This window comes from Marinobacter sp. LA51 (assembly GCF_030297175.1).
Lineage (GTDB): Bacteria > Pseudomonadota > Gammaproteobacteria > Pseudomonadales > Oleiphilaceae > Marinobacter > Marinobacter apostichopi.
In genome coordinates this window covers 1,210,197-1,267,867 of the sequence record NZ_AP028070.1, presented here as the reverse complement: position 1 = coordinate 1,267,867, position 57,671 = coordinate 1,210,197, and the positions used below count along the sequence as shown (strand labels likewise).

Here is a 57,671-nt window from a genome sequence, read left to right as displayed (position 1 = left end):
GCTTAAGCGATCACAGAGATGCTTTGGCTTTCTCGACAACAGCAGCAAACGCCTGCTGCTCGTTCATGGCCAGATCGGCCAGAACCTTACGATCGATTTCGACGTTAGCCTTTTTCAGACCAGCGATCAGACGGCTGTAAGACAGACCGTTAGCGCGGGCGCCAGCGTTGATACGGGCAATCCACAGAGCGCGGAAAGCACGCTTACGGTTACGACGGTCACGATATGCGTACTGACCGGCTTTGATAACCGCTTGCTTGGCTACACGGAATACACGGCTACGAGCACCGTAGTAACCTTTGGCCTGATTGAGAATCTTTTTGTGACGACGGCGTGCGACCACACCACGTTTTACACGAGCCATACTTTAATCCTTCTACCTTAATAAACCTTGTCAGGAATGATTAACGCGCTATCAGCACGCGGTCATACGCTTGATTGAAGCCACATCGGATTTAGCGATCAGCTTGGTACCGCGGAGCTGACGCTTACGCTTGGGGCTCTTCTTGGTCAAGATATGACTGGTGAAGGACTGCTTGTGCTTGAAGCCAGTGGCGGTTTTCTTGAACCGTTTCGTGGCTCCGCTTTTGGTTTTCATCTTAGGCATTTTTAAAACTCCGCATTCTATTTTTAAGAACATCAAATGTGGCCCTGAACGACAAATCCCCCGCAAGCGCGGGGGATCATCACCCGAACAGGATCACTTCTTTTTTCGGGGCGCCACAATCATGGTCATCTGCCGGCCTTCCATTTTCGGCCGCATCTCAACCGTTGCCAGCTCCTCAATATCCGTTTCGATGCGAGCCATGAGCTTCATACCAATTTCCTGGTGTGCCATCTCACGCCCACGGAAGCGAATAGTGATTTTGCCGCGGTCCCCGTTTTCAAGGAAACGTACCAGGTTGCGTAGTTTGACCTGATAATCCCCTTCTTCAGTTCCTGGTCGGAACTTAAGCTCTTTGACCTGCGTCTGCTTCTGCTTTTTCTTGGCAGCCGCCTTGGCCTTCTTCTCGTCGAAGATTTTCTTGCCGTAGTCCATTATCTTACAGACGATCGGATCGGAATCCGTAACCTGGACCAGGTCAAGAGACGCCTCTTCAGCTTGCTTGATGGCGTCCTCAATTGGTACTACACCGACCTGATTGCCTTCGGCATCGATGAGTCGGACTTCGGTTGCGTCAATATTCTCATTGATCGGCGCCTTTGGTGTACGCCCACCCCGATTCGCTCGCTGTTTAATAATTAGATCTCCGTCTTTGTGTTGCCCTTGCGCTCAACTTCTTTCTGTAAAAGTTGTTCGAACGCTTCGAGCGATAGTGTTCCCAAATCTTCACCTTTGCGGGTTCTCACCGCAACGGCGTTGTTCTCGACTTCTTTATCGCCGACAACGACAAGGTAGGGAACCTTGTTAAGAGTATGCTCGCGGATTTTAAAGCCGATCTTCTCGTTTCTCAAGTCAGCATTAACCCTATAACCCAAAGAATCCCACTTTTTCGCCAGATTCTGGCAATAATCGCGCTGATTGTCGGTAATATTCAGCACGGCAATCTGGGTTGGTGCCAGCCAGGTCGGAAACGCGCCTTCGTATTCTTCAATCAGAATGCCAATGAAGCGCTCAAACGATCCCAGCACGGCCCGGTGCAGCATGACCGGCGTTTTCCGCTCTGAATTATCCGCGACAAACTGGGCACCCAGCCGGCCGGGCATCGAGAAGTCGACCTGAATGGTGCCACACTGCCATACCCGTCCGATACAGTCCTTAAGGGAAAATTCGATCTTCGGGCCGTAGAATGCACCCTCACCCGGCAGCAGCTCCCAGTCAACGCCTTCACGGTTCAGCGCTTCTTCCAGCGCGGCCTCGGACTTGTCCCAGACCTCGTCCGACCCTACCCGCTTCTCGGGACGAGTGGACAGCTTGTAGAGGATCTGGTCAAAGCCGAAGTCCTGATAGACCTCGTGCAGAAGATCGATAAAGCGGGAGACTTCTGCCTGAATCGCATCTTCTTCGCAGAAGATATGCGCATCATCCTGGGTGAAGCCACGCACCCGCATCAGGCCATGCAGCGCACCAGAGGCTTCGTTACGGTGACATGAGCCAAACTCGGCCAGCCGTAGCGGCAGGTCCTTGTAGCTCTTCAGGCCCTGGTTGAACACCTGGATATGGCATGGGCAGTTCATCGGCTTGATGGCGTAATCGTGCTTTTCTGACTCGGTGGTGAACATGTCATCGTGGAACTTGTCCCAATGACCGGACTTCTCCCACAACGCACGAGACACTACCTGCGGTGTCTTGATCTCTTTGTAACCATGGAAATGCAGCTTGTCGCGCATGTACTGTTCGATTTCCTGGTACAGCGACCAGCCGTCCGGGTGCCAGAACACCATACCTGGCGCTTCTTCCTGCATGTGGAACAGGTTCAGCTTCTTGCCGATCTTACGGTGATCCCGCTTTTCGGCCTCTTCAAGGCGGTGCAGGTACGCCTTCAGGTCCTTCTTATTGCCCCACGCGGTGCCATAGACCCGCTGCAGCTGCTCGTTGTTGGTATCACCGCGCCAGTAGGCACCGGCCACCTTGGTGAGCTTGAACGCCTTCAGCTTGCCAGTGCTGGGCACGTGCGGCCCACGGCACAGGTCGATGAAGTCACCCTGGCGGTAGAACGACAGGTCCTCGTTGCCCGGGATGTCCTCAATGATTCGGACTTTGTACTCTTCGCCCATATCATCAAACAGCTTCACCGCCTCGTCACGGGACAGTACGGACCGGGACACCGGGATATCCTGTTTGGACAATTCTTCCATGCGCTTTTCGATGCGCGCCAGATCTTCGTTGGTGAACGGGCGATCGAATTTGAAATCGTAATAAAAGCCGTTGTCGACCACAGGCCCAATGGTGACCTGGGCTTCGGGAAACAGCTCTTTAACCGCCATCGCAAGAAGGTGGGCGGTGGAGTGACGAATAATATCCACGCCGTCTTCGTCGCGATCGGTGACAATCGCCAGCTCGGTATCGTCTTCAATTCGGTAACTGGTATCCACCAGCTGGCCATTCACGCGACCAGCCAATGCGGCCTTGGCCAGACCTGCGCCAATGTCGGCGGCAACGTCATGAACGGTTACGGGTTCTGCAAAACTGCGATGGCTGCCATCCGGCAAAGTTACGACGGGCATGAAAAGCTCCAATTGGTTGCTCAGCGGTGATCTATACTAGAGATCACGTGATGACGGCGTTCCACGATACAAACCGCGGGCCGATTCGACCCGGAGTCTACCAGAAAAAAACCCGGCAGGTTAATGCCGGGTTTTTACGGACCAGGTTGGCGTCAGGTGCCTTGGGCACCTTGGGCACCCTGAGGCTCAGAGCGCTCCCGGGCCCGTCGTCGCAACTGGCCGAAGGCAAGCAACGCCAGCAGGATCAAAGCCGGAATGAACATCAGCTCTTTTGGCGGCCGCTCCTTCTGGATCTGGACCGCGTCGATGCTCCAGCCATAGCTGATACCGGCCTTCTCAGCGATACTTCCGAAGTTGACGAAATCAACCACCATCTCCTCACCCTGCGGCGACACCTCCAGACCCGCAGCGGCCAGTCGTTCTGAAGGCGTTTCCGCATCCGGCAACGGCAATCTCAGGTAGGTAGAGACTTCATCACCGTCAATGGACATCCCCGACGCCTGGATGATAATAGGCTCATCCGCCGGTACATTTTCCACATGCTGAAGTACCTCGGCACCTGGACGGTCCTCCGTGGGCGGATAGACTCTATCCCACCAGAAGCCCGGCCGAAACAGCGTGAACGTGACCAGCAGCAACAGTACAGTTTCCCACCACCGGGTCTTGGTAAACCAGTAGCCCTGGGTAGCGGCCGAGAACACCAGCATCGCTGTCACCGCACTGAAGATGGTAATCAACAGGTCTATCCAGCCGGTCAGCCCAATCAACAATAATTGGGTATTAAAGATGAACATGAACGGCAATATCGCGGTTCGGATGTCGTAGGTGAAACCCTGAACACCCGTTCGTATCGGATCGGCTCCGGATATTGCCGCGGCCGCGTAGGCCGCCAACCCCACCGGCGGCGTATCGTCCGCCAGGATGCCAAAATAGAACACGAACAGATGCACCGCAATCAGCGGCACCAGCAGGCCATTGGCCGCACCGAGAGTCACAATTACCGGCGCCATCAGAGTCGACACCACGATGTAATTGGCCGTGGTCGGCAACCCCATACCGAGGATCAGGCTGATGATGGCAGTGAAGATCAGCATCAGCAGCAGATTACCACCGGAGATGAACTCCACGAACTGGGTCATTACCAGACCGATACCGGTTAACGTAACAGTTCCGACAACGATACCCGCTGTTGCAGTGGCAACACCGATACCCACCATGTTGCGGGCGCCGGTTACCAGCGAATGGGTCAGATCGACCACACCCTGCTTCAACTGGGCGCCATACTGGCCTTGCTTGTGGAAGAAGGCCTTGATGGGGCCCTGAGTAACCACGATGAAGATCATGAACACCGTCGCCCAGAACGCGGACAGCTGCGGCGAGAAGCGCTCAACAGTCAGGCACCAGACCAGCACCACCACCGGAAGCAGGAAATAGAGCCCGGTCTTGACCGTTGGACCCACCGGCGGGAGTTCGCCCATCGACTGCTCAGGATCATCTTCCTCCAGAGCCGGAAAACGGGTCGCGTACCAGACCAGCCCGATGTAGGCCGCAAGAAGCAATGGTGTGAGCACCCACATGGCCGCCGCACCGAGCCAGTCTTTCATCCAGCCGATGCCGTAATAGACCACCAGGGTCAAAACACTCAGCCCCAGCAGGATCACTACCCAGTTCAGCATACGCTGGGCCAGGGTTGGTCGATCCAGACGCTCAATGCCCTGCATATTAAGCTTGCAGGCCTCAAGATGAACGATGTAGATCAGGGCCACATAGGAAATCATTGCCGGCAGGATCGCGTGCTTGATGACCTCAAGGTAGGAAATACCCACGTACTCCACCATCAGGAAGGCCGCGGCCCCCATGATCGGTGGTGTCAGCTGACCATTAGTAGAAGCAGCAACTTCAACCGCGCCCGCCTTGGTGGCAGGGAAACCCACCCGCTTCATCAGCGGAATGGTAAAGGTACCGGTGGTAACCACGTTGGCAATGGAGGAACCAGAAATCACGCCACTCAGACCACTGGATACCACGGCTGCCTTGGCAGGTCCGCCACGCATGTGCCCCAGCAGCGCATAGGCCACCTTGATGAAATAGTTACCGGCACCTGCCCGTTCGAGCAGAGCACCAAACAGCACAAACAGGAAGACGAAACTGGTCGAGACGCCCAGCGCCACGCCAAACACGCCCTCAGTACCAAGCCACTGGTGCGATGCCAGCTTGCTCAGACTCGCGCCTTTGTGCGAGATGACATCCGGCATATAAGGGCCGGCCAGGGAATAAACGATGAATACACCAGCAACGATGGTCAGGGGTAAGCCCAACGAACGGCGGGTGGCTTCCAGGAGCAGAACCAGACCACCCAGCGCAACCACCATATCCTGAGTGTTCGGGGCACCGGGACGGGTCGCTAGCTGGTCATAGAAGATGTAGAGGTACGATGCGGCGAATGCTGCCGTCAGTGCCAGAATCCAGTCATACACGGGCACATGGCTGGAATGCTTTCCGCGAATCATCGGGAAGGCAGCAAACGCCAGGAACGCCGCAAAGGCAAGGTGTATGGATCTCGATTCCGTGGAATTGAAGACGCCCATCTCAAAGATGTAAGGAAGCGGTGACGCTATCCAAAGCTGAAAAAGGGACCAGAGCAGTGGAACAACAAACAGAATAACGGCAGCAGGGCCTGTCGTCGCTCTTCCACCGGATTCGGTTTGTAGAAACTCTTCGACTTTCTGCTTGTCGATGTCGTTCCCAGCTCTCGGGTCGCTATTGGTCATAGCTGAATCCTGTCAGAGGAAAACGGAGGGTCATTAGTAGCCGCGGGCACAGTGTGCCCGCGGCCGGGCAAGGTTTCGGTCAGATCAGTCGATCAGGCCCGCTTCCTTGTAATACTTCGCCGCGCCTGGGTGCAGAGGTGCACTCAGCGCGTCAGCAACCATTTCTTCTTTCTTCAGGTTGGCGAACGCCGGGTGCAGACGCTTGAAGCTGTCGAAGTTTTCAAAGACGGCTTTCACAACTTCGTAAACCACTTCGTCTGCAACGTCGGTTGACGACACAAATGTTGCCGCTACACCGAAGGTGGTGACGTCATCGTCACTGCCACGGTACATACCGCCAGGGATGATCGCTTCACGGTAGTACGGGTTGTCTGCAATCAGCTTCTGGCTTGACTCGTTGTCGACGTTAACCAGCACACTGTCGCAGGACGTGGTTGCTTCTTTGATCGAACCGGAGGGGTGACCTACGGTGTAGAAGAAAGCGTCGATGTTGCCATCACACAGGGCCTGGGACTGCTCTGCCGCTTTCAACTCAGCGGCCAGGGAGAACTTGTCCATGGTCCAGCCCATTTCATCCATCAGCACCTCGGCTGTGGCACGTTGGCCTGAGCCCGGGTTACCTACGGAAACACGCTTACCCTCGAGATCGGCAAAGTTCTCGATGCCAGATCCCTTGCTGGCGACCACGGTGAACGGCTCCGGGTGCAGGGAGAAGACTGCACGCAGGTCTTTGTTGGCGCCATCGTCTTTGAACTGGCTGGTGCCATTGTAGGCGTGGAACTGCCAGTCAGACTGGGCTACAGCGAGATCCAGCTCACCCTGGCGGATCGCGTTCAGGTTGTAGACGGAACCACCGGTGCTCTCAACAGAGCAACGAATGCCGTGCTCCTTACGATCCATGTTAACCAGGCGACAGATCGCGCCACCGGCAGGATAATAAACGCCGGTCACACCGCCGGTGCCGATCGTTACAAAGCGCTGCTCCTGAGCAGAAACAGACGTTGAGGCAAAGCCAGCGCTAACCGCAGCAGCGACAGCGAGCGCGGATACCTTTAGTTTCAATGTCATGAGAGTTCTTCCTTTTTCTGATTAGTTATAATCAAAGCCCAACGATGCGCTCGAAGGAGCTTATGGTTCGTTTTAGAACATAGACCAGATCACATTATAAATAAAGTAGGACCCTCACCGCTAACCGTTTGACCATTCAACAAAAAAGCCCGCAGAGCGGGCTTTTTTGCAAATCAGAAAAGCGATTATTTCTTAGCTTGAGCCTTGGCCAACATGCGATCCGGGCGCAACAGGAAGCGCGCCAGGGCCGGCAGCAGCCAGATTGCGCCCACCATGTTCCACAGGAACATGAAGAACAGCAGGAAGCCCATGTCTGCCTGGAACTTGATCGGAGAGAAGATCCAGGTCACTACGCCAAGACCAAGGGTCACGCCGGTGAACATAACCGCTTTACCAGTAGATTTCAAAGTCTCGAAGTAAGCTTCCTGAAGCGGCTTGCCCTCCAGCAGGAACTTCTCAAGCTTACTGTAGATGTAGATACCGTAGTCGACACCGATACCGACACCCAGCGCGATAACCGGCAGCGTCGCGACTTTGATACCGATACCGGAGACCGCCATGATCGCCTCACAGAGGATGGAGGTCAGCCCCAGCGGCACCACGATACACAGTACGGCCCGGATCGAGCGGAAGGTCAGCAGACACAGCAGGCTCACCACGCCGTAAACCATGATCAGCATCTTGTCCTTGGCGTTGGAAATGACCTCGTTGGTGGCCGCCTCAACACCGGCGTTACCGGCCGCCAGCAGGAACGTGTGCTGTTCGTTGCTGGCGCTTGAGGCAAATTCCTCAACTCGCTCAACCACGGTTTGCAGGGTCTCTGCCTTATGATCCTCAAGGAACACCAGCACCGGAGTGAGGCTGCAGTCGGTGTTGATCAGACCAGACGGAGCGTTACGGATAGACGCGTTGATAATCGTCTGGTTACGGGAGATCTCGTACCAGTTCCAGTTACCCTCGTTCAGCGCCTTGGTTACGATCTTGGACACATCTGCCAGAGAGGCCGAAGACTGCACGCCCGGGGTGTTCTGCAACTCCCACTGGAGGCTATCCATAGCACGCAGGACATCGTGCTGAGTACATTGCTCAACCGGTGTCTTCACCATCACCACAAGTACGTCAGCGCTGGTGGAGTAGTTGTCGATGATAAAGGCGTTGTCTCTATTGTATTGCGAGTCTGCGCGCAGCTCAGGAGCACCGCGATCCAGGTCACCGACTTTCAGGTCCTGCTTGTAGTACAGGCCCAGACCAAGTCCGATCACCGCAATCAGCAGGGAAATCGGTGCAACACCGGGGTGGGAGAAGTACGACAACACACGCCATTTGCGGTCCTGCTTTTCACCGTGGTTCTGGACATGCTTCACGCCACCCTTGGAAATGCCGATGTACGACATGATCAGAACGTGCAGCACCAGGTTGGTGATAATTACAAAGGCAACCCCGATGCCCGCTGCAACCGCCAGATCCCGGATTACGTCGATCTCGATGAAGAAGAGCGTCAGGAAACCAAAAGCGTCGGAAATCAGGGCCAGCATGCCCGGAATATAAAGCGCACGGAACGCCAACCTGGCCGCCGTTATCGAGTCAAAACCTTTGGCCGATTCAACCGCCATGGCGTTCACGATCTGAACCCCGTGACTGATACCGATCGCAAACACCAAAAATGGAACCAGTACAGAGTATGGATCAAGACCGTAGCCCAGCAGGCGCAATGCACCCAGCTGCAGGAACACGGCAACGATCGAGGTAAACACCGGAACCAGAGTTCCGGCAATGCAGCGCGAGTACCAGAACAGCAGCAGCGTGGTCAGTACAATAGTGATGCCCGCAAACCAGGCGATCGAACCAATACCTTCGATCAGATCACCGACTTTTTTGGCAAAACCAACAATGTGGATTTCGATGTTGGGGTTCTGCTCTTCGTACTTCGCGCGAATTTTTTCTTCGAGCTGACGGGAAAACTCGCCGTAATCCAGCGGCTGGCCGGTTTCAGGATTGGTTTCGTACAGCGGCGCGTAAACAATCGTCGACTTGAAGTTGTCAGCAATCAGGCGCCCTACTTCGTTGGAGCGCAGCGCGTTTTGCCGCAAAGCCTCCAGACTGGTTTTGGAGCCGTCGTAGTCATCCGGGATGACCGTGCCACCCTGGAAGCCCTGTTCTGTCACCTCAACCCAACGGACGTTCGAGGTCCACATGGATTTGAGCCCGGAACGATCGACACCGTCCAGGTAGAACACCTCATCGGTGATCTGCTTCAGGGTTTCCATGTACTCGGCGCTGAAAATGTCGCCGTCTTCAACCTCCACCGCAATACGGACGAAGTTACCGAGATTCTGGAGATCGTCCCGGTGATCAAGCATGTTGATGATGTATGGGTGCTCAAGCGGAATCATCCGCTCGAAACTGGCGTCCGGCTGGATTTTCGCAGCGTTGTAGCCCAGGAAGAGCGTGAGCAGCACGAAGCCAAAAAGGATAACGGCGCGATTATTAAAGATCAGGCGTTCCAGGAACGGCTCCGCTTTTGGCGTCGTCAGGTAATGCTCGTCCTTGCCATGCTTAAGGTTAGACATTCAAAAGCCCCTTAATTGTCTGTTCGGTTGTTGCCACATCAGGGCATTATTGAAGGTTTTTGCCTTTGGCATTGGTCGTTGTAACACCACCCTCACCGACCAACAGCAATTCAGTGCCTGAAATCGGCACCACGCTCATGAGACCCAACCGGTCGTCACGCAGATACTCCTGGAAGGTATCGCCGCCGTTACCACTGGTAAGTACAGCGCCACCGTTACCGACCAGGATAATTCGGGAGTTCAGGTACACACCGTCATTGAGCGTGGCGGTGGAGCCAGTATTGACCGTAGTCCAGGTCTGACCCAGGTCGGAGGATTGCATCAGCGTGCCCCGCAGACCAAAGACCAGCACTTCTTCCGCCTGGCTGGTTCCGGTCACACCGAACAGCGAGCCAGGATAGGGACTTTCACGACGCTCCCAGGTCTGGCCCTTATCGACTGAGACATGGATCTGACCGGCCTCACCGGCAATGACCATGGCGCCGCCGCCAATCCGGGTGATCGCATTCAGGTGAAAGTTCTGGGCGTTATCCAATCGCGGCGACCAGTCCTGCCAGGTCTCGCCACCGTCCTGGGTGTGAAAGAACAGACCATAGGCACCGACAACAAAACCGGTGTCCTCATCGCCGAACCAGACATCGAGGAACGGGTTAACCGGACCGATATCGAGGTCAGCCTGCATGTTCTCAAGACCAAAGAGCAGATCGTCCAGCGCCCATTCCAGGTCCGACTTCTCTTCCTCCGGGGCGACTGCAATACGTTCTTCCATCTCTGCAATGGCTTCTTCCTGGCTCTCAATGGCCAGTTCCGCGGCGCGGATACCGGTCAGTTGAAGCTGCCAGGTTTCGCCGGCATCGTCCGAATGGAGCACCACACCACTGTGGCCAACAGCCCAGCCATGAGTCTCGCTGCCGAAATCGACGCCGGTCAGCGTGACAGAAACCGGGACCTCTGCCTGAGTCCAGGTTGCCCCCTCATCATCCGAAAAGATGATATGACCACGCTCGCCAATCGCCACGAGGCGATCGCCAGCACGCTCTACATCGTTCAGAAGATTGTCAGGAGCCAGCTCTGTTGGACGCGCCGGTGTTTCGATGACGTCCGCAAGTGCGAATGCAACAGGGGTCGCACAGGCCATGGAAAGCCCAAGGCATGCTGCACCAAGGGTTTTGCACATAAAGCTTGTAGCCATTCGGATTGCCTATAGTTGTTGGTAACTGTGTAACTTGAATCAGTTTTCGAGCCCTTCAGCATAAACATACCGACAACCCGAAAGTTGCCGGCATGGTATGTGCCAACGTTGACTTGGCACAGAGGGTTCCCTTTTTCGCCGAATTTTAGCGAACACTCCGGCGACGCAACGAGGACGGCGAGAAGTATCGCTTATTCGGAACGTCGTCGGTGAAGACAGTCGTGTTCTGCTCTTCCGTGTCCAGACCCTGGACGTGGTACCGCCTCGCCTGCAAGTCGTGGAAGGCCTCCAACGCCGTCCAGGTTCCCGGAAGCTCGTAATAATTTTTCAGAACGCCCATGCTCACGCGCCAAAGCTCTCCTCGACCATCGTACTGGTCAAGAAGCGCCGTATTCCAGCTATCCTCATCCACGTAAAAGCGACGCTTGCCATAAATATGTCGCTCGCCATCCTTTAGCGTAGCCGTTACCACATGGACACGGTGCAATTCCCAACGCATCAGGTCTGGATTAAGGTGGGTCTTGCCCAGAATCTCGGAGTAAGACAATCCTTTTTGGGAGATCTCAAAGTTGTTGTAAGGGATGTAAACTTCCCGTTTGCCTTCATACGTCCAGTTGTACCGGTCCAAGGCACCGTTAAAGATATCGGTGTCATCCGCCGTGCGAAGGTTGTCGGCTGCCGCGATAGGGGAATCATAACCCAGGTTCGGTGCCCGGCGTACACGGCGCTGACCGGCGTTGTAGCCCCAGCCGTTTCGCGGATTGATAATCTGGTTCAGGGTTTCGTGAACCAGGATCGCACCACCGGCCAATCGAGGTGGCGACTGGGTAAACGAGAGATAATAGAAAATGACGTTATCGAGAGTGTTTTCGCCGCCCTCGGGATTGTAAAAATTGAAGAAAGCTTCCTGCTGCGAGGTTACCAGCGTGTAGTCGCCATTCTGCTGAACCGCCACCTCACTGGCACGACGGGTCAAAGAGATTCCACGCCAGCGGGTCAGGTGGTTCCAGATGACCTGCCAGGCTTTCTGCTCATCGTTGCCACTCAGGATAGGAAACGGATAACCGCCAAAAGCGTCGTCAAGTCCGGCACCTTCACCCACGATGGTTGCGCTGGTGGCATTATCACGGGTGTTTTTGACAACAAAGTCCGGCAGCGAATGGCTTCGGCGGGTCTTGTAGACCGGAATCTTAAAGGTGGTCGGATAGGCCTCGAACATGGCCTTTAGGCCATCGGTCAAATGTTCGGAATACTGGTCCGCGTTGTCAGCATTGATCGTGAACAGGACTTCGTCATCCGGAAACGGATTCGGGTGATGATCGCCACTGCCCTCGTAACTTGCCGGTGGTTCGGTGATCCCGCCATCCCAAGCCGGAATGGTGCCCGCCTCGTTACCTGCCATCGGAGAACCGAAGGGGGTCAGGTCTTTACCAAGGCGCGCGGCCTGGCTGGATGAAACCGCAGCGTAAGCTGGTGCTGCGGCGACAGAAAGGGCCATAAGGCCGCCGAGAATAGCGTTCTTATTGTATCTCATTGTGTAACCTTAGTCCGTCTGGAAGCCTCTGAAGGGCCTTTTATTATCGTCTGTTCATGACACATGACTTTGCCACAGACTAGACGAACGTCCAAGATTGTCTATCGATCAAAAGTGCGATTTTGTATCCGGCTGTGTCTTTGCTTAACCGACACAGCCGGAAGGCCCCCAACGATTAGTCGGCCAGACTTTTATGAACCACTTCATAAACGTCCCGTGACAGGCCCGCTTTATCACGGATCCGCTCCAGCGCTACCTTCATACGCTGACTATAAGCCGGTGCAAAGCGCTTCCAGCGAGTCAACGGTGTGACCAGCCGGGCCGCGATCTGCGGGTTACTGTCATCCAGACGACAGACCTGATCGGCGAGGAAATCGTAGCCGGAACCGTCGGGACTGTGGAAGGCAGCCAGATTCTGGCCGGCGAAGGCACCCACCACTGAACGCACCTTGTTCGGATTCTTCCAATCGAACGCCTCGTGCTCAAGTAACTGGTGAATCTGTGGCAACTGACCCGCACGGTCACTGGCGGCCTGTACCGAGAACCATTGCTCGACCACCTGCGGATCCTCCTTGAAGCGTTCGTAGAATTGCTCCAGAACCCGGGCACGGTCCGCTTCGTAATCTGAGTTCACCAACGCTCGAAGCCCACCAATCCGGTCGGTCATATTGTCCGCTTCCCGGAACTGACGCAGAGCCAGCTCCCGACCTTCTTCATCGTTGATCTGCAGCAACCACGCCAGGGCGGTATTGCGCAGACTGCGGCGGGCAATCTGATCAGGGCTGACCTGATACGCACCGGCCTCAACATTGCGACGGTAGCAGGCAATCAAGTCATCACGCAGTGCAATGGCCAGGTGTTTGAGTACCCGCTCGCGAGCGTCGTGAATGGCAGGCGCATCCGCGCTCTCTGCCAACTCAATCAGATAGGCCTCTGACGGCAGCTGCAGCATCTTGGCGACCAGCGCCTGATCGAGGGATGAATCCGACACCAGATGCCGATAAGCGGTCACCAGCCTGGAATCGACCGGTGCGTCCTTCGGGGCACCCAACAGCGATTGAATCACATCCACTGCCAGCCGCTCGCCAGCGTCCCAACGGTTGAAGCCGTCCGGATCGTGGCTCATCAGGAACAACAGCTGCTCCCGGGTCCAGGGATAGCGCACACGGACCGGTGCCGAGAACTGCCGCAGAAGCGACGGCACCGGGCATTCGTCGAGACCATGGAATTCAAACACCTGAGTCTCGCCGGTCAGTTCCAGCACTCGCTCCGTAGGCGCATCTTGCTCACCTGCTTGCAGACGCAGCGGCAGAGACTCACCCTTGCTACCGAGGAGCCCCAGTGCAAAGGGGATATGCTGAGGCTTCTTGTCGGTCTGGCCCGGGGTGTCAGGGATGGCCTGCTTAATGGTGAGGCGGTAGATGCCCTGCTCTGCGTCAAACTCATCGGACACGCTCAGCACCGGCGTGCCCGCTTGCTCATACCACAACCGGAATTGGGACAGATCGCGGCCAGAGGCATCTTCCATGGCCTTGACGAAGTCGTCGGTAGTCACGGCCTGACCGTCGTGCCGCTCGAAATAAAGATCACTGCCCTTCCGGAACATATCCGGGCCTAACAAGGTGTGGATCATTCGAACCACTTCGGCACCCTTCTCATAGATGGTCAGGGTATAAAAATTGGAAATCTCCATGTACGACGCAGGACGAATCGGGTGCGCCATGGGGCCGCCATCTTCAGCAAACTGCGCAGTGCGCAGCAAGGCTACGTCTTCGATCCGCTTAACCGTGGGCGAACCCATGTCGGATGAGAACTGGGAGTCGCGGAACACCGTGAAGCCTTCTTTCAGGCTGAGCTGGAACCAGTCGCGACAGGTAACCCGGTTGCCCGACCAGTTGTGGAAGTATTCGTGAGCCACGATCGCCTCAATACGCTGGAAGGCAAGGTCCGTGGCTGTGTCCTGGCTGGCCAGCACGCAGGAGGAGTTGAAGATGTTCAGGCCCTTGTTTTCCATGGCCCCCATGTTGAAATCATCAACCGCGACGATCATGAAGATGTCGAGATCGTATTCACGGCCATATACCTCCTCATCCCACCGCATGGAGCGCTTCAGCGAATCCATGGCGTGGTCGCACTTTTCGGAGTTGCGTGGTTCAACATACATCCTCAGATCGATGTCCCGACCCGAGCAGGTGGTGAACGTGTCCCGCTTCTCGACCAGATCCCCGGCCACCAGCGCAAACAGGTAACAGGGCTTGGGGAACGGATCTTCCCAGGTGACGAAGTGGCGGCCATCGTCGAGGTCACCGCGATCGATATCGTTGCCGTTGGACAGCAGCACCGGGTAGGACTGCTTGTCCGCCTCGATTCGCGTGCGGAAACGGGACATGACGTCGGGACGATCAGGGAAATACGTGATGCAGCGGAAACCTTCCGCCTCGCACTGGGTGCAGAACATGCCGGAGGACTTGTACAGCCCTTCCAGGCGGGTATTATTCTGCGGCTCGAGCCAGGTAACCACCGTCAGTTCAAAGCGCTCAGGCACGGAGGCAATGATCAGCTTGTCGCCGCGATTTTCAAAAGCCGCTTCATTCAGGATGACACCGTCCAGCCCGACCGATTCCAGGACCAGGCTGTCACCGTCCAACTCAAGGGGAATGTCACTGGCGCCAGCCTCAGGGTTACGACGCACGGCCAGGGTGCTGTGGACCCGCGCTCCGTTTTCGAACAACTCAAAGCGCAAGTCGACATGATCAACCAGGTAAGGCGGCACTTTGTAGTGGCTCAGGTAAATGGTCTGGGGTTGATTGGTGCGCATTGTCTATCTCCAGGTTACTCAGCCGCGCACTGCCGGCAATCCGGCAGGCGGGAATGTGTCAGGTCAGGCAGGTGCGGGACGAATCAGTCGCCCAGCACCCGAAAACGAACTTCGTACCCGGTAAACTTCCGGATATTGATCACGCCGGTATCCAGGATCAGGTACTGGCCCTTGATCCCCTCCAGCACACCTTCAACCTCAGGAGCCTTGTCCAGGTTGTGGGTTTTCACTTTTTCCGGCCAGGCGGCCACCGGGTAACTGAGCCCCAGAGCATCTTCATCAACCTCGCGGATTGAATCCGGACCGTGAGACTCTTTGAGCGCCGACAAATCGTCCGCGATCAGACCTAATATCCTCTGCCGCTCTTCCGCCAGATTCAACTCCGGCACATCGCCCTTGAGCATGGCGCGCCAGTTGGTCCGGTCTGCCACGTGAGCCTTGCAGGCAACTTCCACCAGGCCCGCCAGGTATCGGGTCGCCACCCGGACCATGGGAATGGCACCCACAGCACCCTGATCGATCCAGCGGGTGGGAACCTGGGTTCCACGGGTTATGCCCACCTTGAGACCAGACGAGTTGGCCAGATACACCACGTGCTCCACCATACAATGGGTCTCGCCCCACTCCGGCTCGCGACAGGTGCCGAGGTGATAGTGGCACTTCTCGGGGCTCATGATGCAGGTGTCGCAGGCCGCCAGCTTCCGAAAACACGGAAAACAATAGCCCTGGTTGAAGCTCTTCTTGGTGGTGCGATCGCAGTTAATGCAGCGAATGACGCCCTCGAAATCAATGCGAACCTGCTTTCCGAGGTATTCATTGAGCGGGATCCGGCTGTCGCCGACCGAAATGGAGTAAGTTACCGGCTCGCCGGCCTCGGCCGGCATCTTGCGCAGCCGGCCTGTTACGTCGATCAGATCACTCAAGACTTAACCTCAACAAACTGCTCAGAATCAACATCGCTGCGCGCGCTACTCTGGCGCTGCACCGACGGATCGCAAGCAGTACCGGCCTTATGGCCACGATCGATATAACCGGTGCGCTCTTCTTCTGGCACGCCGTGCAGGTTTTCGTAGTAGATCACCGCCTGCAGGCTGATTTCCCGCTGCTCCGGCGTTAGTTTTCGCCCATCCGGCCACTTGCCCAGTTCGATAGACAGACGCAGGCTGCGATAGACGGTGGGATCCAATCGTTCGATCAATTCATCGTAAGTCATTCGGTACTCCCGAAACGCTTTTTAAAAAAATGTGCCGGAATCGTTTGACAGATGCAAACGATAATAATTATCATTACCTCACCAAATGACAACGGTCGTTTCATTTGGTCTCTCTCATCAGGAGCTAAAAGCTCTTTTAATGCCTCACCTTTTGGTGGGGCTTTTTTTTGAGCTGTCACCGTCTTTTTACGGGCAAAACCAGCGCAAGGGCCACTCCACTGACAAACCCGCCAAGGTGCGCTTCATTGGCCATTCGGCCCAGCCCCAGCATTTCGGTAAACGGGGTAAAGCCAATCACCATCCACGCTACGGCAAACGTTACCAGTGCCGGTGGAAACTGGAATCGCGGCAGCTTGCGCTGACTGAGCCAGCAATACCCCAGAATGCCGTACACCACACCCGACAGCCCACCGAACAGTGGACCTGATACCAGATACTGAAGACCATTAGAGAAAATACTGGTGACCAGGAAAAGTGTAAGCAACCGCCCTCGCCCATCGAACCATTCAATCTGACTGCCGAGGAACCACAGCATCACCGAATTGAAAATGATGTGGGTCCAGCTGAAATGCAGGAAATCGGGTGTCAGCAGGCGCCAGACCTGGCCGCTCGCCAGGGTACTGGAAAGCGCGTCAATCCGACCGGCCAGGGTTGACCAGTCGAAGTCGCGCGGATCAATCATCATCAACGCTGCTGCCAGCTCATTACGGCCCATGGATGTTACCCAGACCATGATTAGAGCAACGACAATCGCACTCAGCACCAGTGGTGCGTGCTTGGGCGAAGGCTGCCAGCGCCCACCAACGAAGACAGGGGAACGATGCTGGCGATCAACCGCGTCCCGAAGTTCAGGCTCGGCGAGAAAACGCTCCAGGGCTTCCAGAACTGGCTCCGCGTGCTGGGAATTTTCCAACCAGAGAACCTGGTGGTCGTTTTCTTCGGTGATTCGGTGCGGTACGCCCTGACCGGTCAGCCACTGGCTGAAGCCGGCCAGATCTACCCTGGCATCCAACTGCTTTACGCGGTACACAAATTACCTCGACTCTCGGGGTAACAGACATTATCGGCGTTAACGCTCAACACTGTCTTCCATGTTGGGGTAGCCCAACTGCTCGGGGCGGGACACATCCACCCAGACAAACTTGTCCGGGGAGAGAACCGCCTCTCCATCAAAGCGATACGCCACTAACCGTCCGTACTTGACCGCGCTGTAATCGATACAGGCGACATTGCCCTTCAGCGGTGCCGGCTCGCCCTCCATCCAGTAATGGCCAACGAAGACCGGCGGCGCGTTCAGTGGATAGCTGATCAACTGCTTCCGCTCTTGGTCCGTCAATACCTTGCGTGCCACCTCCGGAGGCAGAGGATCCGGCTGGAACACCACATCGGCGTAGGTCTCGGGGTCGTCGGCCCAGAACTTGGTCCGGAAGAATTCCCGGACATAGCCGTCCCGACCGGTGATGCTGGTTCCTTCCGGCAAGCGCAGGTCAGTGCCACGGAGCAAGGTGTCCATCACCTGCCCGGCAAAGGATTCGATAGCCGCTGAGGCATGCAAGAAATCTTCATCGATACAGGCGCCACCCTGAACTCGCTTGAATTTCTCAATAAGGTCGCCATCCCAGCAGGCATGGACCACCCGGAAACCCTCTTCCTCGATAAACAGGGGAATGGTGTAGAACCACTCCAGGAATTCGTTCCATTCATGGGGATGGTCATCGAACTGATCCAGCGTTTCCCGAATCAGCCGGTTGTGACGGGCGGTGTGCTCTCGCAGCCACTTCTTGCCGCTGCCGGAACGAGCCCGGGTGCAGTAACCAAGGGCGTTGTACTCGTGGTTGCCCATCACTATCCGTGCGGAGCCATGTTCCACCATATCGCGAACCAGATGCAGGGCTTCGCGAATTCTTGGCCCCCGGTCGATGATATCGCCAATAAAGATGGCCTGACGGCGATCGTGCTGATACACCCCGTTCACCTTGCGGTAGCCCATCTGCTCCAGCAACCGGATCAGGGTGTAGGCGCAGCCGTGGATGTCGCCGATGATGTCGTAACCGCGGTGTGCGGCTTGTCTGTTTACAGCCATGATCAACTCGATGAAATGTCGCTTGCCCAGCCAAGCTTGTCACGGCAGGTGGCGTAGAAATTGTGGTCCGTCGGATGAATCAGGCGGATCTTGAACGGCTTCTTGGTGATACGAATGATGTCACCAGGCGCGCAGGCAATGTTCATCTGGCCATCGAAAGAGATTTGCGGATAGGTTTCATTGGTCTCCCCGATCACCAGTTTGATCTCGCTCTTGCCATCAACAACGATGGGGCGACTGCTGAGAGTGTGGGGAAACATCGGCACCAAAACCACGGCATCCAGTTTGGGATGCATGATCGGGCCGCCTGCAGACAGCGAGTATGCGGTGGAGCCGGTAGGGGTAGCCACGATCAGGCCGTCCGAGCGCTGGCTGTAAACAAAGTGACCATCGATGAAGAGATCAAAGCCAATCATCCGGGTGGACTTGCCCGGGTGCAGGACAACGTCGTTTAGCGCAGTGCCGAAGCCCAGTGGCTGACCATTGCGCTCAACATTGCCGTCCAGCAGGAAGCGAGTCTCCTCGATGTACTCGCCTTCCAGCACCTTACCCAGGCGCTCTTCCAGATCCGAGGGCGAAATGTCGGTCAGAAAGCCCAGCCGACCACGGTTAACGCCCAATAAAGGAATCTTCGATTTGGCCAGCTCACGCGCGGCACCCAGCAAACTGCCATCGCCACCTACCACGATAACCAGATCGCAGATTTCGCCCAGCAGCTTCTTGCTGGCCACCTGAAGTCCGTGGCCAGGCAGCATACCCGCGGTGTCTTCTTCCAGTATGACGTGATAATTATTGGTGATCAGGTACTGCTTGAGCTGGCGCAGGGATTCGACCACCTTCACGCTACCCATTCGGCCAATAACGCCAATGTTCCTGAATTGATCCATGAGGCTTCCTGTGGTGTCGGGATGCGGTGGGGCCCGCCAAATTCAGGAGCCCCGTAACAATCTGGCTCACAGTTTAACGAAAGTCGCCCGGATACTGAAAAAAGATCGCGAGGTCAGGCCTTGTGCTGCTCGCAACGATCGTCGACACCCGGGCGGAATTCCCCAGGCTGACTGATGCGCATAACCGGCTCGTCACAGGGGCTACCATCCTTCGCGGCATGCCGGCAGACAGGATGCTCGTAATGCTCAAGCCAGTCCCGATAGGCAGGTTCATTCATGCCGCACCGCTGGGCTGCGTAGCTCACCGGGTTGGCAAAATAGGTGTTGATGTCTTCGAACTTCAGGGTGATATGGCCGGCACCGGGCTGATAGGCCACCAGAAACACCGACTGCTTCTTGAGGTGATCCATAATCGAATTTTCGACCGGTTCCTGATTTCTCAGGTCGTGATTCTCCTGCTCCAACGCCACAATCCGGTCGTCGCGGAGCTCCAGCTCACGCTGCTTCCGATCCAGCTGCTCTCGGAACAACACCATCTCGGCATTGGCATTGGCGTCTTCCCTCTCCTTGTTTTCACCGCCCGCCGCGATCTGCTCCTGCATCGTCAGATATTGTTCATTACGCTCTGACAGCCGCTTCTTCAGCTGCTCATTGCTCAGGCGCTGGCGCTCGTACTTTTGCTCCAGCTCGACGAATTCACCCCGCAGAGCCTGCTGCTCCAGGCGGTGCTCCCGCTGGAGATCAGACATGGTGTCACGGTGAACACTCTGTAGTGTCTTGATTCGCAGGCGCTGCTCACGGATGACCTGGGCCAGACGCACGCGATCGGCGGAATTACCTGAATCCTCGTCATCCTCAGGGGCATCGGAGTCGGCACTGAGAACCGGAATATCTTCGTCGCGCTGGGGCTCAATCTTGCGAAATTTCAGGGAATTGCCATCAACGGCCTTGCGGAGGGCCTGAAAGTGGTTTTTACCGGGGGTCATATCAGGATCCCACAGCTCATCGGCGAGCCGCGGTTCCGGGCATTGGCTACGGCACACCAGCCGTATGGCACCACCACCCAGATCGGGGCCTTTGGCGCCCCGTTTGGCCAGGTCTTCGATGGGAACGTTCCAGTTGGCGTCCGCCCGCCCTTCTTCATCGAACCAGATGCGGAAAAACACCAGCGCCTGGACACGTAGCTCCGGGTCCAGCTCAACCAGCACGGCCTTAACATCGGTTTCCGCGAGGTCCGACAGCCCCACGTAACCATCCAGGAACGCACCAAACTCGCTGGCGCGCATCTGGCGGACGACCTGACCTTCGTCCATGAAAAACACCGCCGCGTAACCGTCCGTCGACTGGTCGGCAGATACCATCTACTACTCCCCAAATATCACAAGATATACCACCAACACGTCGAAACCACACGGAATGTTCCAACGCATGCGGTGCTGGCTGAACCGCCAATGTAATTCAACAAGGGCGGCTCAACAAACTGGCAGACTTCGGCTAACAGTCTAGTCAGTCAATCTCTTGTGCACAGGGAAAAACTGCAACGTTTTGTGAGCGCCGCGAAAATCCACCGGCGCTCACACAGAACCTTACAGCTCGGCGGCCAAGCGGCTGCCCTGATCAATAGCGCGCTTGGCATCCAGCTCAGCCGCAACATCCGCGCCGCCAATCAGGTGCACGGCAACGCCAGCAGCTTCCAGCCCGCCTTGCAACTCACGCAGGGGCTCCTGACCTGCACAGACGATGATGGTATCCACGGGCAGTAAACGGTCCTCGCCCTGCTCTGCGCCCTTGGGTGTTACCGTGATGTGCAGGCCTTCGTCGTCAATTTTGCGATAGCTGACACCCGGCACCATCTGCACCTCACGGTTCTTCAACGACGTCCGGTGAATCCAGCCCGTGGTCTTGCCCAGATTTTTACCCACTTTCGAGGCCTTGCGCTGCAGCAGGTAAACCTCTCGGGCCGGCTCCGGCACTTCCGGTGTTACTCCCTTGATACCGCCACGGTGCTCAACACTGAGATCCACACCCCACTCGCGCATAAAGTGGCCAGTGTCCAGGGCCGCTGAAGTACCCTTGTGGACGATGAATTCGGAGACGTCGAAACCAATACCACCGGCACCGATAACGGCGACTTTCTGACCGACCGGCTTACGCTCCAGCAGTGCGTCGAGGTAACCGATGACTTTCGGATGATCGATACCTTCAATCTCGGGCGTACGCGGGTGAACACCGGTCGCCAGAACTACGTCGTCGTAGCCGCCCGCCTTGAGATCCTCGACATCGACCCGGGTGTTGAGCCGAACATCGACACCATGCTTATCCAGCATGACCCGGAAATAGCGCAGGGTTTCGTAGAACTCTTCCTTGCCCGGGATACGCTTGGCGACATTGAACTGACCGCCAATCTCACTGCCAGCGTCGAACAGGGTGACCTTGTGGCCACGCTCGGCGGCGACCGAAGCAAAGGCCAGGCCCGCAGGACCGGCACCGACCACGGCGATCGACCTCGGTGATGCCGTTTTCACCCAGGTCAGCTCGGTTTCGTGACAAGCACGGGGGTTAACCAGGCACGAGGTCAGCTTGCCGCTGAAGGTATGGTCCAGACAGGCCTGATTGCAACCGATACAGGTGTTGATTTCATCGGCCCGGTCCTCGGCGGCCTTCAATACCAGATCCGAATCGGCGAGGAACGGACGAGCCATGGAGACCATGTCGGCGTCACCCTCGGCCAGGATCTTCTCTGCCACGTCTGGCATGTTGATACGGTTGGTAGTGACCAGCGGGATGCTGACTTCGCTTTTCAGGCGTGCGGTCACCTTGGTGAAGGCGCCCCGGGGCACCGAGGTAGCAATGGTTGGTACCCGCGCCTCGTGCCAGCCAATGCCGGTGTTGATGATGGTCGCGCCGGCCTTCTCGATCTCCCTGGCCAGGTGAACCACCTCTTCCCAGGTGCTGCCATCCTCAATCAGATCCAGCATCGACAACCGGTAAATCAGAATGAACTTTTCGCCAACGCGCTCGCGAACCCGGCGAACAATTTCCAGAGGCAGGCGAATGCGATTTTCGTAACTGCCACCCCAGCCGTCAGTGCGGTGGTTGGTGTGGGAGACAATGAACTGGTTGATGAAATAACCTTCAGAGCCCATGATCTCGACACCGTCATAGCCGGCGTCCTGGGCCAGGGCCGCGCAGTCGGCATAATCCTGAATCTGCTTCTCGATGCCCGCCTCGTCCAGCTCGTTGGGCTTGAACGGGTTAATCGGTGCCTGGATGGCAGAGGGCGCAACCAGCTCCGGCGAATAGGCATAGCGCCCGGCGTGCAGGATCTGCATGCAGATCTTACCGTCGGCCTCATGCACAGCGCGGGTGATGATCTTGTGTTGCTCGACTTCGTCCTGACCGGTCATCTTGGCCGCGTGCTGGAAAACCCCACCCTCAACGTTTGGCGCAATACCGCCGGTCACGATCAGGCCAGCGCCGCCACGGGCCCGCTCCGCGTAGAACGCAGCAAGGCGATCGAAGCCGTTCTTGGCCTCTTCCAGACCCGTGTGCATGGAACCCATGAGGGTCCGGTTGCGCAATTTGGTAAAGCCTAGATCAAGCGGTTCAAGCAGGTTCGGGTATTTGGCGACGCCTGGCGTGGCGGTTGCGGTCATGGTGATCTCCTCATGCTCATCAGGGGCGGACCTTCAAGGGCCCGGCTTTTTGTGTGGCTCTAAGCTACCCGGCGAGCTTGCGATCAACAATATCCGGGGATAACATTCTGTTATCCTGAAATGACATGTCAGACAGCATCTATTTATGAGCCCCTATGAGCACACGACCGTCGCCACCCCCACAACGCCAAAATGCCCTTGGCGATATCAGCGTTCGATACGCCTCGGTACTGTTGCGAGCTGCCGCGGCAGAAGGCGTCAATATCGAACAACTGATATCTAATTTTCGGCTGAGCAACGAGACCCTGACCTCACCAGTTGCCCGCATCAGTATTCCACGCTATATGCGACTCGGGCACGCCGCCATTGCTCAAACTGGCAACCGCGCTCTGGGCTTGCGCATGGGCGCACTGACCCGCCCAGTCGATACCGGCATTGCCGGACTGGCAGGCCAATGCGCGCCCACCGTGGGAGCGGCTCTGTCCACCCTGGTGCGCTATTCCACCCTGTCCAGTCATAACAGCCGTGGCGCCCCCTCTGTGCGTTCCGGGGATCGGCAAGTATTGTTCTACTCGATCCGACCCTACAACGCATTCAACTACTTTGTGGTGGATTCGGTTCTGGCGGCGTGGACTCAGTTCGTTCGCACTATGACCAACCGGTACGAGGTGCTTGAACGGATTACCATCGAGTACCCCTCCATCGGTCAGGACGATCTATTTGAAAGCTGGTTCCGATGCCCGGTGCATTTCGGCGCGGAAGAGAACAGCATCACGGTGAAACCCGAGCCTTGGGCGCAGGCGCCCCTGAATGCGCAACCGGCCATGCATGAGCAACTGGTGGAAATCTGTGAGCGGGAACTGCAACAAATACGCCGGGGATGGACGACAGCTGACCGGGTCAGGCATTTGCTACCGCCCTTGTTCCGGGGCGAAAGCCCGGGGCTGGATATCGTCGCAACTAAATTGGGCGTGGCGCCGTGGACACTGCAACGGCAATTGAGCGCTGAGGGCACAAGGTTTCGAGAACTGGTCGATGATACCCGGAAACAGTTGGCCACCGAATACATCCGGGAGACGGACACTTCGCTGGCAGAGATTGCCTGGCTACTGGGGTTTGCCAATCCGGCGGCGTTCCATAAGGCCTACAAGCGCTGGTTTGCAATCAGCCCCGGCGAACACCGGCAACAGCTAAGATCCGGCAGTTAGAATTCGGTGGCGTCGTCACAGCCATCGTCGTCGTCAAACTCTTCGAACTGGCTTTCAATCAGCTCTTCCTCGTAATCCAACATAAGTCACTCCCGTTTTTAACAACACACGAGAGCAAACACTGAAGCACAGTGATGACAAACAAATGACAGGATGAGGTAAACGCTAAGAAAGATAAAACAGAGAAAAAAGCAAAGCAGGGAGGGGAAAAAATGGCGGAGCGGACGGGACTCGAACCCGCGACCCCCGGCGTGACAGGCCGGTATTCTAACCAGCTGAACTACCGCTCCGCGTTGGTCATCACGTCTCGCCCTAATTGGACTGCGCAATCAAGGGTGTGATTGCTCTGTGACAACGAGGGCGCATTATAAAGACGCCCTTATTTATGTCAACGCTTTTTCCGAAAAAATATTCGGAATCCGTCTTTGCTGCATATTCGCCACAGATTTACTACATCGCGGCGACCATCGCGTCCCTGCCCTGCGCCGTTTTCCGGTACTCAATCGGGGTCATATTCGACCACCGCTTAAAGGCGCGATAGAACGTGCTGGGCTCGGAAAATCCGGTCAGATACACAATCTCGTCAATAGACTCGTCGGTGGTCGCGAGAAGCTGACGTGCCAGTCGATAGCGGAAGTCTGCCAGTACCTGATTAAAACTGGTTTCCGCCTCCGTCAGCCGTGTACGCAAGGTCCTCGGCTTGATTTCAAGTCGCCCGGCAACCGCGTCCAGAGTGACCTCACCACTGTCCAACAACTCGGCAACAATACGCTCGACCTGACCAACAATGTCCCTTTTTTCCAGCCGCGCGACCTGCTCACTGGCGAACCGCTCGTGCAAATCCAGCAGTTCCGGCTCGGCATGGGGCGACGCATGGGCCAACAGTTTTGCCGGAAAGTAGAGCCGGTTTTCCTCGGCTCCAAACACCACTTCGCACCCAAGAATCTCACCAACATGCGCCTGTCGTTCCGTTCGTTCGTGTTCGAATTCAATCCGGGACGGATAAAACGAGTTGTTGGTAATCGAGCGGAAAAAGATGATCACACCCTGCACGAAGCATTCATTGAAATGCTTCAGACGACTGACCTCGTCGGAGGCGGCATCCAGAACCATGCACGCATCATCGCCTTCAATAAAGAAATCCGTATTCGCGGCATCGCTGAGCAAACGCTGGTAGTTCTGCGCACGTCGCAGGCCTTCACCAAAGGTGGGACTGCTCAGGAACAGATACTCCAGTACCTGGCCCTTGTAGGCAGGCAGCAGTTCACCCAGGTGCAACCCGATATCCGGATCACCGGATACGTCTTCCACCGCCTGCCAGAAATACAGCTGGGCGCTGTGGGGTGTACGCAGCTGTTCGGTGTAGACATAAGCTTCATCAACACCCAAACGACTAAATATAGCGTCGGTATCAACACCCTTTCGCTTCATCGCCTCATAGATCAGGCGCAACATCACTCCCGCGTCACGAAGTTCCTGCATACGATCCCGCTTTCTTATTTATCAAATACCACTTTGACCCACCGGACAGTCGGCCGTGCACGCCGGGTCAATGCCTGATCCGGCTGGGTTTGCCAGAGTTGAAACCTGTAATATAAATGTTCGCAGGCTAACGTCTGGTATTAGAGCATATCAGGCCACGGACGCACAGTTGTACCAGAATGAAAATAGGGACTGGTACCCATGTGTTAAGAAAAGAAGCGATCAGATGCGAATTTACTCAAAAGGCATGATTCAAGCCAGGAGAATAACGACATGGCAGATCCCCTGATCTATTACCGTCAGCCACCGAAACTACTACCCCTTTACGCCAGAGCCCTGGCACCGAAGAACCTCAAGGATAACGGTGGCATTGCCCTGCCCTCCTTGCCAGCCGAACTGATTGGCGCCAGCACGGAAAACGAAACCCTGACCCGGTACGAGGCAATTTGTGGTTTCCAAACCAGCATACGGGTGCCCGTTACCTGGCCCCATGTTATGGCTTTTCCGCTGCAATTGAAGCTGCTGACCGACAAGCGCTTCCCCTTACCCCTGCTGGGATTGGTGCACTTTCGCAACACCATCACCCAGCATCGAGCTATAGGACGCGGTGAAATCATGGACCTACGGGTGCGACTGGGCGCCAAGGAACACACCAGCCGGGGCCTGGAGTTTGACCTGATTACCGAGGCCTACTCGGCCGGGAAAATGGTGTGGGAGGAGTCCAGCGTAATCCTGTCCCGAGGATCTGGAACCGCCAGCACCACCACAAAGAAGTCCCCGCCACCCGAACTTGAGCGCTACCCCAACACCGTCAGCATCAACGCGCCGGAGCCAACTGGGCGCCGATACGCTGGCGTCTCCGGTGATCGCAACCCTATTCACATGCACGCGGTCACTGCCCGGGCCTTCGGGTTCCCCAAAGCCATTGCACACGGGATGTGGAGTAAAGCTCAGGCGCTGGCCATGCTGGAACAGCAAAAGGACTGGCGACCAGGCCCGGTAAGGATCAGCTGCCAGTTCAAGAAACCATTACTGCTGCCGGGAACGGCGCAATTGAACTGGCGGACAGGTGAATCCGGGTGGGACTTTCAACTACTGAATGCCCAGGGCAATGCGCCGCACCTAAGCGGCCGCATTGAATGGCTCTAACCGAAAGGTTAGCCCTGTTCAAATCCTGACGGTTGCTCCGGGGCACAGGGAGCGCCTGAGGAGCCAGCAACCGGCAACGTGAAATAGAAACAGGCGCCACCACCTTCTGGACGCTCAAAGCCTATATCACCGCCTTGGGCCTGAATCAGCGACCGACAGGTTGCCAGGCCGATCCCCATGCCTTCGTCTTTGGTGGTGTAGAACGGCAGGAACAATTTGTCCTCGGCGTCGTCTGGCAGACCAATGCCGTGATCCCGCACCTGCACCCGGACACAGCTGGAACCCAAGAGCTCAGCACTCACATGCACCGGAATCGAAGCGTCGGCGCTTCGGGTGGCCTCGAGGGCATTTCGGATCAGATTGAGAGCAACCTGCTGAACCTGGATCGGATCAGCGGTCACGTCAGGCAGATCATTCGGGACTGACAGATCAATGCCGCCCTCGTTATTGCGCATATCCACTTCGGCAAACTGGCGAGTATCTTCCAGCAGCGCCGGTACCGAGATGACTTCCTTGCCCGTGGCCGGCTTTTTCATGAATCGACGGATACGGCGAATAATTTCACTGGCGCGGTGTGACTGGGCTTCAATCTTATCCAGGGTTTCACCCAGCAGCCCGAGATCCGGCTCTTCCTTGGCCATCATGCGCTTGGACACACGCGCGTAATTGGTGATCGCGGTAAGCGGCTGATTCACCTCATGGGCAAAGCCGGCTGCCATCTCGCCCATGGTGGTCAGACGCGAGGCATGAGCCAGCTGATCTCGTTGCTCCTGCACCAGTGCCCGCGCCTCTTCCAGCGCGGCCTCGCTCTGCAGTTCGGCGGTAATGTCGTCGAACACCACCACGGCACCGTGCAACTCGCCTTGGTCCAGCTTTGGAGTAGACCGGTACTGGGCGGGGAAACCGCTGCCGTCCATACGCAGCATCCGGATGTTGCGCTTGTTTTCAGCCACACCCTGACTACAGGTGGTGTGGCCAGGCAAACCGTCCTGGCCTTCCTGGCAGGTAGCAAAATGGGTCTCGAAGAAATTCCGGCCGATCAACTCCTCAACCGGGCACCCCATGATCTGCGCCGCAGCAGGGTTGGCAAACTCGATGACACCGTTTTCGTCCAGGCCGTAAATACCTTCGCTGATCGAGTTCAGGATGCGGGCCTGATCACCCTTCAGCTCCCGGTTACGGGCCTGAAGTTCGCGCTCCAACCGAATGACACGGGCGTGGGTCTTTACCCGGGCGATCACTTCAAGGGACTGGAAGGGCTTGGAAATGTAGTCGGCACCACCCAGCGAGAAACCCTTCACCTTGGCCTGCAGGTCATCCAACGCCGACAGAAATACAACCGCACAGTCAGCGGTCGCCTGGTCGGCCTTGAGGCGTTCACACACCTCATAGCCGTCCATGTCGGGCATCATGATATCCAGCAGGATCACTTCGGGCTGATGCCGGTGGGCGAGGTCCAGTGCTTTCTGGCCCTCGTTGGCGATCAGCAGGCGATAGCCTTTGTCTTTCAGGGTCTCATAGAGGACTTTGAGGTTCTGCGGATTGTCATCCACAAGCAGAACCGTCACCTCCGAGTTCTCACTGACAACTTCAGTCATATAAAGGGAGCCGGTTAAAAACGTCTCCGTATGATGCCGCCTGGATCAACGGGCGTCGATAAGGTCCTTTACGGACAAGACCATACGGACCAAATGCGCAAGTGAATGGGTACCCATTTTGTGCATGACCCGGGAACGGTGGATCTCCACCGTGCGCTGGCTGATCTCAAGCTCGATCGCAATCACTTTGTTCGCTTGCCCGGCAATCATTCGATCCATGATTTCATGCTCACGGGGGGTCAGGCTTTTCACGCGGCGAATGATTTCCTGCTTTTCGTCCAGGGTCTTGCGCTGCTCAAGGTCCTGCGCCAGTGCCGCTTCGATTTTCTCCAGCAGCGCTTCTTCCCGGTACGGCTTCTGGATAAAATCGACCGCGCCCTCTTTCATGGCATCCACCGCCATGGGCACATCGCCGTGACCGGTGACGAAGATGATGGGCAGAATTGAATGCTTGTCGTTCAGCTTCTTCTGCAATTCCATGCCGTCCATGCCGGGCATGCGGATATCCAGCACGATGCAGCCAGCCATCTTGTCGGAATACTCTTTAAGAAAGCTGGTAGCACTCTCAAAGGTCTGCACCGGCTTGCCGTCGGATTTCAGCAGCAGTTCCAGTGAATCACGAACCGCCTCATCATCCTCTACTACGTATACGGTCTGCTGGATATCAGTCATCTGTGTGTTCTCTCCTGTCCGTTTTCTTATGATGTCCGGTCAGTGAATTGACGGATCTTTGTGGTCATCACGGTTGTGCTCCTGGCGCTCATGTTCGCGCATCTTCTCGAGCCTTTGCTGAATAATGCCAAAAACGCTCTGCTTCGGGTACCTGCCCTTGTCGTCGGCTTTGCCCGCAGGCATGCCCAGCAGCAAGGTAACCGCTTCTTCCAGACGGCTGACAGCGTACACCGCAAACTTACCCTCGCGAGCGGCCTGAACCACTTCGCTGTCCAGCATCAGATTCTGAACGTTAGTGCTGGGCACAATCACGCCTTGGGTGCCGGTCAGGCCATCCTTGAGCTGGCAGGTGGTATAGAAGCCTTCCACTTTCTCGTTTACCCCGCCAATCGGCTGAACCTCACCAAACTGGTTTACCGACCCGGTAATCGCCAGATCCTGGCGCACCGGAATCTCCGCCAATGACGAGATCAGGGCGCAGAGCTCTGCCAGGGAAGCACTGTCGCCATCCACCTCGCCATAATTCTGCTCAAACGTCAGGCTGGCAGACAGGTGCATGGGATCAGTAACCGCAAAGTGCGAGGCCAGCCATGAGCTGAGGATCATCACGCCCTTGGAGTGAATGTTGCCGCCCAGTTTGACGTCGCGCTCGATATCCATCACCGCGCCATCTCCATAGTAGCAGGTCGCGGTGACACGGTTGGACAAGCCGAATTCGAAACCGCCAGTCGACAGCACCGAGAGCGCATTAACCTGGCCGACACAGGTGCCGTGAGTGGTCACCAGCGTCGAGCCATCGCGAATGGAATCGTAGAACTGGTCGCGAATACGGCTGCTGCGGTATTTCGCGCTTTCCAGGGCCCGCTCAACGTGGGTGTCCTGAATCAGCTTGGCACCGGCCTGACGGGCCCAATAATCGGATTCCCGCAGCAAATTGGCGATATCGGCCGCGTGCAGGGACAAACGGTCCTGATGCTCGGCCATACGGGCACTGTGCTCAATCACCCGGGCAACGGCCTTATTGGAGCAATGCAGAAGCTCTTTCTCGCTAACCAGGCTGGCTATGAACTTGGCGTACAGAAGCTGGCTGTCGTCCGACCGGTACATTTCGTTTTCGAAATCAGCGGTAATCCGGAACAGCTCTGCAAATTCGGAATCGTACTCTTGCAGCAGCATCCAGGTCTCACGATCACCGAACAGGACAATTTTAACGTCCAGGGGAACCGCCTCCGGCTCAATGGAGATAGTGCCTGACAGGGTCAGCTCCCGCTCCAGGGAATTGATCTGGATGGACTTGGAACGCAGCGCTCGCTTCAGGCCATCCCAGACGTAGGGCTGCTCCAGCACTTTGATCGCGTCCATAAGCAGATAACCGCCGTTGGCACGATGCAGGCTGCCAGGCCGGATCAAGGAGAAGTCGGTAAACACCGTGCCCTTGTAGGTGACATTTTCCACGTAGCCAAACAGGTTGTGGTAGTTGGGGTTGTCTTCCACCACCACCGGCACTTCATTGGTTTTCTGGTGTACCAGCGTGTTCACCAGGTAACGACGGGGCATCTTCTTGTCGAGGGAGGCATAGGCGATGGCCGCCTGCTCGTCGTCGTCATCCAGGAAGATGTCCAGGTTTTCAGCCAGATCCTTGCGTACCGCTTCAAAAAAAGACACCACGTCCGGAAGGTCACTGTATTTCTCTTTTAACTCGTCGATCTGATGCCCGGAAATACCTTCCAGCGTCTCGGTATTCAGGGCCTGCTGTTTGTCTGCGTATTCTTGCTCCCAGTCCGCCAGCTTGCGTAGGGCCGCCCGCAGCTTCTTTTCGAGCCGGTTGATGGAATCCTCAAACTTGTCGCGCTGCGCATCAGTCAGCGCCTGGAAAGATTCCGCAGTGTGGGGCTCTTCACCATTCATCGCCACCAGGCGATAGCCACCAGGTGTCGATACCGTCAGGCTGACCTTCTTGCGCTTGGCCTGAGCCGCCACTTTCTCCAGCTCATCCTCCTGCATTTTTGCGTACTCATTCTTGAGCTGCTCAGAACGCTCAAGGAAGCTGTCGCTGTCGAAGGTTTGCGGAATTACCTTGACCAAACGGGCCATCAGCTTTTCCATATCCTGCTTCAGCTGAGTGCCTTTTCCGGCAGGCAACTGCAGCAGGCGGGGAACCCGGGGCTCCTCAAAATTCGCCACGTAGCACCAGTCATGGCTCTTCTGCTTGGTGTCCACATGATGCTCAAGATAACGCAGCATCATGGTTCGCTTACCCAGCCCGTTTCGTCCGACGGCGTAGACGTTGTAACCACCATGGGGCATGGCGAGCGCAAAACGCACGGCTTCCTGGGCCCGATTCTGCCCGACAATCTCGGCCAGGGGCTTCAATTGCCGGGTCGTTTTAAACGGTAACTCTTTCAGAACACAGGCTTTGTATAGCTGGTGCAGAGACAGTGACTTCAAGGTGCGGTCCTGTAACGGTTGAATCATTGGCCGGTCATTGTAGATTCTGGAGCGGCCCCTGTCGCGTGTGTGCCAAAGATTTCTGTCGCCATGGCAAGCCCTTACCGAAGTGCCACCCAGTTCACAGTTTTGCAATCGGTCATTTTTCAGACAACCGCACTGGAACTAAACTTCCCTTCCCGGTTATCCCCAAGCCGTGGTTAACCGGCCAATAAAAAAGACAAGACACGCAATGGACGCTTTTCTATGACGAGTGATTCAACAGATCGCAGAATCAAAGATCGCTATCCAGCATCTTGCCTTCAGGTTCATTTAAGGGAGCGCGGCTTCTTTGGCCGGGGCAAGCAGACGACTCCCGTGACCTGTCTCGACCTGAACCGCTACGGCATGGCCGTGCTTTGCCCGAGGCCGGTGGAGCCCGGCGCCCGGCTGTTCATGGACTTCGCCGGCAAATACATCCGGGAATCCCGGGTTGGTGCCAAGGTGGTGGAGTGTCAGCCGTTTCAAACGGGTTACCGGGTCAGTGTGCAGTTCAGTTACTGCCTGGACAAGAAAGGCTATTCACGCACCGTGGACAATGCCCTGTCCCGGATTGAAGGGCTATACAGCCGGTTCGCCAGCTAGCAGTCTCATTTAACCGCTCCGGCTAGATGAGCCCCGCATCGAGACTCGCCGCCACGTAAAGCCCTAGCTCCTGACACTGATCCTCGAAACCAGCCTGGAATTCACCACGGCAGATTAACGGATCCTGAATGCGCCGCCAGCGCAGACCCGTGGTGATGCTTTCGATGGCACGGTGGGTTCCGGTGCCGTCCTGGCCGGCGCGGATATAGTAGGCAAAGGGCAGGCCCTGGGTTTTCTCAAGGCAGGGGTAATAACTGCGGTCGAAGAAGTCCTTCAGCGCCCCGCTCATATAGCCGAGGTTTTCGGTGGTGCCCAGGATGATGGCGTCGCAGGCGAGTACATCCTCCGGCCCGGCCTCCAGTGGCGCGCGAACCGTCACTTCGACATTCTCGATATCGTCGTGGCTGGCGCCCTGAAACACCGCATCCCGGAGTTTAAGGGTATTCGGGGAAGGCGCATGGGCAACAATCAGCAGTCGCTTTGTGTCAGCCATAGCCCTCCCCTGGTTTCGGTTAAAGCACCAATGTCGGTTAACTCAGTTAAAGCAGCTCACCGTTAGCTTCAGTCTCTGCCTCAGCCACCTTCTCTTTCTTCTCCGGCTTGGGCATCAGCTTGTCACGGACCTTGGCTTCGATTTCGGTCGCCATGTCCATGTTCTCTTCCAGGAACTTGCAGGCGTTGGCCTTGCCCTGGCCGATCTTGTCGCCGTTGTACGCGTACCAGGCGCCAGACTTATCTACGAAGCCTTCTTTCACGCCCATGTCGAGCACTTCGGCCATGTGGTAGATGCCCTTGCCGTACATGATCTGGAACTCGGCCTGACGGAACGGCGGCGAAACCTTGTTCTTGACCACTTTCACACGGGTTTCGTTGCCGACAACCTCGTCACCGTCTTTCACCGCGCCAATACGACGGATATCCAGGCGTACAGACGAGTAGAATTTCAGTGCGTTACCACCGGTGGTCGTTTCCGGGCTGCCAAACATCACGCCAATCTTCATACGAATCTGGTTGATGAAAATCAACAGGCAGTTGGCGTGCTTTACGTTACCGGTCAGCTTCCGTAGCGCCTGGGACATCAGGCGGGCCTGCAGGCCAACGTGGCTGTCACCCATCTCGCCTTCGATTTCCGCTTTCGGCGTCAGCGCGGCCACGGAGTCGACAATGATCACGTCTACTGCATTGGAGCGAACCAGCATGTCGGAAATTTCCAGCGCCTGCTCGCCGGTGTCCGGCTGGGAAACCAGCAGATCGTCCACGTTTACGCCCAGCTTTTCGGCGTAGACCGGATCCAGGGCATGCTCGGCGTCCACAAACGCACAGGTCTTACCCTGCTTCTGCGCTTCAGCGATGACCTGAAGGGTCAGCGTGGTTTTACCGGAACTTTCAGGACCATAGATTTCACAGATACGACCGTATGGCAGGCCACCAATGCCGAGAGCAACGTCCAGCCCCAGGGAACCGGTGGAAACCGCAGGAATCGCCTCGCGGGGCTGATCACCCATTTTCATCACAGCGCCTTTACCAAACTGACGCTCAATCTGGCCCAATGCTGCGTTAAGTGCTTTCTTGCGGTTGTCTTCCATCAGTGCAAAACCCTCTGTCGCCATGACGACCGGAACTACTCAATGCCAGTCGTGAAATAAGGAGTCGGGAATTCGCACAGTAGAACACTGCAAATTCCCTGTATATTTGAACAGTATTAAAACATAACCGGAAGAGTAGACCAACCCCTTCCTCAGCGAAACTCAGCACCCCGGTGCGGTGCCTCGCTCTCAGGCTGATTCGAGCGCCTCCAGATACTCCCGGACTCCCTCCAGGGCAAAGAGAACGGCCTGTCGCCGAACCTGGTCCCGGTCGCCTTCAAAGTGCCTCACTACCGCTTCCGTGGACGCCGGATCGCACCCCCAGGCAAACCAGACGGTGCCCACCGGTTTTTCCTCGCTGCCTCCACCCGGGCCAGCCACACCGCTGATCGCAATGGCTACCTGAGCTCCGGTAGCAGCCAGGGCACCGGCCACCATCTCCCGCACCACGGGCTCACTAACGGCACCGTGCTCATCAAGCGATTTCCGGGTAACCCCCAACAATGCCTCCTTGGCCTCATTGCTGTAGGTCACCAAACCACCCAGTACGTAGCTGGACGAGCCATCCTTGTCGGTCAGAGCCTTGGCGACCCAACCGCCAGTGCAGCTCTCAGCCGTGGCAATCATGCGTTCCTGGCGCTTGAGCAGTTCGCCGAGCCCTTCGCCGGCGTCAAAAAGTTCCTGATCCGTGGCCGTCATAATGACCTCCTTCATTTCATCCGAAGCGTTATTTTCTTACAATTCACGCCTTCATCCAAAGCAAGGCAATCCGGACCCGTCCATGTCAGCAGCTCAGACCGATCTTTCCAAGCACACGCCCATGATGCAGCAGTACCTCAAGATCAAGGGTCAGCACCCCAATGAACTGGTGTTCTACCGGATGGGGGATTTCTACGAGCTGTTCTACGAGGACGCCAAGAAAGCCGCCGAGTTGATGGACATCACCTTGACCGCCCGAGGCCAGTCTGGGGGCAACCCCATTCCCATGGCCGGTATCCCGTTTCACTCGTCTGAGGGATACATTGCACGGCTGGTTCGGGCAGGTCAATCCATCGCCATTTGCGAGCAGATTGGCGACCCGGCCACCAGCAAGGGGCCGGTGGACCGCCAGGTTGTGCGGATCGTCACCCCCGGCACACTGAGCGACGACGCCTACCTTGAGGACCGCCGCGACAACCTGTTGGTGGCCATCTACAGCCACCACGAGCAATTCGGTTTTGCCTCGCTGGACATCTCCAGTGGTCGCTTTGCCGTCTCTGAACTCGACGACCTGGAAGCCCTTCAGGGTGAACTCCAGCGCGTGCGCCCGGCGGAGATACTTATCAGCGAGGATTTCCCGTACGAAGACGTGCTGGAAGGCTTCACCGGCATTCGGCGCCAGGGCCCCTGGCTGTTTGAATCCGACACCGCACGCCGGGTCATTACCCACCAACTGCAGGTCCGGGACCTGACCGGCTTTGGCTGCGAAGACCTGACCCTGGCCATCTGCGCGGCGGGCTGCCTGCTCCAGTACGCCAAAGAAACCCAGCGCACCGCCCTGCCCCATATCCGCAAGCTGACGCGGGAGCGCCGGGACGAGGCGGTGATTATGGATGCTGCCAGCCGCCGCAATCTGGAAATCGACACCAACCTGATGGGCGGTCACCTGCACACCCTGGCCTGGGTAATGGATCGCACCGCCACCTCCATGGGTGGCCGTGAGCTTCGGCGCTGGCTGAACCGTCCGCTGCGCGATATCGACACCGTGACGCAACGCCAGCAGGCGGTGTCGGCCTTGCTCGACGGCTTTCACTACGAACCCGTGCACGACTTGCTGAAAGCAGTCGGCGACATTGAGCGAGTACTCGCACGGGTTGCCCTGCGCTCGGCCCGCCCCCGGGATCTTGCGCGACTGCGCGATGCCTTCCAGGCGTTGCCAAAGCTGCAGGAAACACTAAAGCCGGTCAATTCGCACCACATCGTAAAACTGGCAACTGAGATTAGCGAATACCCGGAACTGGCCAACCTGCTCGAACGCGCCATCATCGACAACCCACCGGTGGTCATCCGCGAAGGCGGAGTGATTCGTGAGCACTTCGATGAAGAACTGGATGAACTCCGGAACATCAGCGAGAACGCCGGCCAATATCTGCTGGACGTGGAAATCCGGGAACGGGAACGTACCGGCATCAGCACCCTGAAAGTCGGCTACAACCGCGTGCACGGCTATTACATTGAAATCAGCCGGGCCCAATCGGATCAGGCCCCGGTGGATTACATCCGGCGCCAAACCCTGAAAAACGCCGAGCGGTTTATCACCCCGGAACTGAAGGAATTCGAAGACAAAGCACTGAGCGCCAAGAGTCGCGCACTGGCCCGTGAGAAGGGTCTGTACGACGAGGTGTTGGAAACCGTGGCTGCGGAACTGGCCCCGCTACAGGATGCGGCCCAGGCCCTGGCGGAAATGGACGTGCTCAGCAACTTTGCCGAGCGGGCGACCTCCCTGCGTTTTGCCGCGCCCGAGTTCAGCGAAAAACCCGGGTTCGACATTGAGGAAGGCCGGCACCCGGTGGTGGAGCAACTGCTGGACGAACCCTTTGTGCCCAACGACCTGCTAATGGACACCGAGCGACGCATGCTGGTGATCACCGGCCCGAACATGGGCGGTAAGTCCACCTACATGCGCCAGGCCGCGCTGATTGCCCTGCTGGCCTACACCGGCAGCTTTGTACCCGCAAACCGGGCAGTACTGGGGCCGGTAGACCGGATCTTTACCCGCATGGGCTCTTCGGATGACATTGCCGGTGGCCGTTCTACGTTCATGGTGGAGATGACTGAAACCGCCAACATCCTCCACAACGCCACCGAATTCAGCCTGGTGCTGATGGACGAAGTGGGTCGCGGCACCAGTACCTTCGACGGCTTGTCACTGGCCTGGGCCACCGCCGAGCACCTGGCCAAGAACATTCGCTGCTACACCCTGTTCGCCACGCACTATTTCGAACTCACCCAGCTGGCCGACGATCTCCAGCACGCGGTGAATGTGCACCTGACCGCCACCGAGCACGATGACAGCATTGTGTTCCTGCACAACGTTCACGATGGCCCTGCCAGTCAGAGTTACGGTTTGCAGGTGGCAAAATTGGCGGGTGTACCCCAGGACGTGATCCGCAACGCCAAGGGTCAGCTGGCGCACCTTGAAGGTAGTACAACACCTTCACCTACCCGCTCACCGGTCGCTACCAGCAACGAGGCGGAGCGCCCAGCCGAACCGATCACACAAGCCAATGACCCGGTCATGCAGGGCGATATGTTTGCCAGCCTGGAGCCGAGCGCGGTGGAGCAGGCGCTGAAGACACTGGATCTGGACGACCTGACACCGAGGGAAGCCATGAATCGGCTATATGAACTGAAGGCTCTGATGGCCAAATAACAGGAAATTCCGAAATATTGAGGCGAGTAATAAGGATATAGCGGCCTAACGCTTGCGGGTCTGCGGGGCGCTCCCTACAATATCGCGCAATAAAACATAACCATGGAGCCTGACCACAAGCTCCGGATGAGATTGACCACTGGACCAGGGATCTGATTATGGCGTTTATCGTTACTGATAACTGCATCAAGTGCAAATACACAGACTGCGTGGAAGTTTGCCCGGTAGACTGTTTCTACGAAGGCCCTAACTTTCTGGTAATTGATCCCGACGAGTGCATCGACTGTGCCCTGTGTGAGCCAGAATGCCCCGCGGAAGCGATTTTCTCTGAAGACGAGCTGCCGGCCGACCAGGTCGAGTTTGTTGAGCTGAACGCTGATCTTGCCGGCAAATGGCCGAACATTACCGAGAAGAAGGATCCGCTGCCGGACGCCGAAGAGTGGGATGGCAAGCCCAACAAGCTCCAATACCTGGAAAAATAAGGTATTTCGAGAAGTAAGGCGCAGCCAGACGGCAGAATGCGACCGTAAGAAAGGGAAGCCCTCGGGCTTCCTTTTTTTGTGCCTGGCATTCAGTCAGCTGCTCGCCAGCTTGGCACCCATGGCGACAAAGAAACCACCGGTGGTGGCGTTGAGCGCACGCCTTACCCGCCGACTAGCCCCCAGGCCCTTGAACCGGACCACCACAAACGCCAACCCGCACTGCCACACCATGGCCAGGAAGAAGTGCACGCTGGCCAGCAGCAGCGACTGCTGAAAGGCATTGCCAGCGGGATCAACAAACTGGGGTAGTAATGCCATATAGAATAAGGCGGTCTTGGGATTGAGCACGTTGGACAGCACCCCTTCCCGGAAAGAGACCGTCGCAGACACCCGCCGTTTGCGCTCAGCCGGCGCTTCCGCGGCGGGCTCTTGCTCTCCAACCATGGCCTGGCGCAGGGACACCAGCCCCAACCACACCAGGTAGCAGGCCCCCGCCCATTTCAGCGCGGAAAAGGCCCAGGCAGTTTCCACCAGCAGGATGGAAATACCCAGCGCTGACAGAATCGCGTGCAGGAACAGGCCACTGCAAATGCCCACACTGGTCACGCAGCCATCGCGCAGCCCCCCGCGGCCGGTGTTGCGCATCACCAGCAGGGTGTCGACACCCGGTGTCACCGTTAGCAGGGTGATAGCCACCAAGTAAGCCCAGAACAACTCGGTAATCAATGAACGTCTCCGCTAATGCTCCGAAAGCCCTGTACTTCAGGCCTCCGGCTCAAGAATCCTGCGCGCGGCGGCTGAGTGGTAAAACCCACTTAACCGGCGGCGCACCAGGGCCTCAACATAGCCCTCCTCACGCAGTACGTCCATAACCGGAATGGCGTACGCGTCAACCTCGGCCATAATCACCTCGCGGGTCACACCGATATCACCCAACAGTTCGGCAATTGGCTGGTCTCCGTACTTGTCAAACAGGTGGTTAACCACGGCCCGGGCGCAGCCTTCGAAATAGGCGGTTTGCCGGAACTGCAGCCAGAAATCGTAGCCCAGCACCACAAACTCCTGCAGCTCGACATCCCCCAGGCCCTCGCGCAAGTCGGCGATGGTGCGATTCTCCAGAGATACCCAGGCTGCCATCACACTGTCGCGCACTTCGTCATCGGACAGCGCCTGATTGAGAAACTGCTCACTGCGGGCAATCAGCCCTGGCAGGCTATCGGACAGCCAGTTCTTTATCCGTCGTTCAAAGGTCTCATCGAGCCCGGGCACGGCCCTGTTCGCCATCTTCTTGCCGAACTTCATCATCGACCCGACCCCGGGTACGGATTTGGTGAGGAGGTTGTCCTCGTAAAGGTAATTGACCAGGCCGGTGTAGACCAGGTTGGATGCCAGTTCCTGATAAACCGGGTGCGCCATGATCTCGCTGATCACCCGCTCGCGCTGTTGGCGCAGTTCCAGCACCTCTTCAACAAAACCGGTGGCCTGCTCCCGGGTGATGACTTCGCCCAGCGTGGTTTTGGCTTGTACCGGTGCGTTCATCACCTCGGTGGCCATCTCAGCGGCAAGCTCTGGAATACCGGCGTCCAGCTCCATATTTACCACCACCCGCTGGATAACGCCCATCACCTGGTCCACGGAACTAAGCCGGTTCAGGGTGATCGACTCGGCGAGGTTCAACAGCTCAGACACCTCCCGCTCCAGAAACTTGCGCAGCTTCGCTCCCTTTAAAGCCGCCATCTCGTGTTTCACGTGCTGTTCCAATAGCTGGCTGGCGAGATCCGCGCTGCTGTCGCTCATGGTTTTGACCGTCCTGTCTGTGAAAACGTTTGAGAGAAGAACTGAGAGGCTAACACGATGGCCAACCGGAAGGGTTTGCCGAAGTTACCGGTTTTCCGCTGCGGCGGGGCAAATCCCAGCCGCAGCGGACACCTATCAATCCCGGTTGTTGAAGCGCAATCCGGGTTGTTGACGCGTTTCTGGAAGCGCTATTGGAAATCTCTGAAGCTGTGAGGATCGGCTGCCAGCGCCAGGCACAGACTGCCAGGGCCCACGTAGATGCTGCTGGTAATACCCATCTGCGACAGTAACAACTCAACCCCGTTGCGTTCGCAGGACTTCCGCAGCACGTTCAGCCCGGGCAGGTCTTCGATCTCTGTCCAGGTCATGCCACAAGACAAACTCACGTAGGGGGTACGCAGGCCTGCCTCTACACGGGCGGCGGCGTAGTTCATGACTTTCTCAACCGCCACATCAAAACTGCGGGTCTTGGCGACCGGCTGAGCTTCGGCACCTTTGCCAAACAGCACCGGCGTGATGTTGAGCGCCTTGCCCAGAAAAGCTACCAAGGCCGAGACGCTCTTGTCGCCCCGGCGGCGGGCCCGCTCGCGGATATAGTGAAGATCCCGGGGAATCACGCAGGTAAAGATACTCTCTGAAAAGGTCTCAACCTCATGGCGCAGCGCATTCTTGGACAGCTTTTTTTCAATCAGTTTCAGAGTGTGGGCCGCCAGCAGGCCCTGCCCGGCAAAGATCTGATTGGTGTCGATCACCCGCATGGAGAATTTGCCCTCACGGCCGGCCGCCGATCGAGCCTTGTCGTAATTCGCCATAACACTGTTCATCGCCTCGGTGGCGTTGTCATAGATCAGGCTGCGGCTGCGCGCGACGGTTTCACAGAAGGCAACGTCGAACTGAGTCACGATTTTTTCCATGAGCAGGCTGTGGATTTGCTCCGGGGAATAGGCGCGGGTCTCGGCATGGTGCCCTTTTTTCAACAGGCCGCTGTGGTAAAACTCCTGAGTCCTGACTGGATCGTGTTCGTCTATATAGGTCTCGCCATCAATAACGGCGGTCACAGGAAGGATAAACAGGTCGTGTTTGCGACTGAATTCATAGGGCAAGTCGCACGCGGAATCGACGATCAGACCAATTCGCATGGGTACGTCTCCAAGAGCGGGCCGATCCTCAATGGGAGGGGCCCTTTATTGTCATTGTTATTTTCAGCTCTGTCAGTCTTGCACAACCCGGTCAATAATTCAGCACCTCACATTTTTCCCAGCCAGGCAGTTTCAAGCTCCTTGAGATTGCGCTCCAGAAGCCGGCGATTGTCCTGCTGCCACGGGTGGAAACCCTTGCGAAAATAGGCAAGAAAGTCAGGCAGGCACTTGCGTATAACCCCGGGTTTGCCCCATAGGAAGTTCAGTCCTCCCAGCCATGTCCTCAGGCTCCAGAGTTTGCCGTCTGTTTTCAGCAGGCTGCACGTATTAAGGAAGGTGTACTTGAAGAAATTCCAGGTCACGAACAGGAACACGATACGGCGCAGGCGCTCGTTACCCACACACTGACGGTAAACATCGAACGCCACCGACTTGTGCTCGGTTTCTTCAATCGCATGCCAACGCCATAGGCGAGCCATGGCCGGCGTCGCGCCCTCCATCCACTCAGGGTGCTTCAGAATAGCGTTGGCCAACACCGCGGTGTAATGCTCTGCGCCGCAGGTGCCCGCCAATTGGCGGCTGGGTGGCAAGTTGCCTACCCACTGCATGTGCCGGGCAAAACGCTGGTCGATGGCATCAATGTCGTAGCCTCTCGCCTTGAGTCCCTCGTTGTAGCTTTTGTGCTCTCGGCTGTGCAGCGCTTCCTGACCGATAAAGCCCCGAATTTCAGCCTGCAGCTTGGGATCCTCAATGCGATCGCGATACAACCGCACCGCGTTGATGAACTGCTGCTCGCCATCGGGAAACTGAAGCGACAGGGCATTGAAAAAGGCGGTTCTGAATGCGTTGTTGCCGTGCCAGAAGGATTTGAGATCCTCGCTGACATCAAACCGGATGTGTCTGGGCTGAACAGACACCCCTTCAGGTGTTGAACTGATGGTCATGGCTGCCTCCTGTTGTTATTGAACTGGGGCGTGTTGTTATTGGCTGTGAACAGCGGTTAAAAAATCACCATCAGATTCAGTGTAAACCCGAACTTTGCAGCAGAGAAAGGCTTTGCGGGACCAGCAGGACAATTTGTCACCAAATGACATCCTGTCATAACAACCGACAGGCACAAAAAAGGAGGCTTTCGCCTCCTTGCGGAATCACTCACGCAGCGGCCTCCAGCGTTAAACCAGAGATCGCCGCAGCAAAGTCAGTCCAGATCTTTCGCCTGATCCCTCAAAACAAACTTCTGAATCTTGCCAGTCGAGGTTTTTGGCAGCTCCGAAAAAACAATGGTTTTCGGTACTTTGAATCCGGCGAGATGCTGACGACAAAAGCTGATGATATCCGCCTCGCTGACGTCGCCGGCGTCCGGCTTCAGGGTGATGAAGGCACAGGGCGTCTCGCCCCACTTCTCATCGGGACGGGCCACTACAGCCGCTTCCATGACTCCGGGATGACGGTAGAGAGTATCCTCTACCTCAATGGTGGAAATATTCTCGCCGCCGGAAATGATGATGTCCTTCAGGCGGTCCTTGATTTCCATGTAGCCATCCTCGTGCCACACCGCCAGATCTCCGGTGTGAAACCAGCCACCCCGGAAGGCCTCTTCGGTTGCCTTTGGATTCTTCAGGTAGCCCTTCATCACGGTGTTGCCGCGCAGGAAGATTTCACCAATAGTTTCGCCATCTTTCGGTACCGGTTCCATGGTGTTGGAGTCACCCACCATGGTGCCACCGAGGGTTTGATAACGAACACCCTGACGGGCTTTCTTGCGGGCGCGGTCGTGCAGGGGCAGCTGATCCCATTCCGATTTCCAGGCACACACGGTGACCGGACCATAAACCTCGGTCAGTCCGTATACGTGAGTCACCTGAATACCCATTTCCTCGATCGCACCGATCACCTGGGCCGGCGGCGCCGCACCGGCGGTCATGGACTTCACTTCGTGATCGATGGTGGCCCGGGCAGATTCAGGCACATTAAGCAGACCATTGAGAACAATCGGTGCACCACACATATGCGTCACCTGGTGCTCCTGAATCAGCTGCAGAATCTTTTCCGGATCTACCCGGCGCAGGCACACATGGGTGCCTGCCATGGCCGTGATGGTCCACGGAAAACACCAGCCGTTGCAGTGGAACATCGGTAGGGTCCAGAGATAAATCGGATGCATGCCCATGGACCATACCGCCTGGTTACCCAGCGCATTCAGGTAGGCGCCGCGGTGGTGGTAGACCACACCCTTGGGATTGCCGGTGGTGCCCGAGGTGTAATTCAGGGAAATGGCGTCCCATTCATCCGCCGGGTAACTCCACTGGAAGTCGGGATCGCCTTCCTGCAGCAACGCTTCGTAGTCGAAGTCACTGACCTGAACGCCTTCACCGTATTCCGGGTCATCAACATCAATCACCAGGGGTTTGTGTTTCAGCCGGCTGACCGCGTCGTTAATCACCGCACCAAACTCGCGATCGGCGATGATGACTTTTGCTTCGCCGTGTTCGAGCATGAAGGCAATGGCCTCGGCATCCAGCCGAACATTCAGGGTATTCAGAACCGCGCCGATCATAGGCACCCCGAAATGGCTCTCCACCATAGCCGGAATGTTCGGCAGCATCACCGCGACGGTGTCACCCCGACCAATGCCACGCTTTTTCAGCGCCGAACCCAGGCGCACACTGCGCTCGTAGGTCTGGGCCCAGGTGTAGCGCAGCTTGCCGTGGATGACCGCCGGAAACTCCGGGTACACACTGGCGGTGCGTTCAATAAAATCGACGGGGGACTGGACGGCGTAATTGGCGTCAACGGGCGCAAGGCCCTGATCGAAGATTGAGGTCATAAGGGGTTCCTCTCTGGGCACTGTTGTTCTTATGGAAAAGGTTCTTATGCAAATATTCTTATGGCGGATTCGGGGCGCTCCCAGCGCTTCCGTGTCCTTGCTCTTCAAAGCATAGTATTTGAACTGCCACAGTGGATATATCACACCAAAGGCGCATGACCTATGCGCCTACTGGAACACTAACAGCCGCTGTCCCGCTCCGCGTGGGCCAAAGCACCCAGCCGCGCCACCGCCTGCTCAATGCGCTCGGTCCAGGGGTTGGCGCTGTTCAGCCGCAGGCAGTTATCGTACTTGTTGGTGGTCGAGAACATCAGGCCGGGCGACACGTTGATATTCTCGGCTCGGGCTTTCTGGAACACACCAGTGCCGGAAATGTTATCGGGCAACTGCACCCACAGCACAAAGCCACCCTGGGGCCGACTGACTGCGGTGCCCTCCGGGAACGAGCGAGTGATCGCCGCTCGCATCCGCTCACAGGATTCCCGGTAATGCTGCCGGGCTGAACGGAGGTAGCGGTCGTAGCTGCCCTGCTCCAGAAAATGCGCCACTGCCAGCTGAGAAATGGACGACGTCGCCAGATTCGCGAAATACTTGTGCTGACGGGCCGCCGCCATGTACCGCCCGGGCAGCATCCATCCGAGGCGCAGCCCCGCCGAGATGGTCTTGGAGAAGGAACTGCAGTAAATAACGTTGTCAGTCCGGTCAAACGCCTTGGCTGGCTTTGGCCGGTCGCCGGTGTGGTACAGATCGCCGTAGATGTCGTCTTCAATCAGTGGCACCCCGGTCGCGGCCAGCATGGATACCAACTGCTGTTTGCGTTCATCGGGCATTCGCGCGCCCATGGGGTTGCTGTGATTGGTCACCACCACGCAGGCTTTCAATGGCCACTTATCGAGGGCCAGCTGCAATCCCTCCAGGCTCAGACCGTCAGAAGGATGGGTCGGAATCTCGATAACCTGAAGCCCCACCACTTCCAGGGCCTGCAGAATGCCCGGAAACGACGGTGTCTCCACCGCAACTATGTCCCCCGGCTGTGTCACCGCCCGAAGCGCCAGAATAATCGCTTCCTGGGCACCGTTGGTGGCCAGCACGTCGTCGGGCGAAACCGGTACACCCAGGGTCGCCATTCGCTGTGCTATCTGGCGCCGGAATGACTCCTTACCGGGAAACGCATAGTCCATGGTTTCCAGGCCACGCCGGGCAGCCCAAAGGGTGCTTTGCTGAATTTGACGCAGCGGCAGGTAATCCGGGTGCGGAATGGCGGTGGCCAGGGGCACCATCTGTTTTTGCTCGTCGGCACACAGGTCCAGCGCCATCTCCCGCGCCGTCACCGGCACCGGCTTGGCCCGGTGTTTCTGCATGACCGGCTCCGGGGCATCCAGGGCCGGCAGACGCACGAAGTAGCCGCTGCGCTCCCGGGCATCCAGGTAGCCGCGCCCTTCGAGTGTCTGGTGCGCCTGCAGGACAGTGGAGATACTCACGCCGAATTGCCGGCTGAGCACCCGCACGCCGGGCAGGCGGTCACCGTCCCGATAGACACCCTGTTGAATCAGGGCCTGCATTTGATCCGCCACCTGGTTGTATAAAACGCCCATCTTGTTGCCCTCGTCGCCCTTGTTCCATCACCCCTGACACGCCCTGGGTTCTGACTGCCAGACTGCCATTGCAACAGATTTCCGGGCTACCCCATGAGCACAGCTTGCCGGAAATATGACCAGCACAGTTTCTTGCCAGAACAATCTGTACCGGTTCAAAGAAATCCTAACTGAATCTGTTACGCGTGTCTGTGACGCTTCACACTGGGCCCTGACCATTCGGCACAATAATCCCATGCTGACAACACCTTTGAAGGAGAATCGACTATGACTTACCCCATTTACCAGGTAGACGCCTTTACCGACCGGGTTTTCGGCGGAAACCCCGCTGCTGTCATGCCGCTGGATGAGTGGCTGCCGGATGCCACCATGCTGGCCTTGGCCTTTGAAAATAACCTGTCCGAAACTGCGTTCTTCGTGCCACTGCCCGAACAGGATGACGCCGACTTTCACATCCGCTGGTTTACCCCGGGTATCGAAGTGCCCCTGTGCGGCCACGCCACGCTGGCCAGTGCCTGGATCATTTTCAACAAGCTGGGCTGGCACAAAGACAGCATTCGCTTTGTCTCCAAGAGCGGGCCGCTTGGTGTTCGCCAGAATAGCGATGGCTGGCTGGTCCTCGACTTCCCCAACCTCGCATTTGAACAGCAGGCAACCCCAACGGTCATCCGTGACGCTCTTGAATCAGCGCCGGACACGGCCTATTTCGTGCCCAACGACACTAATTACATGATTGTTCTGAACAGTGAAGCGGCTGTGCGCGCCGCCCAGCCCGATTTACGCAAACTCAAGGAGCTGGGTAACCAGGGGCTGATCGTGACGGCAAAAGGCGACAACTGCGATTTTGTCAGCCGCTACTTTGCCCCGGGTGCGGGTATCGATGAAGACCCGGTAACCGGATCGATCCACAGCGTACTGGTGCCCTACTGGGCAGAACAGCTGGAAAAAACGAAGCTGGATGCCCGGCAGGTTTCGAAACGCGGGGGCGTGCTGCGCTGTGAACTACAGGGCGACCGGGTGGCCATTGCCGGGCAGGCCGCGTTCTTCATGGAAGGTTCGGTTCAGCTCTAAGCGGCGCTGGCCAGACGCCAGTTACATAATGGCAATGCCAGAGGGTGATAGATTCGGCGCTATCAGGAGTATATTCAGGTTCATTCCCGAAAAAGGAGCCCAGCTCATGACAGCGACCAAGGCCTATGCGGCACAGTCTTCAACCTCTGGCATGGCACCACATGACATCGACCGGCGTTCATTGCGAAACGACGACATTGCCATTGAAATCGATTACTGCGGCGTCTGTCATACCGACATCCACTTCGCCCAGAACGATTGGGGTGTTACCCAGTACCCAGTCGTCCCCGGTCACGAGATCGTCGGCCGAGTAACGGCGGTGGGGCCAGGCGTGAAAGCCTATCAGGAGGGTGACGTTGTCGGTGTTGGCTGCATGGTGGATTCCTGCCGCACCTGCTCGGCGTGTGAAGCCGGCCTGGAGCAGTACTGCAGCGAAGGCATGACCGGCACCTACAATGGCGAAGATCGCCACGACCACTCCATCACCTTTGGCGGCTATTCCGAGCGTATTGTCGTCAGTGAACGGTTTGTGGTGCGCATTCCCGACAAACTGGATATCAAAAAGGCTGCACCACTGCTGTGCGCCGGTATCACCACCTATTCGCCGCTGCGCCACTACGGCGTGAAACCCGGTCATAAGGTTGGCGTGATTGGCATGGGCGGTCTAGGACACATGGGCGTTAAATTTGCCAAGGCGCTGGGCGCCGAAGTCACCATCTTCACTCGCTCCGAAAGCAAGGTTGGCGAAGCCAAAAAACAGGGCGCCGACTATGTAGTGGTCTCCACCGACGAAGACCAGATGGCGGCAGCAGCTGAGGCCTTTGATTTCATGCTCGACACCGTGCCGGTTCAGCACGACATCAATCCGTACCTTAACTGCCTGAGCTACGACGGCACCCACATCATGGTGGGACTGCTCGAACCCCTGGAGCCGGCACTGCAAACCGGGGCCCTGGTGTTCAAACGCCGGGTGTTGGCCGGTTCGCTGATCGGCGGCATGCCAGAAACCCAGGAAGTGCTGGATTTCTGTGCCGAGCACGACATCAGCTGTGACGTGGAAATGCTCGACATCCACAACATCAACGACGCTTACGAGCGGATGAAAAAAGGCGATGTGAAATACCGCTTCGTCATTGATATGGCAACGCTGAAAGACAGCTGAGGCACAAAGGCCCGGCGTTGTTTCGGTCATCGTCGGGCCTGTGTTCCTACTGATTTCTATCTGCTCCTACCGCCACGTATAATGCCCCGCACATTCCCCTCGCTGCGATAATTCATGGCTTCGGATTACGACGTAATTATCATTGGTGCCGGTGCCGCCGGTCTCATGTGTGCTGCAACCGCGGGCTACCGTGGGCGCAAGGTGCTGGTCGTCGATCACGCCAACAAGGCGGGCAAGAAAATCCTCATGTCCGGTGGTGGACGCTGCAACTTCACCAACCTGAACAGCACGCCGGCCAACTTCCTGTCCGATAACCCGTACTACTGCATTTCCGCCCTGAAGCGCTATACCCCGCAGGACTTCCTGGAACTCGTGGAGCGCCACGGCGTTGAGCATGAAGAGAAAGCCGCCGGGCAACTGTTTTGCCGGGACAGCGCGAAAGACATCCTGAACGTGCTGCTTACCGAGTGCGAATGGGCCGGTGCCGAAGTCCGGCTGAAGACGTCCGTTTCCGATGTCCGTGCAACCGAATCCGGTTACCAGGTGAACACCAGCACCGGCGCTCTCGCCGGAACTCTCACCTGTGAATCCCTGGTGGTCGCCTGTGGTGGACTGTCCATTCCCACCATGGGCGCTACCGGCTTTGGCTACGACCTGGCCAAACAGTTCGGGCTTTCGGTACTGCCCACGCGCGCGGGCCTGGTGCCGTTCACGCTGCATCCGGAACTGAAAGAACAGCTTGCCCCGCTGTCGGGCGTCAGCTGCCCGGTGGACGTTGCCTGCCAAAACCAGCACTTCCGCGAACCTATGCTGGTTACCCATCGTGGCCTCAGCGGCCCCTCGATGTTGCAGATTTCCAGCTACTGGCAACCCGGGGATACGCTGTCGGTGAACCTGCTTCCAAGCCAGCGCATTAACGAGGACTTGCTGGCCTTGCGCCAACAAAAGCCCCAGTCCACCGTCGCCCATTACCTGGCCCAGCACCTGCCCAAGCGCTTTGCCCAGGCCTATAACGAATTACACGGCTGGACCGGCCCGTTGCAGGGCTACAAGAACAGCGATCTGGAACAGGTAGCTGAGACGCTCGGCCAGTGGCAAATCAAACCCGCGGGCACCGAAGGCTATCGCACCGCAGAAGTGACCCTCGGCGGCGTGGACACCCGGCAGCTGTCGTCAAAGAATATGTCAGTACTGGAGTGCCCGAACCTGTACTTCATCGGTGAAGTGGTGGACGTAACCGGCCATCTGGGCGGGCATAATTTCCAGTGGGCCTGGGCGTCTGGCGTGGCGGCAGGCAACGACGCCTAGGCTCCAAGGAATGGTTAAGGCTGATACCGAAGGGTTCGAATTGCCGTCTGCCCATCTAACAACAGCGTACGCTGGCGCTCCACCTCACTGGCAAACTCCGCACTGATCACGTCATCGTCTTCCAGATTTGCGCGCGCTTCGGCCAGGGCCTGATCAAGATGGGTCAGCGCCTGCGCCGGATCATAGTCCGACAGCAGGTTATCCAGCAGCACCAGCCAGGGCGCTGATTTGCCGGGGCCGGCCTGTTCAATTCGGGTGCGATAAGCCGAGCGGTTCGGCCCGGAGATCAGGGCGTAGTCGTAGAGCATTTCGGCCGCCGAAAACATCAGGTCCGGCTCGCACGGCCCGGACAGGTAACGATTCATGGCCTGCTCCAGGTGCCCACTCACACCACCCATTTCGTCGTTACCTTCCAGGCCACGCCGGCCATAGCCGTCAGCGATAACCTCGGGCATGGTGCAAAGAAAGTAATTGCCCGCGAAGTAAGCGCTGGTCTCGCCATCCACGGCTCTGTAGGGCCGCTCGGGCAACTGGGAACGCTCAAGGAACTGGGAGTAAAGACGGGCGGCTTGCTCGTAGAGGCGGTCGGCCTCGGCCAAACTGGCATCACCGGCCACCACAACCTCCACGGTATCCGACAGCCGGTTGAAATAGCTGCCCCAAAGCCGGAATTCAGGATCCAAGGCCGGACCGGCCTCAATCAGGCGCTGAAAATCCACACCAAGCGTCACTAATTGTTCGGCTTCCTGAGTATAAGCGGCTTGGTTCTCCGGCAGAGAGGCATCGCTCAGCTGGGAAAGTGCCTGATCAATTTTCCGGAAATTGCTCGAATACTCCGGGGTGACTGGCACCTCATCACCCTGGGCCTGGCCAGAATCATCCCGGGCGGGAGACAATGAAAACGACTGACACCCGGCCATCATGACCACAAGCATCAATGTGACGAATTCCAACAGTCGTCTTTGCAGGCCATCTGCCGTTTTCACAAAGCTTTCCGCAAGCATGGCATTCAGCGCAGAATAACGACCGGCTTCTCGGCCGTTTTCAGCATCGTGGTAGTGGTACTGCCCACTAGGAACTGACGGATGCGGGAATGGCCGTAGGCGCCCATAACCAGCAGATCAATGTCGTGCTCTTCCTGATAGGCGTGCAGCGTGGGCTCGACATCACCAGCGCGGATCGCCAGAGTGATTTCGGATTCCAGGCCTGCCAGCATCTTCTCAGCCTTTTTCAGCTGTTCCCAACGATCGTTGGTGTCGGCACCCACCATCACCAGGTGCAACGGCATGCCTTTCAAGACTGGGCTACCCGCCAGCAACTCCACGCCCTTGAAGGCGGTGTCGCTGCCGTCGAAGGCCAGCATGGCGCTCTTAGGCGCGGTAAATTCGTCCGGCACCAGCAGGATGGGCCGGTGCATGCTGCGAATCACGGTCTCAAGCTGGCTGCCAATGTGAACGTCACGGTCGGAACTGCTTTCTCCATGCAGCCCCATTACCAGCAGGCGAGTCTGGTTCTCCAGGGACAGCAGCGATTCGGTCAGGTCACCGTGACGTTGGCGCTTGGCGACCTTGGCCACACCAGCATCTTTCACCCGTCGCTCAGCCTCATCCAGCATATGATGGCCATGCTCAAGTGCCAGCTTCGAACGCTTGCGGTCCAGTTCGGCCAGCTCGTCCAGCAACTGCTCGCGGCTGCCCAGACCAATGTTGCCAGCCAGATCCGGCTCCGCCGGATACCGCTCTTCGTCCAGAACGTGAAGCAACGTCACCGGGTTCTGCATGTGCTTGCTGGCCCAGGCGGCGTAATCGCACACCGCCGGTGCAGCGCGGGAACCATCGATACAGGCCACTACTCGTAACATCTCAACCTCGCCTTGCTGATCGTTGTGGTTGTTATTCTGACTGCGATCGTCACCGGATTCTTTGGTCTGGCTCATGTCAGTGCCCCATCAGCTGATCAACCGATTCCGGCTTATCGTGCACGCCGAACCGGTCAACGATGGTGGCGCTGGCTTCGTTCATGCCAATCACTTCGACATCGGCGCCCTCACGGCGGAATTTAATCACGGCCTTATCAAGTGCGCCAACGGCGGTGATGTCCCAGAAGTGAGCCCGGCTCAGATCAATAACCACATTATCGACTGCTTCCTTGAAATCAAAGGCCTGGATCAGTTTTTCTGAGGAACTGAAGAACACCTGACCAACCACGGTGTAGGTGCGGGTGTCGGTAGTCTCATCCAGCGACGAGTCCACCATCATGTAGTGGCCAATCTTGTTGGCAAAGAACAGCGCTGCCAGCAGCACCCCCGCCAGCACACCGAACGCCAGGTTATGAGTGGCAACCACCACGATCACAGTGACCAGCATCACGATGTTGGTGGACAGCGGGTGCTCCTTGAGATTCGTGATCGACTCCCAGGAGAAGGTACCGATCGACACCATGATCATGACCGCAACCAGCGCGGCCATCGGAATCTGCACCAGCAAGCTGTCGAGTACCAGCACCATGATCAGCAGGAATACGCCGGCAGTCAGGGTCGACAGACGGGTACGGCCACCGGATTTCACGTTGATGATGGACTGGCCGATCATGGCACAACCGGCCATGCCACCAATCAGGCCGGAGCCAATGTTGGCAATGCCCTGGCCTTTACACTCACGGTTACGGTCACTCTCGGTGTCGGTCAGGTCGTCGACAATGGTCGCGGTCATCATGGATTCCAGCAGACCCACCACCGCCAGCGGCAGTGAGTACGGCAGGATAATCATCAGGGTTTCCAGGTTCAGCGGCACGTCCGGCCACAGGAAAATCGGCAGGGTGTCAGGCAGATCGCCCATGTCACCCACGGTGCGGATGTCCAGACCAAGGAAAACCGCGACCGCCGTCAGCACAACGATACACACCAGCGGCGAAGGCAGGATCTTGCCCACCACAGGCAGCAGCGGGAAGAGGTAAATGATGCCAAGGCCAGCGGCGGTCATGGCATAGACGTGCCAGGTGACGTTAGTCAGCTCCGGCAACTGGGCCATGAAAATCAGAATCGCCAGGGCGTTCACGAACCCGGTCACCACCGAACGCGAAACAAACCGCATCAGGCTGCCCAGCTTCAGGTAACCGGCCACCAGCTGGATCACACCGGTCAACAGCGTCGCCGCCAGCAGGTACTGGAGACCATGCTCTTTAACAAGCGTGACCATGAGCACCGCCATGGCCGCGGTTGCGGCCGAAATCATACCGGGCCGACCACCCACAAACGCGATAATGACCGCGATACAGAAGGACGCGTACAGCCCCACCTTCGGATCAACCCCGGCGATGATGGAGAAGGCGATGGCCTCCGGGATCAGGGCCAGCGCAACCACGACACCTGCGAGCAGGTCTCCGCGGATGTTGGATAACCATTGGTTTTTCAGGGTATTAACCATGTCGAATTCCGTTATTGGTAAATCAGTTACAAAGTCGCCGGGCCGTCACCAGGGGTAATCGAAAACACATTCCCAAAGGTGGATACAGACAAAACAGGAACGGGCGTCAGGCTGGACTGGCGGTCACAGTAATCCGGCGAGCTTTGTTCAAAGGGGTTGCAAATAAAGGGCGCGAATATTACCAGATTCGCCCTGTACAAGTAAGGTAAGGGTTACCCGCTGTACCTGTGCTCAACTATGCTCAAGGATGAAGGGGCGAGTTCACGGGGGATCACCGCAAGACCGATTCACGGCCAGGGTTGTTGGAGGCTTTAGCGCTCATGGAAGATGTCGCCGCACAGTTTGTTTCATCCAACCAGACCATTATCAACCTGGCAGTCGCTTTGTTGCTGGGTGCCATTGTGGGACTTGAGCGCGGCTGGGGCGCTCGAGACCAGAAATCGGGCGAACGCATCGCCGGCATTCGAACCTTTGCCCTGATCGGTTTACTCGGGGGCTTATCCGCTGTGCTGTCGGAGGCCATTACGCCCTGGGCCTTTCCAGTTCTGCTGTTAAGCGTGGTCACCATGGGCATTGTCGGCTACAGCCAACGCCTGGAGCACGTCCGCGATTTCAGCATCACCGGGTTGGTCGGCATGGTCCTGACCTTCTGCTTCGGCGCCATTGCCGTGGCCGTCGACCCGATCATGGCCACCGCTGCAGCGGTTATTACCGCGATCATCCTCGACAACAAAGAGGACATCCATAACTGGCTCACCAAGCTCAAGGCCCACGAGCTTGATGCTGCATTCCGGCTACTGCTGATTTCTGTTGTGGTGCTGCCACTGCTTCCCAACGAGAAAATGGGACCGGGCGGCGTGCTTAACCCCCGTGAAATCTGGTGGATGGTGGTGTTGATCGCCTCAATCTCGTTCGTGGGCTATTTCGCCATTCGCGTCGCTGGCACCCAGCGGGGCATCCTGTTTACCGGCCTGTTCGCCGGTTTAAGTTCTTCCACCGCGCTGACCCTGCACTATGCCCGTCAATCCGCCCATACTCCGCAACTGACCCCGGAGTTCGCCACCGGCATTCTGATTGCCTGCGGCACCATGTTCCCCCGGATTCTGGTGTACTGCTTCATTATCAATCGTGATCTTTTGCCCAGCCTGGTCTGGCCAATTGTAACCATGACCGCACTGCTCTATGGCCCCGCCTTCCTGATCTGGCAACGCCACTCACAGCAACCGGAATCAAACCAGTCGCCGCTGCACCAGAACCCGCTGGATCTGAAGGCGGCATTGGTGTTTGGCCTTTTATTGGTAGCGATCCTGCTACTGGGCGAGTACCTGACCCAGTGGCTCGGTAACTCCGGCATATACATGCTTGCGGCCAGCTCCGGCATTGCTGATGTGGACGCCATCACCCTGTCGCTGACCCGAATGTCGACCCAGACCCTGGATATGGACGTCGCCGTGATCGGCATTGTCATTGCGGCCGCCAGCAATAACCTGACGAAATCGGGGTTGGCCTGGGCCCTGGGTAACAGACAAACCGGTCTGCTGGTGGGCATCCCTATGGCTCTGTCGCTGATTGCCGGGTTAATCGTTGCCTGGCTGCAGTAGTCAGCAGGTTTCAATGTGAGTCAGCGGGCCCGACGAAAGGTGAGATTGTACCGATAGCCTCCAGTCAGCGAATGCTCACCCGCCTTCAGTCGCAAAACACCGTGGTAACGAAGACGAGAAGGCCCTCCCCACACCACCACGTCACCATGAGCCAGAGGCACATTCACCGGCCGTTCGTTGCGTTTCAGGCCACCAAACTGGAACACCTGGGATAAACCAAGTGAGACCGACACAATTGGCTGCTCATAATCCAGCTCATCCTTGTCCTGGTGCAGCCCCATTTTCGCACCGGGTTCGTACTGGTTGATCAGGCAGGCATCGGGCTGGAAGTTTGAAAAACCGGCAGCCTCGGCGGCGTCCTTGGCCACCGAGGCAAAGACGTTGGGCATGGCCGGCCAGGGCTGGCCGGAAAGCGGATCTGTGGCCTGATACCGATACCCGGTAACATCGGTTACCCAGCCCTGATTGCCACAACAGCTCATGGCGGCCGACATGATGTGCCCGCCCGGCGTCTGCATCTTGCGCAGTGGCGCCGCGCTGGTGACCTGCAGGATACCGAGCAATAACTCTTCAGCCTGTTTAGACACAAACCCGCGCAACACCAATGCGCCTTCCGTAATCGTCTCGGTGCGGGGCTCTTCGGGCAGATCGGCAAACAGATCTTGAGTCATTGTCGGCGTCTCACTTTCGCAGGTACACACATCATTGTGGGTTACTTTCTAAGCGTGTTTCCAGCATGTTCTCTGCATACGCCGGATCGAATTTTCGAACTCCATGAAGGCCTGTTCATGAATCCGCACAAGAAAACCCGTATATTCTATGGACTGTTCCATACCGAATTAAGGATTGTTAAATGCTGTTGGCCGTTTTATTAGGGGGATTAATTGGTTACGCCTTTGGCAAATTTGCTGGCTTTCTGGTCGGTGCAGCCATCGGCGCCTTTGTATTCAACCGCCTCAAAAGCCGGTTGATCGGTAAGCTCCACTCCATCCAGTCCGGCTTCATCGAGTCGGTCTTTGCCGTCATGGGCGCCCTCTGCAAGGCTGATGGCGTGGTCTCCCGGGATGAAATCCAAATGGCGGAGGCTATGTTTGCCCGTTTCCGCCTGAACGAAAACCAGCGCGCCAAGGCCCGAGCCGCCTTCAATCGCGGTAAGGCTCCGGAATTCGACCTGGATGCGGAACTTCAGCATTTCCTGCGCATGAGCGGTAGCCAGCCGGCCTTCCTGCAGATGTTCCTGCAAGTCCAGGTATCCGCAGTTGCCGCCGATGGCGTTATCCATCCGGACGAGCACGCCATGCTGGTGCGTATTGCCCGCGGCCTGGGCTTGCCGGAAAGCCAGCTAGACCAGCTGGAGGCCATGCTGCGAGGCGCTCACAATGGGCAAGCCGGTGCCGGCGCTGGCCAGCGTTCCTCAAGCCAACAGATCGACGACGCCTACAAGGTTCTGGGAGTTTCACCCTCCGCCAGCGACGCCGAACTGAAGAAGACCTATCGCAAACTGATGAGTGAGAACCACCCGGATAAACTTGCCGGCAAGGGCATGCCAGAGAGTATGCGGGAAATGGCGGAAGAGCGGACGCGGGACATCAGCCACGCCTACGACGTGATCAAGGACGCCCGCAAGAAAGCCAGCTAATCTGGCCGGGCGCGGGTTTGCCTAAAACCAGCGAGGCACCCGCGCTCGATAGTCGTCGTATTCGCTGCCGAAGTCACTGGCCAGTGCCTTTTCCTCTTCCCTTGCCTGCCGGGTAATAACCAGCACACCGACGATCAGGCAAACCAATGAGAAGACACTCGGGAGCGCCAGAAAGAAACCCAGTTGTCCGGTAATCACGCTGATGAACAGCGGGTTTCGGGATCGGGCAAACGGGCCTCCGGTGAGCAGCTTCCGACCCTCCTTTCGGGGATCGATACCGGAGCGCCAGTCTTCGTGCATATAGGCCTGCAGATAATTCACGCTGGTAAACGACACCAAAAGCAGCAACATCCCCACCAACAGTACCGGCCACTGATACAGTGACGGGATCACTCCCAGCCAGGCATCAATATCAACGAAAATCCGAATCACGCAGACACTGACGATCAAGGTGCGGAAGACGTTGAAGATCTGCCGATGCCACCAGGGCGCCGTTCCCGTTTTCCCATAGTTGATGTGGGAGAACTGCATGCGCTGATACAACCCCAGCGACCGCCCGCTGAATTGCAGGCCAATCATCAGAAAAAAGATGCCAAGAAAGTGGCGAATTAAAGGTTCTAAAGATTCCATCTGGCTCGCTTTCTACTTTATCGAGCTGCAAGCTTATTATTTGAAAAGGCCGGTGAAAAGCGGATTTATGAGCAAGGTGACGTTCGGCCTGATTGAAGCCGCTCACACTTTCCTCATATGCCATGTTGCGAGCCCGGGGATTGCAGTAAAGTCGATCCGTGCCCAACAATCAGGAATCCAGCCATGGCAGCATCGTCCACAATCTTCCGCCCTAGCCAATCGCTCCACGCCTTCACCGACGATGCCCTGGGTACGGCGGACGCCACCGGCCTGGCGGAGCAGCTTAAGCGTGGTGAGGTTTCTGCCACCGAACTGACCCAGGCAACGGTAGCGCGTGCACGCTCGGTGGACCCCCGGATTCGGGGCCTTGCAACGGGGGACTTTGAGCGAGCTTTGGATATGGCGGGCCGGCTCGACCTGAAGACACCGTCCAAAACCTCGGTTTTTTTCGCCGGCGTGCCAACGGTGATCAAGGACAACACCAACATTCAGGGCCTGCCCACTCATCATGGATCAGCCGCGGTCCCCAAATCGATTGCCACCGAAACCAGCCCCTTTGCCCGGCAGTTGCTCGATCAGGGCTTCATCTGTCTGGGCAAAAGTTCACTGCCGGAATTCGGCTTTAACGCCAGCACCGAACCGGCCCACGATGCGCCTTCGTGCAACCCCTGGAATCTCGACTACTCCACTGGTGCCTCTTCCGGTGGTTCTGCAGCACTGGTCGCCGCCGGAGTGGTACCCGTGGCGCATGCCAACGATGGCGGAGGCTCCATCCGCATTCCGGCGGCCTGTTGTGGGCTGGTCGGCCTGAAACCCAGTCGTGGGCGCCTGATTGACAACGACGCCGCCCGAACGCTGCCGGTGAATATTATAAGCGACGGAATCGTCAGCCGATCAGTGCGGGATACCGCGAATTTCATGGCCGAGGCTGAACATTATTTCAAACCTCGTTCACTGCCGGGAATTGGCCGATTGGAAGGCCCGTCCGGGCGACGCCTCACCATTGGACTGGTTCTGGATTCCATCAACGGCCACACCACCGACGTCGAAACCCGGGCAGCCGCAGAGGCAACAGCCCGGCGGTTGGAAAAGCTCGGTCACCGAATTGAGCCGATTCCCATTCCGGTGGCAGAGTCCTTCCCCGGCGACTTCGCCTTGTACTGGGCTTTCCTGGCTTTCGGTGTGAAGGTCAATGGGCGAAAACTCATGCACCCGAGCTTTGATAAGCACCGGGTAGACGGACTGACCGCAGGCCTGGCCCGCACGTTCAAACGACAGTTCTATCGCTTGCCTGGCGCCCTCTGGCGCCTGCGCCGCTCCCGCCAGGACTACGCCAAAGCCATCGCCGGTTTTGACGCGGTTTTAACTCCAGTGCTCGGTCACACAACCCCGGAGCTGGGTTATCTGAGCCCCGAAATACCCTTCGACACCCTGTTTGAGCGGCTCACCCGATACGTCGGCTTTACCCCACTGGCAAACGCAACCGGCGCACCCGCCATTGCGGTGCCCGCATGCGTAACCGGAGACAATCTTCCTGTGGGCGTTCAGTTCATGGGGCGTCATGGCGACGAGCAGACGTTGCTGGACCTGGCCTTTACCCTGGAGGCAGAGGCGCCCTGGCCGCTACTCTATCAGGCAACGACCAGCCGTCAGGCCGGTGAGACGTGTGAAACCATGGGCTGACCGTCCGCATTCCAGGCCACCACCCGGTTACGACCCTGGCCTTTGGCCTCGTACAGGGCTTCGTCCGCCCACTTGAAGATATCCTTGGTAGCATCAGCCTTGGCTGGAGACACGCTGCACACGCCAATACTGACGCTTAGATGCACCACATCGCCCGAGACCGGGAAAGCGGT

At 57.3% G+C, this 57,671-nt stretch carries 47 protein-coding genes and 1 tRNA gene (1 of these 48 only partly in view); 11 read left to right on the top strand and 37 right to left on the bottom strand.

Annotation, left to right across the window (positions count from 1 at the left end; genetic code table 11):
- Positions 1 to 10 precede the first annotated feature (10 nt).
- The 17 genes from rplT to QUE89_RS05745 form a co-directional block, all read right to left on the bottom strand.
- Positions 11 to 364: a 50S ribosomal protein L20 gene (gene rplT / locus QUE89_RS05830; protein ID WP_008170485.1), complete on the bottom strand. Its 354-nt coding sequence runs from the start codon at positions 362 to 364 to the stop codon at positions 11 to 13.
- A 51-nt stretch (positions 365 to 415) separates the two neighbouring features.
- Positions 416 to 607, bottom strand: coding sequence for a 50S ribosomal protein L35 (rpmI, locus tag QUE89_RS05825; protein WP_007151842.1), 192 nt, complete (start codon positions 605 to 607; stop codon positions 416 to 418).
- A 93-nt stretch (positions 608 to 700) separates the two neighbouring features.
- Positions 701 to 1,240: a translation initiation factor IF-3 gene (infC, locus tag QUE89_RS05820; RefSeq protein WP_212747087.1), complete on the bottom strand. Its 540-nt coding sequence runs from the start codon at positions 1,238 to 1,240 to the stop codon at positions 701 to 703.
- 2 nt (positions 1,241 to 1,242) lie between these two features.
- On the bottom strand, positions 1,243 to 3,168 hold the full coding sequence (thrS, locus tag QUE89_RS05810; RefSeq protein ID WP_286222277.1) for a threonine--tRNA ligase: 1,926 nt from the start codon (positions 3,166 to 3,168) through the stop codon (positions 1,243 to 1,245).
- Positions 3,169 to 3,320: 152 nt separating this feature from the next.
- Positions 3,321 to 5,939 carry a TRAP transporter permease gene (locus QUE89_RS05805; protein ID WP_286222276.1) on the bottom strand — a complete coding sequence of 873 codons (2,619 nt, stop codon included), beginning with the start codon at positions 5,937 to 5,939 and terminating at the stop codon, positions 3,321 to 3,323.
- A gap of 84 nt (positions 5,940 to 6,023) precedes the next feature.
- Positions 6,024 to 7,007 carry a TAXI family TRAP transporter solute-binding subunit gene (locus QUE89_RS05800; protein ID WP_286222275.1) on the bottom strand — a complete coding sequence of 328 codons (984 nt, stop codon included), beginning with the start codon at positions 7,005 to 7,007 and terminating at the stop codon, positions 6,024 to 6,026.
- Positions 7,008 to 7,192: 185 nt separating this feature from the next.
- A complete protein-coding gene (locus tag QUE89_RS05795) occupies positions 7,193 to 9,577 on the bottom strand; it encodes an efflux RND transporter permease subunit (RefSeq protein WP_286222274.1) in 2,385 nt (794 codons plus the stop codon).
- Between the two features lie 46 nt (positions 9,578 to 9,623).
- Complete coding sequence (locus QUE89_RS05790; RefSeq protein WP_286222273.1) at positions 9,624 to 10,769, bottom strand: WD40/YVTN/BNR-like repeat-containing protein; 1,146 nt, start codon at positions 10,767 to 10,769, stop codon at positions 9,624 to 9,626.
- A gap of 145 nt (positions 10,770 to 10,914) precedes the next feature.
- Complete coding sequence (locus tag QUE89_RS05785; protein ID WP_286222272.1) at positions 10,915 to 12,303, bottom strand: DUF1329 domain-containing protein; 1,389 nt, start codon at positions 12,301 to 12,303, stop codon at positions 10,915 to 10,917.
- Positions 12,304 to 12,478: 175 nt separating this feature from the next.
- A complete protein-coding gene (gene pepN, locus QUE89_RS05780; RefSeq protein WP_286222271.1) occupies positions 12,479 to 15,121 on the bottom strand; it encodes an aminopeptidase N in 2,643 nt (880 codons plus the stop codon).
- Positions 15,122 to 15,204: 83 nt separating this feature from the next.
- Complete coding sequence (locus tag QUE89_RS05775) at positions 15,205 to 16,044, bottom strand: DUF2797 domain-containing protein (protein WP_286222270.1); 840 nt, start codon at positions 16,042 to 16,044, stop codon at positions 15,205 to 15,207.
- A complete protein-coding gene (locus tag QUE89_RS05770; RefSeq protein ID WP_286222269.1) occupies positions 16,041 to 16,334 on the bottom strand; it encodes a YeaC family protein in 294 nt (97 codons plus the stop codon). Before QUE89_RS05770 ends, QUE89_RS05775 begins: the two co-directional genes overlap by 4 nt.
- Positions 16,335 to 16,509: 175 nt before the next feature.
- Positions 16,510 to 17,364 carry a rhomboid family intramembrane serine protease gene (locus QUE89_RS05765; protein ID WP_286222268.1) on the bottom strand — a complete coding sequence of 285 codons (855 nt, stop codon included), beginning with the start codon at positions 17,362 to 17,364 and terminating at the stop codon, positions 16,510 to 16,512.
- A gap of 39 nt (positions 17,365 to 17,403) precedes the next feature.
- The gene (locus tag QUE89_RS05760) at positions 17,404 to 18,417 is read right to left on the bottom strand and encodes a metallophosphoesterase (RefSeq protein WP_286222267.1); all 1,014 of its coding nucleotides are present in this window, start codon (positions 18,415 to 18,417) and stop codon (positions 17,404 to 17,406) included.
- A 2-nt stretch (positions 18,418 to 18,419) separates the two neighbouring features.
- Positions 18,420 to 19,304 carry an NAD(+) kinase gene (locus tag QUE89_RS05755; protein WP_286222266.1) on the bottom strand — a complete coding sequence of 295 codons (885 nt, stop codon included), beginning with the start codon at positions 19,302 to 19,304 and terminating at the stop codon, positions 18,420 to 18,422.
- A 113-nt stretch (positions 19,305 to 19,417) separates the two neighbouring features.
- Complete coding sequence (locus QUE89_RS05750) at positions 19,418 to 20,665, bottom strand: DNA repair protein (protein WP_286222265.1); 1,248 nt, start codon at positions 20,663 to 20,665, stop codon at positions 19,418 to 19,420.
- Between the two features lie 225 nt (positions 20,666 to 20,890).
- Positions 20,891 to 22,960: an oxidoreductase gene (locus QUE89_RS05745; RefSeq protein ID WP_286222264.1), complete on the bottom strand. Its 2,070-nt coding sequence runs from the start codon at positions 22,958 to 22,960 to the stop codon at positions 20,891 to 20,893.
- 155 nt (positions 22,961 to 23,115) lie between these two features.
- On the opposite strand from QUE89_RS05745, the gene QUE89_RS05740 reads away from it, so the two are divergent.
- Complete coding sequence (locus tag QUE89_RS05740; protein ID WP_286222263.1) at positions 23,116 to 24,168, top strand: AraC family transcriptional regulator; 1,053 nt, start codon at positions 23,116 to 23,118, stop codon at positions 24,166 to 24,168.
- Positions 24,169 to 24,381: 213 nt separating this feature from the next.
- On the opposite strand, the gene QUE89_RS05735 is transcribed toward QUE89_RS05740, so the two are convergent.
- Positions 24,382 to 24,458: transfer RNA gene (locus tag QUE89_RS05735), tRNA-Asp, on the bottom strand.
- A 160-nt stretch (positions 24,459 to 24,618) separates the two neighbouring features.
- On the bottom strand, positions 24,619 to 25,650 hold the full coding sequence (locus QUE89_RS05730; protein WP_286222262.1) for an AraC family transcriptional regulator: 1,032 nt from the start codon (positions 25,648 to 25,650) through the stop codon (positions 24,619 to 24,621).
- A gap of 273 nt (positions 25,651 to 25,923) precedes the next feature.
- Between QUE89_RS05730 and QUE89_RS05725 the strand changes: the two genes are divergently transcribed.
- A complete protein-coding gene (locus tag QUE89_RS05725) occupies positions 25,924 to 26,799 on the top strand; it encodes a MaoC/PaaZ C-terminal domain-containing protein (protein WP_286222261.1) in 876 nt (291 codons plus the stop codon).
- 8 nt (positions 26,800 to 26,807) lie between these two features.
- Here the strand turns inward: QUE89_RS05725 and QUE89_RS05720 are convergent, their stop codons facing one another.
- The 3 genes from QUE89_RS05720 to QUE89_RS05710 are packed head-to-tail and all read right to left on the bottom strand — an operon-like array spanning position 26,808 to position 31,517.
- Positions 26,808 to 28,397 (bottom strand): ATP-binding response regulator, encoded by a 1,590-nt coding sequence (locus QUE89_RS05720; RefSeq protein WP_286222260.1) that lies wholly within the window; start codon positions 28,395 to 28,397, stop codon positions 26,808 to 26,810.
- Positions 28,398 to 28,442: 45 nt separating this feature from the next.
- Positions 28,443 to 29,069: a response regulator FixJ gene (gene fixJ / locus QUE89_RS05715; RefSeq protein WP_286222259.1), complete on the bottom strand. Its 627-nt coding sequence runs from the start codon at positions 29,067 to 29,069 to the stop codon at positions 28,443 to 28,445.
- 39 nt (positions 29,070 to 29,108) lie between these two features.
- Positions 29,109 to 31,517 (bottom strand): Lon protease family protein, encoded by a 2,409-nt coding sequence (locus QUE89_RS05710; RefSeq protein ID WP_286222258.1) that lies wholly within the window; start codon positions 31,515 to 31,517, stop codon positions 29,109 to 29,111.
- 357 nt (positions 31,518 to 31,874) lie between these two features.
- On the opposite strand from QUE89_RS05710, the gene QUE89_RS05705 reads away from it, so the two are divergent.
- Entirely contained in the window at positions 31,875 to 32,141 is a 267-nt protein-coding gene (locus QUE89_RS05705) for a PilZ domain-containing protein (protein ID WP_286222257.1), read from the top strand.
- A 22-nt stretch (positions 32,142 to 32,163) separates the two neighbouring features.
- Here the strand turns inward: QUE89_RS05705 and QUE89_RS05700 are convergent, their stop codons facing one another.
- From QUE89_RS05700 to QUE89_RS05690, 3 genes are all read right to left on the bottom strand, one after another.
- Positions 32,164 to 32,634, bottom strand: a complete 471-nt coding sequence (locus QUE89_RS05700) for a flavodoxin family protein (RefSeq protein WP_286222256.1) — start codon at positions 32,632 to 32,634, stop codon at positions 32,164 to 32,166.
- 46 nt (positions 32,635 to 32,680) lie between these two features.
- Entirely contained in the window at positions 32,681 to 33,727 is a 1,047-nt protein-coding gene (recA, locus tag QUE89_RS05695) for a recombinase RecA (RefSeq protein ID WP_286222827.1), read from the bottom strand.
- A 189-nt stretch (positions 33,728 to 33,916) separates the two neighbouring features.
- Entirely contained in the window at positions 33,917 to 34,426 is a 510-nt protein-coding gene (locus QUE89_RS05690; RefSeq protein WP_286222255.1) for a CinA family protein, read from the bottom strand.
- Between the two features lie 82 nt (positions 34,427 to 34,508).
- Here QUE89_RS05690 and mutS point away from each other — a divergent pair, with 82 nt between their 5' ends.
- Together mutS and fdxA are read left to right on the top strand one after the other, a co-directional pair.
- Positions 34,509 to 37,139, top strand: coding sequence for a DNA mismatch repair protein MutS (gene mutS, locus QUE89_RS05685; protein ID WP_286222254.1), 2,631 nt, complete (start codon positions 34,509 to 34,511; stop codon positions 37,137 to 37,139).
- A 158-nt stretch (positions 37,140 to 37,297) separates the two neighbouring features.
- A complete protein-coding gene (fdxA, locus tag QUE89_RS05680; protein ID WP_041342382.1) occupies positions 37,298 to 37,621 on the top strand; it encodes a ferredoxin FdxA in 324 nt (107 codons plus the stop codon).
- A 93-nt stretch (positions 37,622 to 37,714) separates the two neighbouring features.
- Here fdxA and QUE89_RS05675 read toward each other — a convergent pair whose 3' ends face one another.
- The 6 genes from QUE89_RS05675 to QUE89_RS05650 form a co-directional block, all read right to left on the bottom strand.
- Positions 37,715 to 38,347 carry a LysE family translocator gene (locus tag QUE89_RS05675; RefSeq protein ID WP_286222253.1) on the bottom strand — a complete coding sequence of 211 codons (633 nt, stop codon included), beginning with the start codon at positions 38,345 to 38,347 and terminating at the stop codon, positions 37,715 to 37,717.
- Between the two features lie 36 nt (positions 38,348 to 38,383).
- The gene (locus QUE89_RS05670; RefSeq protein ID WP_286222252.1) at positions 38,384 to 39,418 is read right to left on the bottom strand and encodes a hypothetical protein; all 1,035 of its coding nucleotides are present in this window, start codon (positions 39,416 to 39,418) and stop codon (positions 38,384 to 38,386) included.
- A gap of 188 nt (positions 39,419 to 39,606) precedes the next feature.
- Complete coding sequence (locus QUE89_RS05665) at positions 39,607 to 40,557, bottom strand: DegV family protein (protein WP_286222251.1); 951 nt, start codon at positions 40,555 to 40,557, stop codon at positions 39,607 to 39,609.
- Between the two features lie 107 nt (positions 40,558 to 40,664).
- Positions 40,665 to 41,501 (bottom strand): metal-dependent hydrolase, encoded by an 837-nt coding sequence (locus QUE89_RS05660; protein WP_286222250.1) that lies wholly within the window; start codon positions 41,499 to 41,501, stop codon positions 40,665 to 40,667.
- A 254-nt stretch (positions 41,502 to 41,755) separates the two neighbouring features.
- Positions 41,756 to 43,384, bottom strand: coding sequence for an acyl-CoA synthetase (locus tag QUE89_RS05655; protein WP_286222249.1), 1,629 nt, complete (start codon positions 43,382 to 43,384; stop codon positions 41,756 to 41,758).
- A gap of 179 nt (positions 43,385 to 43,563) precedes the next feature.
- The gene (locus QUE89_RS05650) at positions 43,564 to 44,946 is read right to left on the bottom strand and encodes an aminotransferase-like domain-containing protein (protein WP_286222248.1); all 1,383 of its coding nucleotides are present in this window, start codon (positions 44,944 to 44,946) and stop codon (positions 43,564 to 43,566) included.
- 300 nt (positions 44,947 to 45,246) lie between these two features.
- Here QUE89_RS05650 and QUE89_RS05645 point away from each other — a divergent pair, with 300 nt between their 5' ends.
- The 3 genes from QUE89_RS05645 (at position 45,247) to QUE89_RS05635 (ending at position 48,520) form a co-directional block, all read left to right on the top strand.
- A complete protein-coding gene (locus QUE89_RS05645) occupies positions 45,247 to 46,050 on the top strand; it encodes a PhzF family phenazine biosynthesis protein (RefSeq protein WP_286222247.1) in 804 nt (267 codons plus the stop codon).
- A 106-nt stretch (positions 46,051 to 46,156) separates the two neighbouring features.
- Positions 46,157 to 47,212, top strand: coding sequence for an NAD(P)-dependent alcohol dehydrogenase (locus tag QUE89_RS05640; RefSeq protein ID WP_286222246.1), 1,056 nt, complete (start codon positions 46,157 to 46,159; stop codon positions 47,210 to 47,212).
- 114 nt (positions 47,213 to 47,326) lie between these two features.
- A complete protein-coding gene (locus QUE89_RS05635) occupies positions 47,327 to 48,520 on the top strand; it encodes a BaiN/RdsA family NAD(P)/FAD-dependent oxidoreductase (RefSeq protein ID WP_286222245.1) in 1,194 nt (397 codons plus the stop codon).
- Between the two features lie 14 nt (positions 48,521 to 48,534).
- On the opposite strand, the gene QUE89_RS05630 is transcribed toward QUE89_RS05635, so the two are convergent.
- The 3 genes from QUE89_RS05630 to QUE89_RS05620 are packed head-to-tail and all read right to left on the bottom strand — an operon-like array spanning position 48,535 to position 51,945.
- Positions 48,535 to 49,506 carry a hypothetical protein gene (locus QUE89_RS05630; protein WP_286222244.1) on the bottom strand — a complete coding sequence of 324 codons (972 nt, stop codon included), beginning with the start codon at positions 49,504 to 49,506 and terminating at the stop codon, positions 48,535 to 48,537.
- 23 nt (positions 49,507 to 49,529) lie between these two features.
- Positions 49,530 to 50,456, bottom strand: coding sequence for a universal stress protein (locus QUE89_RS05625; protein WP_286222243.1), 927 nt, complete (start codon positions 50,454 to 50,456; stop codon positions 49,530 to 49,532).
- A 1-nt stretch (position 50,457) separates the two neighbouring features.
- On the bottom strand, positions 50,458 to 51,945 hold the full coding sequence (locus QUE89_RS05620; RefSeq protein ID WP_286222242.1) for a SulP family inorganic anion transporter: 1,488 nt from the start codon (positions 51,943 to 51,945) through the stop codon (positions 50,458 to 50,460).
- A 320-nt stretch (positions 51,946 to 52,265) separates the two neighbouring features.
- Here QUE89_RS05620 and QUE89_RS05615 point away from each other — a divergent pair, with 320 nt between their 5' ends.
- On the top strand, positions 52,266 to 53,546 hold the full coding sequence (locus QUE89_RS05615; RefSeq protein WP_286222241.1) for an MgtC/SapB family protein: 1,281 nt from the start codon (positions 52,266 to 52,268) through the stop codon (positions 53,544 to 53,546).
- A gap of 20 nt (positions 53,547 to 53,566) precedes the next feature.
- On the opposite strand, the gene alkB is transcribed toward QUE89_RS05615, so the two are convergent.
- On the bottom strand, positions 53,567 to 54,217 hold the full coding sequence (gene alkB / locus QUE89_RS05610; RefSeq protein WP_286222240.1) for a DNA oxidative demethylase AlkB: 651 nt from the start codon (positions 54,215 to 54,217) through the stop codon (positions 53,567 to 53,569).
- Positions 54,218 to 54,399: 182 nt separating this feature from the next.
- Here alkB and djlA point away from each other — a divergent pair, with 182 nt between their 5' ends.
- Entirely contained in the window at positions 54,400 to 55,185 is a 786-nt protein-coding gene (gene djlA / locus QUE89_RS05605) for a co-chaperone DjlA (protein ID WP_286222239.1), read from the top strand.
- A 21-nt stretch (positions 55,186 to 55,206) separates the two neighbouring features.
- Here djlA and QUE89_RS05600 read toward each other — a convergent pair whose 3' ends face one another.
- Complete coding sequence (locus QUE89_RS05600; protein WP_286222238.1) at positions 55,207 to 55,815, bottom strand: methyltransferase family protein; 609 nt, start codon at positions 55,813 to 55,815, stop codon at positions 55,207 to 55,209.
- Positions 55,816 to 55,998: 183 nt separating this feature from the next.
- Between QUE89_RS05600 and QUE89_RS05595 the strand changes: the two genes are divergently transcribed.
- On the top strand, positions 55,999 to 57,498 hold the full coding sequence (locus tag QUE89_RS05595) for an amidase (RefSeq protein WP_286222237.1): 1,500 nt from the start codon (positions 55,999 to 56,001) through the stop codon (positions 57,496 to 57,498).
- Here QUE89_RS05595 and QUE89_RS05590 read toward each other — a convergent pair.
- Positions 57,465 to 57,671, bottom strand: the 3' end of a protein-coding gene (locus QUE89_RS05590; protein ID WP_286222236.1) for a sensor domain-containing diguanylate cyclase. It continues 1,689 nt past the right edge of the window; 207 of the gene's 1,896 nt are visible here — the last part of the coding sequence; its start codon lies beyond the right edge, outside the window; it ends in the stop codon at positions 57,465 to 57,467. The genes QUE89_RS05595 and QUE89_RS05590 overlap by 34 nt on opposite strands.

Excerpts from the sequence above, each read along its gene's own strand:
- QUE89_RS05615 (WP_286222241.1), top strand. The coding sequence starts at position 52,266 with ATGGAAGATGTCGCCGCACAGTTTGTTTCATCCAACCAGACCATTATC.
- QUE89_RS05660 (WP_286222250.1), bottom strand. The coding sequence starts at position 41,501 with ATGACCATCAGTTCAACACCTGAAGGGGTGTCTGTTCAGCCCAGACAC.
- QUE89_RS05655 (WP_286222249.1), bottom strand. The coding sequence starts at position 43,384 with ATGACCTCAATCTTCGATCAGGGCCTTGCGCCCGTTGACGCCAATTAC.
- QUE89_RS05725 (WP_286222261.1), top strand. The coding sequence starts at position 25,924 with ATGGCAGATCCCCTGATCTATTACCGTCAGCCACCGAAACTACTACCC.
- QUE89_RS05770 (WP_286222269.1), bottom strand. The coding sequence starts at position 16,334 with ATGACTTACGATGAATTGATCGAACGATTGGATCCCACCGTCTATCGC.
- QUE89_RS05740 (WP_286222263.1), top strand. The coding sequence starts at position 23,116 with ATGAGCACACGACCGTCGCCACCCCCACAACGCCAAAATGCCCTTGGC.
- QUE89_RS05665 (WP_286222251.1), bottom strand. The coding sequence starts at position 40,557 with ATGCGAATTGGTCTGATCGTCGATTCCGCGTGCGACTTGCCCTATGAA.
- rplT (WP_008170485.1), bottom strand. The coding sequence starts at position 364 with ATGGCTCGTGTAAAACGTGGTGTGGTCGCACGCCGTCGTCACAAAAAG.
- QUE89_RS05755 (WP_286222266.1), bottom strand. The coding sequence starts at position 19,304 with ATGGATCAATTCAGGAACATTGGCGTTATTGGCCGAATGGGTAGCGTG.
- fixJ (WP_286222259.1), bottom strand. The coding sequence starts at position 29,069 with ATGACTGATATCCAGCAGACCGTATACGTAGTAGAGGATGATGAGGCG.
- fdxA (WP_041342382.1), top strand. The coding sequence starts at position 37,298 with ATGGCGTTTATCGTTACTGATAACTGCATCAAGTGCAAATACACAGAC.
- QUE89_RS05640 (WP_286222246.1), top strand. The coding sequence starts at position 46,157 with ATGACAGCGACCAAGGCCTATGCGGCACAGTCTTCAACCTCTGGCATG.
- QUE89_RS05805 (WP_286222276.1), bottom strand. The coding sequence starts at position 5,939 with ATGACCAATAGCGACCCGAGAGCTGGGAACGACATCGACAAGCAGAAA.
- QUE89_RS05720 (WP_286222260.1), bottom strand. The coding sequence starts at position 28,397 with ATGACTGAAGTTGTCAGTGAGAACTCGGAGGTGACGGTTCTGCTTGTG.
- QUE89_RS05785 (WP_286222272.1), bottom strand. The coding sequence starts at position 12,303 with ATGAGATACAATAAGAACGCTATTCTCGGCGGCCTTATGGCCCTTTCT.
- QUE89_RS05790 (WP_286222273.1), bottom strand. The coding sequence starts at position 10,769 with ATGGCTACAAGCTTTATGTGCAAAACCCTTGGTGCAGCATGCCTTGGG.
- thrS (WP_286222277.1), bottom strand. The coding sequence starts at position 3,168 with ATGCCCGTCGTAACTTTGCCGGATGGCAGCCATCGCAGTTTTGCAGAA.
- pepN (WP_286222271.1), bottom strand. The coding sequence starts at position 15,121 with ATGCGCACCAATCAACCCCAGACCATTTACCTGAGCCACTACAAAGTG.
- QUE89_RS05600 (WP_286222238.1), bottom strand. The coding sequence starts at position 55,815 with ATGGAATCTTTAGAACCTTTAATTCGCCACTTTCTTGGCATCTTTTTT.
- QUE89_RS05620 (WP_286222242.1), bottom strand. The coding sequence starts at position 51,945 with ATGGTTAATACCCTGAAAAACCAATGGTTATCCAACATCCGCGGAGAC.
- QUE89_RS05645 (WP_286222247.1), top strand. The coding sequence starts at position 45,247 with ATGACTTACCCCATTTACCAGGTAGACGCCTTTACCGACCGGGTTTTC.
- QUE89_RS05670 (WP_286222252.1), bottom strand. The coding sequence starts at position 39,418 with ATGAGCGACAGCAGCGCGGATCTCGCCAGCCAGCTATTGGAACAGCAC.
- djlA (WP_286222239.1), top strand. The coding sequence starts at position 54,400 with ATGCTGTTGGCCGTTTTATTAGGGGGATTAATTGGTTACGCCTTTGGC.
- rpmI (WP_007151842.1), bottom strand. The coding sequence starts at position 607 with ATGCCTAAGATGAAAACCAAAAGCGGAGCCACGAAACGGTTCAAGAAA.
- QUE89_RS05745 (WP_286222264.1), bottom strand. The coding sequence starts at position 22,960 with ATGACCGCAACCGCCACGCCAGGCGTCGCCAAATACCCGAACCTGCTT.
- recA (WP_286222827.1), bottom strand. The coding sequence starts at position 33,727 with ATGGAAGACAACCGCAAGAAAGCACTTAACGCAGCATTGGGCCAGATT.
- QUE89_RS05795 (WP_286222274.1), bottom strand. The coding sequence starts at position 9,577 with ATGTCTAACCTTAAGCATGGCAAGGACGAGCATTACCTGACGACGCCA.
- QUE89_RS05635 (WP_286222245.1), top strand. The coding sequence starts at position 47,327 with ATGGCTTCGGATTACGACGTAATTATCATTGGTGCCGGTGCCGCCGGT.
- QUE89_RS05750 (WP_286222265.1), bottom strand. The coding sequence starts at position 20,665 with ATGGTATCTGCCGACCAGTCGACGGACGGTTACGCGGCGGTGTTTTTC.
- QUE89_RS05730 (WP_286222262.1), bottom strand. The coding sequence starts at position 25,650 with ATGCAGGAACTTCGTGACGCGGGAGTGATGTTGCGCCTGATCTATGAG.
- QUE89_RS05690 (WP_286222255.1), bottom strand. The coding sequence starts at position 34,426 with ATGACGGCCACGGATCAGGAACTTTTTGACGCCGGCGAAGGGCTCGGC.
- QUE89_RS05650 (WP_286222248.1), bottom strand. The coding sequence starts at position 44,946 with ATGCAGGCCCTGATTCAACAGGGTGTCTATCGGGACGGTGACCGCCTG.
- alkB (WP_286222240.1), bottom strand. The coding sequence starts at position 54,217 with ATGACTCAAGATCTGTTTGCCGATCTGCCCGAAGAGCCCCGCACCGAG.
- QUE89_RS05800 (WP_286222275.1), bottom strand. The coding sequence starts at position 7,007 with ATGACATTGAAACTAAAGGTATCCGCGCTCGCTGTCGCTGCTGCGGTT.
- QUE89_RS05625 (WP_286222243.1), bottom strand. The coding sequence starts at position 50,456 with ATGAGCCAGACCAAAGAATCCGGTGACGATCGCAGTCAGAATAACAAC.
- QUE89_RS05700 (WP_286222256.1), bottom strand. The coding sequence starts at position 32,634 with ATGGCTGACACAAAGCGACTGCTGATTGTTGCCCATGCGCCTTCCCCG.
- mutS (WP_286222254.1), top strand. The coding sequence starts at position 34,509 with ATGTCAGCAGCTCAGACCGATCTTTCCAAGCACACGCCCATGATGCAG.
- QUE89_RS05760 (WP_286222267.1), bottom strand. The coding sequence starts at position 18,417 with ATGGCTGTAAACAGACAAGCCGCACACCGCGGTTACGACATCATCGGC.
- QUE89_RS05595 (WP_286222237.1), top strand. The coding sequence starts at position 55,999 with ATGGCAGCATCGTCCACAATCTTCCGCCCTAGCCAATCGCTCCACGCC.